This window comes from Dyadobacter sp. 22481, from assembly GCF_052044875.1.
GTDB lineage: Bacteria > Bacteroidota > Bacteroidia > Cytophagales > Spirosomataceae > Dyadobacter > Dyadobacter endophyticus.
Window position 1 is genome coordinate 1,499,457 of the sequence record NZ_JBQENV010000003.1, and the last position, 57,538, is coordinate 1,556,994.

General features: G+C 49.9%; 53 protein-coding genes and 1 pseudogene (1 of these 54 running past the window's edge). 24 read left to right on the forward strand and 30 right to left on the reverse strand.

The window, feature by feature from the left end:
• Positions 1–220, reverse strand: the beginning of a protein-coding gene (locus ACTJJJ_RS25010) for a hypothetical protein (protein ID WP_440703358.1). The gene continues 599 nt to the left of window position 1, outside the view; the window shows 220 of its 819 coding nt (coding positions 1–220); the start codon lies at positions 218–220; its stop codon lies beyond the left edge, outside the window.
• Positions 221–277: 57 nt separating this feature from the next.
• A complete protein-coding gene (gene purH / locus ACTJJJ_RS25015) occupies positions 278–1,813 on the reverse strand; it encodes a bifunctional phosphoribosylaminoimidazolecarboxamide formyltransferase/IMP cyclohydrolase (protein WP_440703359.1) in 1,536 nt (511 codons plus the stop codon).
• Between the two features lie 177 nt (positions 1,814–1,990).
• On the opposite strand from purH, the gene ACTJJJ_RS25020 reads away from it, so the two are divergent.
• A complete protein-coding gene (locus tag ACTJJJ_RS25020) occupies positions 1,991–2,779 on the forward strand; it encodes an SDR family oxidoreductase (RefSeq protein WP_188936796.1) in 789 nt (262 codons plus the stop codon).
• A gap of 7 nt (positions 2,780–2,786) precedes the next feature.
• Here ACTJJJ_RS25020 and ACTJJJ_RS25025 read toward each other — a convergent pair whose 3' ends face one another.
• Together ACTJJJ_RS25025 and ACTJJJ_RS25030 are read right to left on the reverse strand one after the other, a co-directional pair.
• Complete coding sequence (locus ACTJJJ_RS25025) at positions 2,787–6,131, reverse strand: VCBS repeat-containing protein (protein ID WP_440703360.1); 3,345 nt, start codon at positions 6,129–6,131, stop codon at positions 2,787–2,789.
• A 12-nt stretch (positions 6,132–6,143) separates the two neighbouring features.
• Positions 6,144–6,383, reverse strand: coding sequence for a hypothetical protein (locus ACTJJJ_RS25030; protein WP_440703361.1), 240 nt, complete (start codon positions 6,381–6,383; stop codon positions 6,144–6,146).
• Positions 6,384–6,751: 368 nt separating this feature from the next.
• Between ACTJJJ_RS25030 and ACTJJJ_RS25035 the strand changes: the two genes are divergently transcribed.
• A complete protein-coding gene (locus tag ACTJJJ_RS25035) occupies positions 6,752–9,727 on the forward strand; it encodes an FAD-binding and (Fe-S)-binding domain-containing protein (RefSeq protein WP_426291928.1) in 2,976 nt (991 codons plus the stop codon).
• A 55-nt stretch (positions 9,728–9,782) separates the two neighbouring features.
• Here ACTJJJ_RS25035 and ACTJJJ_RS25040 read toward each other — a convergent pair whose 3' ends face one another.
• Entirely contained in the window at positions 9,783–10,415 is a 633-nt protein-coding gene (locus ACTJJJ_RS25040; protein ID WP_440703362.1) for an NAD(P)-dependent oxidoreductase, read from the reverse strand.
• A 225-nt stretch (positions 10,416–10,640) separates the two neighbouring features.
• Here ACTJJJ_RS25040 and ACTJJJ_RS25045 point away from each other — a divergent pair.
• Positions 10,641–11,019: pseudogene (locus tag ACTJJJ_RS25045) on the forward strand (DUF1016 N-terminal domain-containing protein); the annotation flags it as partial.
• Between the two features lie 171 nt (positions 11,020–11,190).
• Positions 11,191–11,646, forward strand: coding sequence for a PDDEXK nuclease domain-containing protein (locus ACTJJJ_RS25050; protein WP_440703487.1), 456 nt, complete (start codon positions 11,191–11,193; stop codon positions 11,644–11,646).
• 54 nt (positions 11,647–11,700) lie between these two features.
• Here the strand turns inward: ACTJJJ_RS25050 and ACTJJJ_RS25055 are convergent, their stop codons facing one another.
• The 4 genes from ACTJJJ_RS25055 to ACTJJJ_RS25070 form a co-directional block, all read right to left on the reverse strand.
• Positions 11,701–14,454 carry a DUF5686 and carboxypeptidase regulatory-like domain-containing protein gene (locus tag ACTJJJ_RS25055; protein WP_440703363.1) on the reverse strand — a complete coding sequence of 918 codons (2,754 nt, stop codon included), beginning with the start codon at positions 14,452–14,454 and terminating at the stop codon, positions 11,701–11,703.
• A 96-nt stretch (positions 14,455–14,550) separates the two neighbouring features.
• Positions 14,551–16,461 (reverse strand): AAA domain-containing protein, encoded by a 1,911-nt coding sequence (locus ACTJJJ_RS25060; protein WP_440703364.1) that lies wholly within the window; start codon positions 16,459–16,461, stop codon positions 14,551–14,553.
• A gap of 24 nt (positions 16,462–16,485) precedes the next feature.
• Positions 16,486–17,715 carry a multidrug effflux MFS transporter gene (locus ACTJJJ_RS25065; protein ID WP_440703365.1) on the reverse strand — a complete coding sequence of 410 codons (1,230 nt, stop codon included), beginning with the start codon at positions 17,713–17,715 and terminating at the stop codon, positions 16,486–16,488.
• Between the two features lie 372 nt (positions 17,716–18,087).
• A complete protein-coding gene (locus ACTJJJ_RS25070; RefSeq protein ID WP_188936812.1) occupies positions 18,088–18,300 on the reverse strand; it encodes a hypothetical protein in 213 nt (70 codons plus the stop codon).
• Between the two features lie 339 nt (positions 18,301–18,639).
• Between ACTJJJ_RS25070 and ku the strand changes: the two genes are divergently transcribed.
• Genes ku through ACTJJJ_RS25085 form a run of 3 tightly spaced genes read left to right on the forward strand, consistent with a single transcriptional unit; the run spans position 18,640 to position 21,528 of the window.
• Positions 18,640–19,413 (forward strand): non-homologous end joining protein Ku, encoded by a 774-nt coding sequence (gene ku, locus ACTJJJ_RS25075; RefSeq protein ID WP_440703366.1) that lies wholly within the window; start codon positions 18,640–18,642, stop codon positions 19,411–19,413.
• Positions 19,410–20,309 carry a non-homologous end-joining DNA ligase gene (gene ligD / locus ACTJJJ_RS25080; protein ID WP_440703367.1) on the forward strand — a complete coding sequence of 300 codons (900 nt, stop codon included), beginning with the start codon at positions 19,410–19,412 and terminating at the stop codon, positions 20,307–20,309. The genes ku and ligD overlap by 4 nt, the downstream gene beginning before the upstream one ends.
• A 52-nt stretch (positions 20,310–20,361) precedes the next feature.
• A complete protein-coding gene (locus tag ACTJJJ_RS25085; RefSeq protein ID WP_426291934.1) occupies positions 20,362–21,528 on the forward strand; it encodes a glycoside hydrolase family 18 protein in 1,167 nt (388 codons plus the stop codon).
• A 286-nt stretch (positions 21,529–21,814) separates the two neighbouring features.
• Here the strand turns inward: ACTJJJ_RS25085 and nfi are convergent, their stop codons facing one another.
• On the reverse strand, positions 21,815–22,555 hold the full coding sequence (gene nfi / locus ACTJJJ_RS25090) for a deoxyribonuclease V (RefSeq protein WP_440703368.1): 741 nt from the start codon (positions 22,553–22,555) through the stop codon (positions 21,815–21,817).
• Between the two features lie 62 nt (positions 22,556–22,617).
• Between nfi and ACTJJJ_RS25095 the strand changes: the two genes are divergently transcribed.
• Positions 22,618–23,124, forward strand: coding sequence for a hypothetical protein (locus tag ACTJJJ_RS25095; protein ID WP_440703369.1), 507 nt, complete (start codon positions 22,618–22,620; stop codon positions 23,122–23,124).
• Between the two features lie 12 nt (positions 23,125–23,136).
• Here the strand turns inward: ACTJJJ_RS25095 and nhaA are convergent, their stop codons facing one another.
• On the reverse strand, positions 23,137–24,306 hold the full coding sequence (gene nhaA, locus ACTJJJ_RS25100) for a Na+/H+ antiporter NhaA (RefSeq protein ID WP_440703370.1): 1,170 nt from the start codon (positions 24,304–24,306) through the stop codon (positions 23,137–23,139).
• A gap of 269 nt (positions 24,307–24,575) precedes the next feature.
• Here nhaA and ACTJJJ_RS25105 point away from each other — a divergent pair, with 269 nt between their 5' ends.
• Positions 24,576–24,797: a hypothetical protein gene (locus ACTJJJ_RS25105; protein ID WP_188936829.1), complete on the forward strand. Its 222-nt coding sequence runs from the start codon at positions 24,576–24,578 to the stop codon at positions 24,795–24,797.
• 88 nt (positions 24,798–24,885) lie between these two features.
• On the opposite strand, the gene ACTJJJ_RS25110 is transcribed toward ACTJJJ_RS25105, so the two are convergent.
• The 7 genes from ACTJJJ_RS25110 to ACTJJJ_RS25140 all read right to left on the reverse strand — a co-directional run bounded on the left by ACTJJJ_RS25110 (position 24,886) and on the right by ACTJJJ_RS25140 (position 31,782).
• Positions 24,886–26,187 (reverse strand): DUF5690 family protein, encoded by a 1,302-nt coding sequence (locus ACTJJJ_RS25110; RefSeq protein WP_188936831.1) that lies wholly within the window; start codon positions 26,185–26,187, stop codon positions 24,886–24,888.
• A gap of 21 nt (positions 26,188–26,208) precedes the next feature.
• Positions 26,209–27,567, reverse strand: a complete 1,359-nt coding sequence (locus ACTJJJ_RS25115; RefSeq protein WP_440703371.1) for an aspartate aminotransferase family protein — start codon at positions 27,565–27,567, stop codon at positions 26,209–26,211.
• Between the two features lie 18 nt (positions 27,568–27,585).
• On the reverse strand, positions 27,586–28,713 hold the full coding sequence (locus ACTJJJ_RS25120; RefSeq protein WP_440703372.1) for a TIGR03364 family FAD-dependent oxidoreductase: 1,128 nt from the start codon (positions 28,711–28,713) through the stop codon (positions 27,586–27,588).
• Between the two features lie 30 nt (positions 28,714–28,743).
• On the reverse strand, positions 28,744–29,448 hold the full coding sequence (locus ACTJJJ_RS25125) for an HAD-IA family hydrolase (RefSeq protein WP_188936838.1): 705 nt from the start codon (positions 29,446–29,448) through the stop codon (positions 28,744–28,746).
• A gap of 303 nt (positions 29,449–29,751) precedes the next feature.
• On the reverse strand, positions 29,752–30,330 hold the full coding sequence (locus tag ACTJJJ_RS25130; protein ID WP_426291939.1) for a helix-turn-helix domain-containing protein: 579 nt from the start codon (positions 30,328–30,330) through the stop codon (positions 29,752–29,754).
• A 134-nt stretch (positions 30,331–30,464) separates the two neighbouring features.
• Entirely contained in the window at positions 30,465–31,265 is an 801-nt protein-coding gene (locus ACTJJJ_RS25135; protein ID WP_440703373.1) for an isocitrate lyase/PEP mutase family protein, read from the reverse strand.
• A 16-nt stretch (positions 31,266–31,281) separates the two neighbouring features.
• Positions 31,282–31,782 carry a carboxymuconolactone decarboxylase family protein gene (locus ACTJJJ_RS25140; protein ID WP_440703374.1) on the reverse strand — a complete coding sequence of 167 codons (501 nt, stop codon included), beginning with the start codon at positions 31,780–31,782 and terminating at the stop codon, positions 31,282–31,284.
• A 283-nt stretch (positions 31,783–32,065) separates the two neighbouring features.
• On the opposite strand from ACTJJJ_RS25140, the gene ACTJJJ_RS25145 reads away from it, so the two are divergent.
• Entirely contained in the window at positions 32,066–32,974 is a 909-nt protein-coding gene (locus ACTJJJ_RS25145) for a helix-turn-helix domain-containing protein (protein ID WP_188936847.1), read from the forward strand.
• A 154-nt stretch (positions 32,975–33,128) separates the two neighbouring features.
• On the forward strand, positions 33,129–34,130 hold the full coding sequence (locus tag ACTJJJ_RS25150) for an aldo/keto reductase (RefSeq protein WP_440703375.1): 1,002 nt from the start codon (positions 33,129–33,131) through the stop codon (positions 34,128–34,130).
• Between the two features lie 51 nt (positions 34,131–34,181).
• On the opposite strand, the gene ACTJJJ_RS25155 is transcribed toward ACTJJJ_RS25150, so the two are convergent.
• Positions 34,182–34,550 (reverse strand): hypothetical protein, encoded by a 369-nt coding sequence (locus ACTJJJ_RS25155; protein ID WP_188936851.1) that lies wholly within the window; start codon positions 34,548–34,550, stop codon positions 34,182–34,184.
• A gap of 152 nt (positions 34,551–34,702) precedes the next feature.
• On the opposite strand from ACTJJJ_RS25155, the gene ACTJJJ_RS25160 reads away from it, so the two are divergent.
• A complete protein-coding gene (locus tag ACTJJJ_RS25160; RefSeq protein WP_188936853.1) occupies positions 34,703–35,206 on the forward strand; it encodes a hypothetical protein in 504 nt (167 codons plus the stop codon).
• 116 nt (positions 35,207–35,322) lie between these two features.
• Here the strand turns inward: ACTJJJ_RS25160 and ACTJJJ_RS25165 are convergent, their stop codons facing one another.
• The 3 genes from ACTJJJ_RS25165 to ACTJJJ_RS25175 form a co-directional block, all read right to left on the reverse strand.
• On the reverse strand, positions 35,323–36,075 hold the full coding sequence (locus tag ACTJJJ_RS25165; RefSeq protein WP_440703376.1) for a GDSL-type esterase/lipase family protein: 753 nt from the start codon (positions 36,073–36,075) through the stop codon (positions 35,323–35,325).
• Between the two features lie 140 nt (positions 36,076–36,215).
• The gene (locus ACTJJJ_RS25170) at positions 36,216–36,740 is read right to left on the reverse strand and encodes a YfiT family bacillithiol transferase (protein ID WP_440703377.1); all 525 of its coding nucleotides are present in this window, start codon (positions 36,738–36,740) and stop codon (positions 36,216–36,218) included.
• The gene (locus ACTJJJ_RS25175) at positions 36,737–39,226 is read right to left on the reverse strand and encodes a hypothetical protein (RefSeq protein WP_440703378.1); all 2,490 of its coding nucleotides are present in this window, start codon (positions 39,224–39,226) and stop codon (positions 36,737–36,739) included. The genes ACTJJJ_RS25170 and ACTJJJ_RS25175 overlap by 4 nt, the downstream gene beginning before the upstream one ends.
• Positions 39,227–39,547: 321 nt before the next feature.
• Here ACTJJJ_RS25175 and pfkA point away from each other — a divergent pair, with 321 nt between their 5' ends.
• Positions 39,548–40,522, forward strand: coding sequence for a 6-phosphofructokinase (gene pfkA, locus ACTJJJ_RS25180; protein WP_188936862.1), 975 nt, complete (start codon positions 39,548–39,550; stop codon positions 40,520–40,522).
• 11 nt (positions 40,523–40,533) lie between these two features.
• On the opposite strand, the gene ACTJJJ_RS25185 is transcribed toward pfkA, so the two are convergent.
• Positions 40,534–41,304 (reverse strand): YdcF family protein, encoded by a 771-nt coding sequence (locus ACTJJJ_RS25185; RefSeq protein WP_440703379.1) that lies wholly within the window; start codon positions 41,302–41,304, stop codon positions 40,534–40,536.
• Positions 41,305–41,409: 105 nt separating this feature from the next.
• Between ACTJJJ_RS25185 and ACTJJJ_RS25190 the strand changes: the two genes are divergently transcribed.
• Entirely contained in the window at positions 41,410–42,816 is a 1,407-nt protein-coding gene (locus ACTJJJ_RS25190) for a thioredoxin-like domain-containing protein (protein ID WP_440703380.1), read from the forward strand.
• Positions 42,817–42,848: 32 nt separating this feature from the next.
• Here ACTJJJ_RS25190 and ACTJJJ_RS25195 read toward each other — a convergent pair whose 3' ends face one another.
• Entirely contained in the window at positions 42,849–43,952 is a 1,104-nt protein-coding gene (locus tag ACTJJJ_RS25195; RefSeq protein ID WP_440703381.1) for a lactonase family protein, read from the reverse strand.
• A gap of 106 nt (positions 43,953–44,058) precedes the next feature.
• On the opposite strand from ACTJJJ_RS25195, the gene ACTJJJ_RS25200 reads away from it, so the two are divergent.
• On the forward strand, positions 44,059–44,397 hold the full coding sequence (locus ACTJJJ_RS25200) for a tRNA-binding protein (protein ID WP_188936871.1): 339 nt from the start codon (positions 44,059–44,061) through the stop codon (positions 44,395–44,397).
• 96 nt (positions 44,398–44,493) lie between these two features.
• Positions 44,494–46,722, forward strand: a complete 2,229-nt coding sequence (locus tag ACTJJJ_RS25205; RefSeq protein ID WP_440703382.1) for a heavy metal translocating P-type ATPase — start codon at positions 44,494–44,496, stop codon at positions 46,720–46,722.
• A 17-nt stretch (positions 46,723–46,739) separates the two neighbouring features.
• Here ACTJJJ_RS25205 and ACTJJJ_RS25210 read toward each other — a convergent pair whose 3' ends face one another.
• On the reverse strand, positions 46,740–47,441 hold the full coding sequence (locus tag ACTJJJ_RS25210) for a virulence RhuM family protein (RefSeq protein ID WP_440703383.1): 702 nt from the start codon (positions 47,439–47,441) through the stop codon (positions 46,740–46,742).
• Positions 47,442–47,637: 196 nt separating this feature from the next.
• Between ACTJJJ_RS25210 and ACTJJJ_RS25215 the strand changes: the two genes are divergently transcribed.
• From ACTJJJ_RS25215 to ACTJJJ_RS25250, 8 genes are all read left to right on the forward strand, one after another.
• Positions 47,638–47,847, forward strand: a complete 210-nt coding sequence (locus ACTJJJ_RS25215) for a heavy-metal-associated domain-containing protein (protein WP_440703384.1) — start codon at positions 47,638–47,640, stop codon at positions 47,845–47,847.
• Between the two features lie 74 nt (positions 47,848–47,921).
• Entirely contained in the window at positions 47,922–48,386 is a 465-nt protein-coding gene (locus tag ACTJJJ_RS25220) for a hypothetical protein (RefSeq protein ID WP_188936878.1), read from the forward strand.
• Between the two features lie 92 nt (positions 48,387–48,478).
• A complete protein-coding gene (locus ACTJJJ_RS25225; RefSeq protein WP_440703385.1) occupies positions 48,479–50,704 on the forward strand; it encodes a TonB-dependent receptor in 2,226 nt (741 codons plus the stop codon).
• A gap of 61 nt (positions 50,705–50,765) precedes the next feature.
• On the forward strand, positions 50,766–51,335 hold the full coding sequence (locus ACTJJJ_RS25230; protein WP_188936883.1) for a helix-turn-helix domain-containing protein: 570 nt from the start codon (positions 50,766–50,768) through the stop codon (positions 51,333–51,335).
• A 59-nt stretch (positions 51,336–51,394) separates the two neighbouring features.
• Positions 51,395–51,625, forward strand: a complete 231-nt coding sequence (locus ACTJJJ_RS25235) for a heavy metal-binding domain-containing protein (protein ID WP_188936885.1) — start codon at positions 51,395–51,397, stop codon at positions 51,623–51,625.
• Between the two features lie 22 nt (positions 51,626–51,647).
• Positions 51,648–51,989, forward strand: coding sequence for a heavy-metal-associated domain-containing protein (locus ACTJJJ_RS25240; protein WP_426291955.1), 342 nt, complete (start codon positions 51,648–51,650; stop codon positions 51,987–51,989).
• Positions 51,990–52,007: 18 nt separating this feature from the next.
• Positions 52,008–53,405: a hypothetical protein gene (locus tag ACTJJJ_RS25245; RefSeq protein WP_440703386.1), complete on the forward strand. Its 1,398-nt coding sequence runs from the start codon at positions 52,008–52,010 to the stop codon at positions 53,403–53,405.
• A 49-nt stretch (positions 53,406–53,454) separates the two neighbouring features.
• Positions 53,455–54,198, forward strand: coding sequence for a class I SAM-dependent methyltransferase (locus tag ACTJJJ_RS25250; protein WP_440703387.1), 744 nt, complete (start codon positions 53,455–53,457; stop codon positions 54,196–54,198).
• Here ACTJJJ_RS25250 and ACTJJJ_RS25255 read toward each other — a convergent pair whose 3' ends face one another.
• Genes ACTJJJ_RS25255 through ACTJJJ_RS25275 form a run of 5 tightly spaced genes read right to left on the reverse strand, consistent with a single transcriptional unit; the run spans position 54,199 to position 57,414 of the window.
• Positions 54,199–54,723, reverse strand: a complete 525-nt coding sequence (locus ACTJJJ_RS25255) for a YeeE/YedE family protein (protein ID WP_188936896.1) — start codon at positions 54,721–54,723, stop codon at positions 54,199–54,201.
• A 45-nt stretch (positions 54,724–54,768) separates the two neighbouring features.
• Complete coding sequence (locus ACTJJJ_RS25260) at positions 54,769–55,344, reverse strand: YeeE/YedE family protein (RefSeq protein ID WP_188936898.1); 576 nt, start codon at positions 55,342–55,344, stop codon at positions 54,769–54,771.
• A 59-nt stretch (positions 55,345–55,403) separates the two neighbouring features.
• Positions 55,404–55,781 carry a type II toxin-antitoxin system VapC family toxin gene (locus ACTJJJ_RS25265; protein WP_426291958.1) on the reverse strand — a complete coding sequence of 126 codons (378 nt, stop codon included), beginning with the start codon at positions 55,779–55,781 and terminating at the stop codon, positions 55,404–55,406.
• Positions 55,766–55,975, reverse strand: coding sequence for a hypothetical protein (locus tag ACTJJJ_RS25270; RefSeq protein WP_188936903.1), 210 nt, complete (start codon positions 55,973–55,975; stop codon positions 55,766–55,768). The genes ACTJJJ_RS25265 and ACTJJJ_RS25270 overlap by 16 nt, the downstream gene beginning before the upstream one ends.
• Positions 55,976–56,022: 47 nt before the next feature.
• Complete coding sequence (locus ACTJJJ_RS25275) at positions 56,023–57,414, reverse strand: MBL fold metallo-hydrolase (RefSeq protein WP_426291959.1); 1,392 nt, start codon at positions 57,412–57,414, stop codon at positions 56,023–56,025.
• Between the last annotated feature and the right edge of the window lie 124 nt (positions 57,415–57,538).

Below are 57,538 nucleotides of genomic sequence, written 5' to 3' on the forward strand. Positions count from 1 at the left end.
CGCGCGCCTCGGCGAGTGCAACGGTGCTTTTAAGGGTCTTGTATTTATTTCGGTTGATATCCGGGCTGAAATAGACCTTTTTATCGGTTGAATTAAACTTGGAGAATGCGATGAGCTCGCAGTAGAATATCTGAGGGTAAAGGAAAAAGAGGCTGCCCAACAGGACAATTAATCCGGTCAGAAGGAATCTGGAGACTTTCCGGAGTGGGTTGGGTTTCAAGAGAAAATATTTTTGCCACGAAGGGACCGCGATGGCGCCTTCGTGGCAATATAAGTGTTAATGCTTAAAGTGACGAACCCCCGTAGTTACCATCGCAACGCCATTCGCATTGCAATATTCCACAGAATCCTTGTCACGAATAGAACCACCCGGCTGAACAACCGCAGTAATGCCCGCGTGATGCGCGATTTCCACGCAGTCGGCAAACGGGAAGAATGCGTCGGAAGCCATTACTGCCCCATTCAGGTCAAAGCCGAACGCTTTCGCCTTCTCGATCGCCTGGCGCAATGCGTCTACGCGTGAGGTTTGGCCGGTACCGCTTGCCAGCAACTGGTTTTCTTTCGCCAGAACGATGGTGTTCGACTTGGTATGCTTGCAAACTTTCAATGCAAATTCAAGAGCTGTAACCTCGCTGGCAGTCGGCGCCTTCTCGGTAACAGTCGTAAACTGCGCCGCAACCTCGGTAGCCAGGTCTTTATCCTGCACCAATACCCCATTCAAAATAGTTTTGAACATAATCTGCGGCAACACCACTGCATTACGTTTCAGCAAAATGCGGTTCTTTTTGGATTTCAAAAGCTGCAACGCATCGTCGTCATAAGCAGGCGCGATGAGGATTTCCATGAACAGCTTGTTCAGCTCCTCCGCAGTGGCCAGGTCGACCTTCGTATTGGTAATAACCACACCACCGAATGCTGAAACCGGGTCACAAGCCAGCGCATTGTCATAAGCCTCTTTCGCAGTAGGCGCCGTAGCGATACCGCAGGCATTGGTGTGCTTGATGATCGCGAATGTAGGCTGAGCATCGGCAAATTCGTCGATCAGGCTCACGCACGCATCCACGTCCACGAGGTTATTGTATGAAAGCTCTTTTCCGTGCAGTTTGTCGAAAATACCTTCCAGGTAGCCATAGTAGGTCGCATTCTGGTGCGGGTTCTCGCCATAGCGCAGCGTTTGGGAAGCAAGGTTCGTAAAATCGAACAACTCTTTATCGGTCGTTTCTTTCCCGGATGTGAAGAAGCTGTTGATCGCTCCGTCATAATGCGAAGACACCCCGAATGCAAGGCCGGCATAGTAACGACGGTCTTCGATGTCGGTAGCACCCGCTTTCGCATTCAAAAGTTCAACCACTTCCGCATACTGGCTGCGGGATGATACAATCAATGTATCTTTAAAATTCTTCGCCGTTGCGCGGATCAGGGAGATACCGCCAATGTCTATCTTCTCGATAATGTCCTCCTCGCTCGCTCCGGATGCCACCGTTTCCTCGAAAGGATAAAGATCCACCACCACCATGTCGATGGCAGGGATATTGTATTGCTCAGCCTGCGCAACATCGCCCGCGTCGTCGCGACGGTACAAGATCCCCCCCATGATAGCCGGGTGAAGCGTTTTAACACGCCCGCCGAAAATCGAAGGATAACCGGTCAGCTCTTCGGCAGCGGTTACGGGAATGTTGAGATTTTCAATGAAAGTCTGAGTTCCTCCGGTCGAGTACAGCTTTACACCGTTGTTGTGCAGGAGGCGGACCAAAGGCTCAAGTCCGTCTTTGTAATAAACAGAAATAAGCGCGGATTGGATTTTTTTAGACATTGTGCAACGTTTGCTCTAAGATTACAAATGCGGGATTTTGCTTACATTCGGCATTTCGGCTTGTCCCATATGGAAAAATAAACCGCAAAGATAGCCGAAAAATCAACGAAACCGGAAGCGGAGCAGACGAAAAACAAAACGTTATCATTCTGAAACCAAGTTTAAAAAGCTAAAACCATGAACCTCGACCTGACCGGAAAAACAGCACTGGTATGCGGAAGTACCCAGGGCATCGGGCTCGCAGCCGCCGTTGAACTCGCATTGCTGGGTGCAAATGTGACCCTCGTCGCCCGGAATGAAGAAAAACTGCGGGAGGCCGTCGAAGACCTGGACACTTCCCTTGGCCAGCTCCACCGGTACGTGGTGGCCGATTTCGCCGACCATGAGGCCTTAAAATCCGCTATTGAAAATTACCTCCGTCTTTGTCCCGAGGTGCATATACTCGTCAACAACACAGGCGGTCCCTCCGGCGGGCCGATCATCGAAGCGGAAACCGGGCAGTTCCTGAAAACTTTTCAAATGCACGTCATCAACAACCAGTTCCTGGCGCAATCGGTAGTACCGTCGATGAAGAAGGAAGGTTTTGGCCGCATTATCAACATTATCAGCACCTCGGTGAAACAGCCGATTATCGGCCTGGGGGTATCCAACACCATTCGCGGGGCCGTAGCGAGCTGGGCCAAAACGTTGTCGCTCGAACTCGGGCAATATGGTATCACTGTCAACAATGTACTGCCGGGTTACACCGAAACGGCACGGTTGGATGCTGTGCTGGAAATGCGGGGCAAAAATCAGGGCAAAACCAGGGAGCAGGTGGCGGAAGAGCTGAAAGCGGGCATTCCTATCCGTCGGTTCGGCGAAGCGAAAGAAGTGGCTGCCGCGGTAGCTTTTCTGGCCAGTCCAGCGGCGGGAAGCATCAGCGGGGTGAGCCTTGCAGTGGATGGAGGAAGAACGGAGAGTTTGTGATCGTGATTTACAATTGGTTTATTTTAAACAAAACAGGCGCAGCATTATTGACGAGGTTGATCAGGAAAGGATGCCCGGCGATGGTAATCGGGCTGATTTGCTTCACCTCGCCATCTAGCGCATAACCGCTTTCCCTGGCCTGTAAAACTTCAAACTGCATATTACCTTTATTGATCAACACATTTCCGCGGCATGCATCGAGCGCCCCTAGTTGCGGAATGAAATGGGTAAAATTTCCGCCCACAATGAGGTCCGGCTTGCCATCATGGTTCACGTCCTCGCTCTGGATCGCATTCAGGCAGGAGAATTGTGCCAGGTATGGCAGTGCCACCACTTTGAACTGCCCTTTTCCGTCATTCACCGCAATGCCCGATTGCAGGTAAGTTGCCGATTTCTCCACCGCCGATTGGATCAGGTCGTCCGGAAAAAGGTCTTGAACCGTGAGCACCGCATATTCCGAGTGCTTGATACTTTTCTTTTTGAGAAAAGGGAATTGTGCGGTCATTTCGCGTTTCAGCAACACAGGAATGTCTTTCGAATCGATGGTTTTGGAAATGACCTTTTCTATGGTTCCGTTTTTATTGAAATCATTGATCCACATTTTTAGTGGCGCTCCCACCGCGGCTTTGAGTGTGAAGTTCTCTCCTATATTTCCCAATGCCAAGTCCTGATCGCCATCACCATCGAAGTCACCGGTTTTCAGCGAACCCCAAAAACCCGCGTACGCTTCGAGGCCAGTTGCTATCTTTTTGAAGCGACCTCCCGAAAACCTGAAAGCCACAGGTGCCATCCAATCTCCGACAACGATCAGCTCTTTCTGTCCCTCGCCATCGATATCAACCCAGGCCGCGTCGCGTACCATGCCCACCCGGGCCAATTCGGGGGCCATTGTCCTGGCAACGTCCTTAAAATTGCCTTTGCCGTCATTCTGGTAAATGTAACTCGAAGGGCTCGAACCATACTCGCGGGGAACGCTCCGGCTGCCTGCGAACAAATCGAGATCGCCGTCGCGGTCGAAATCTTCGGCCACGATCACCGCAGTGTTCATCGCATTGGGCGGCAATGCGCGGTTACTATGCGTAAAATTGCCTTTCCCGTCATTCAGGTAGAGGCGCGTGGGCAAATCGGGTTTACCGGCAAGGCTCTCATTTCCACCACTTCCAACAACCAGGTCGCGATCGCCGTCTCCATCCGCGTCGAAAAACAATGCCGCCGTGTCCTCAAAACCCACCGCATCGCCGAATGCCTTCTGCGGCGACTTCAAGAACTGACCGCCCTTTTGCAAATACAATTGTCCGCCCTGCCCTTTTCCACCGCACACATAAAGATCTTCGAGCCCATCACCATTCACATCACCGATCGCCGCTTTCGGACCTTCCTGTGAGAGCATTACCGGGATGTTTCTTTCATTGTAAAAATCCTCGTACCGGTTTTCCCGATGCGCATCAAGCCCCTTCACCGGCACATTCGTGAGCATTGGGCTCTGCCTGCTCACCCGCCCATTGTACGGGTCTTGGGCGTCGCCCATAGCCAGTGTCAATGTCGTATCACGCTTAGCAGCGCGGATGGTGGTCACTTTACTGCTCGGCCAGAGCACGCGTACCGAATCGATCGTCGCAATTTTCCCTAAACCGATCGTCAGCGGGTATTCCGTACTCGACTGAAATCCGCGGGACGGGCTCACTTGCTTGCTGAACACCTGCCCGCCAGCGTAGACCTCCACTTTGGCCCCGATAGCCCGGGTGTTCAGGCCAGCACCTTTGAGAATGAATTTAATGTAATGATTTTTGTCCTTCTGCGTTTCCGATTTGTTTTTATATACAAAACAGGGCTCATTTACATTATTGACCACCAGGTCCAGGTCGCCGTCGTTATCCAGGTCGGCATAAGCTGCGCCATTAGAAAACGATGCCTTCCCGAACCCGAACTCCCTCGCCTTCTCCTTGAATTGCAGGTTTCCTTCGTTATGGAAGAAATTGTTGGCAATGGGCGTAGAAGGCATGCGGTCGATGATTCCCTGCATGTTTTCCTTTTCGCCGGACATGACCATTTTACGTGTTACCTCGTTGGCAAAAAAGTCGATAAAGTCCTGATCGAGAATGTCGTGGTAAATACCATTGCACACGTAAATATCCGTCTTAGAGTCATTATCCGCATCGAAAAGCAATGCGCCCCAGCTCCAATCGCTCGCGGCCACGCCCGAGTAATTGGCAATTTCGCTGAATGTGCCGTCCTGATTGTTGAATTGGAGGCTGTTCTGCATAAACTGGTTATAGAAACCCTTCTCCTTTTTCAGATTAAAGAGGTAGTGGTTCTCAAACGAGGTAGTTGTTTTATAACGGTACTCGTCGCGCGGTAGCATGTCCGTTACGAACAGCTCGGGGTAACCGTCATTGTTAATATCCGCCATATCGGCTCCCATCGATGCGAGGCTCGTGTGCTTGATGCGCTTTTCGAGCTCTTCCGAAAAAGTACCGTCTTTTTGATTGATATACAGATAATCCTTCTCGTAGAAATCGTTGCAAATGTAAATATCGGGATAAAGGTCCCCATTGATATCACCCACGGTCACGCCAAGTCCGAAGCCGATCAGGCTTCCGTAAATACCTGCTTCCTCGCTTACATCCACGAATTTTCCTCCGTCGTTACGAAGCAACTTGGCCCCGCCGCCTTTGAGAAAGTCCTTCACGGGCCAGTCTTTCGCGCGGCGGTTGCGGTCGTTGGCGTAATTGAGGGTATTGACGGGAATAAAACTGTTGTTCAGCACATAGGCGTCGAGGTCGCCGTCAAGGTCATAATCCAGAAATGCGGCGTGCGTGGTGTAGCCTGTTTCATCCAGGCCGTATTTTTTGGCTGATTCTGTGAATGTCAGATCGCCGTTGTTGATATAAAGTGAATTACCCTGTTTATTCAAAAACTTCTGATAGCCCGCATTACAGACGTAAATATCCAGCAGGTTATCGCCATTCACATCGGCCATTACCACGCCGGTACTCCATTTGTCGGATTCGGCTACGCCTGCTTTCGCAGTGATATCCTCAAACTTCCAATTGCCTTTATTAAGGTAAAGTTTGTTTTCACCCATGTTGGCGGTGAAATAGATATCGGGAAGGCCATCATTGTTAATGTCGCCGATTGACACGCCGCCGCCGTTATAGAAATTACGGTAATTGAAAATGTTGATATCCTCCCGGTCCTCAATTTTGTTCACGAAGCCGATGCCGGTTTCGGATGCATCCATTTCTTCAAAAAGGGCGTTCGTATTTTTTTCGGAATCGGTGCAGGAGAACAAGGCACACAGGCCGCCGAGCAAGACCAGCATGCGGAAAGCGGCAAAACAGTTCGTCGTCATTATACCGGAATATTACTTACCACTCCCTGATGCGGGCTTTCCGACTCCCGCACCTTCCTTTTCGAAAGTGTCATAAAAATCGGCCAAAGTCGTAAACCCGTTCCAGCCCGACGGCGCATCCGAAGCAAAGATGCTATTCTGATCTGTACAAGCGCCAAAATCATTACTGCCGGCAGAACTTGTCCTATCAACTTTCAGATCCGTATGGAAAAAAGACGCAGCCAGCAGCAGGGTGAAAATTCCTAATTTCAAAAACAACGGTTTTGTCCTGGCGCGTGGAACAGCAGCCGGGAATTCATGTTGGCGGAGTACATGAAAGGATAAATTCATCATAGGTTAAATATAACTGGGGCTCAAAGGAGGTGATGATGTATCATTTTAACATTCGTTCCATACTTTGTTCGACAACATGCCAGATCAAAGCCGTCATTATGAATTTTAGGATGAAAAAATATAAACTTTACACCATGCCTTATACAAAATAATACAAAGAATCTGGATAATACAATACATGGAGCAAGCCCGAATGTCTCGCTTCCCACTTTACCCAACTTTTTGCTGGACTTCCTTCGCGGTTGTGCGTAACTTTGACTTCGTTATTTTTCCAGTTAATTGCATTTATGACATCCCTGTCTCCAGTATCAGATGCAGATCTGAGTTTGCTTGCACAACGCCTCGAAGGTGATCTCTTTTATGATAATACCATGCGGACGTTATATGCAACAGATGCGTCCGCCTATCGCGAAATGCCGATTGCCGTGGCGATCCCTAAATCGCTCGGTGATCTCAAAACGCTCATTTCGTATGCCACTGACAAGAAAGTTTCACTGATCCCCCGCACCGCAGGCACCTCGCTGGCCGGCCAGGTGGTAGGTAACGGTATAATAGTAGACGTTTCGAAAAATTTCAACAAAATACTTGAAATAAATGCAGAGGAACGCTGGGTACGTGTGCAGCCGGGTGTCGTGCGCGACGAGCTGAACATGGCCCTCAAACCCTACGGACTGTATTTCGGCCCCGAAACTTCTACCGCAAACCGCGCCATGATCGGCGGAATGGTGGGCAACAATTCCTGCGGCTCCAACTCCATCGTATACGGAAGCACGCGGGAGCATTTACTGGAAGTGAAGGCGATCCTGGCTGACGGCAGTGACGCCGAATTCAAGAATGTGAACAGCAACGATCTGCAGTCGCTACTGAACAACGCTCGCCAGAAAAACGGCAGCGCATCGCTTCTGGATAAAATATACCTAAAAACCGACGCTATCCTGAACTCGCCTGAAAACCAGGCCGAGATCCGGAAAAACTTCCCGAAACCATCCGTGGAACGTCGTAATACGGGCTATGCGCTCGATATGCTGCTGAATATGGCGCCTTATACCACAGGCACCGCTTCGGACAGGCCGTTTAATATGTGCAGCCTTATAGCGGGCTCGGAAGGAACATTGTGTTTTCTGACAGAAATTAAAGTCAATCTGGTACCGCTACCGCCTAAAACGCAGGGCCTGGTTTGCGTGCATTGCGATACGATTGACGAAGCTTTACGGGCGACCATTCTCACCCTCAAATACGGCCCGCAAGCGGTGGAGCTCATTGACGAGTACGTGCTGGAATGCGCGGCGACCAACGTCGAACAACGTAAAAATGCTTTTTTTGTCAAGAACAAGCCGGACGGCAAATTTCCCGCGATCCTGGTCGTAGATCTTTCGAGAGAGACCAGAGAAGAAGTGGAACAGCTGGCCGCCGATATGGAAAAGGAATTCAGAGCAGCCGGCATCGGTTTCCACTACCCGCTGCTTTTCGGGGACGACACCAAAAAAATATGGACACTACGGAAAGCCGGGCTCGGCTTGCTGGGCAATATTCCCGGTGATGAAAAAGCAGTAGCGGTGATCGAAGACACGGCGATCGACGTGTACGACCAGCCGGAATATATCCGTGAGTTCAACGAAATACTGAAAAAGAATGGGATGTCGGCCGTGCATTACGCACACGCAGGCTCGGGCGAGCTGCATTTGCGGCCGATTATTAACCTGAAAACCAGCGAGGGACACCGCCAATTCAGGATGATCGCGGAGGAAATCGCGGATCTGGTTAAGAAATACGACGGCTCGCTCTCGGGTGAGCACGGCGACGGCCGTCTGCGCGGGGAATTTATCCCGAAAATGGTCGGCCAGCATAATTATCAGTTGTTTAAAGACATTAAGAAGGCCTGGGACCCTAACAATATCTTCAATCCGGGCAAGATCGTCGATACCGCGCCGATGGATACGTTCCTGCGCTATGAGGCGGACCAGAAGACACCTGAATTCAAAACAAATTTCCGCTTCCACGACCAGGATATCCTCCAACACGCCGAGCAATGCAACGGCTCGGGGGACTGCCGAAAAACGCATTTGAGCGGCGGCACGATGTGCCCGAGCTTCATGGCCACCCGCAATGAAAAGGATACTACCCGCGCCCGCGCGAACATCCTGCGCGAAATGCTCACGCGCTCGCCCAAGGAAAACCGGTTCGACAACAAGGAGATCAAAGAAGTGTACGACCTATGTCTCGCCTGCAAGGGCTGTAAAGGCGAATGCCCTTCGAACGTGGATGTGGCGAAGTTGAAAATGGAGTTTTTGCAGCAGTATCACGATGCAAACGGCATTCCGGTACGCTCATGGCTGGTCGGTAATTTCTCAAAAATGACAGGTATTGCCAGCTACGTTCCCTGGGCCTACAACCTGATTTTCAAGAACGCGCCGCTCCGCAAGATCGCGAACACCGTCGTGGGTTTCCACCCCGAACGTACCATGCCGTTGCTGCACAGCACGACATTGAAAAAATGGTACGATCAGCGGAAGAGAAACGCCCCTAAATCGGAACGGAAAGTATACCTGTTCTGCGATGAATTTACCAATTACAATGATGTCGAGATTGGCAAAACCGCCATTCTCGCGCTCGAAAAGTTGGGTTATGAGGTTATTATACCAAATCACGGTCCTTCCGGGCGGCCGCAGCTTTCGAAAGGCTTGCTGAGAGATGCGAAGAAAATCGCGGAAGAGAATATCCGTCTGTTGAAAGACATTATCTCGCACGATACTCCGCTGGTAGGCATTGAGCCGTCGGCGATTCTGACATTCCGTGACGAATACCCCGACCTCGTGAGTGACGAATTGGTAGAAGACAGCAAAATGATTGCCCAGAACGCATTGCAATTCGACGAGTTTATCGCGCGCGAGATCGAGCTGAAAAACATTTCAAAAAACCAGTTTACCAAAGAGAAAAAGTTGATCAAGCTACACGGACATTGCCAGCAAAAAGCGATTTCGAGTATGATACCGACGAAAAAGATGCTTTCGCTACCCGAGAACTACACCGTACAGCTCATTCCCTCGGGATGCTGCGGTATGGCGGGCTCGTTCGGCTACGAGAAGGAGCATTTTGACATTTCCATGCAGATCGGCGAGCTGGTATTGTTCCCAACCGTTCGCCAGCAGCCGGAAGAAGTGATCATCGCTGCGCCAGGCACCAGCTGCCGCCACCAGATCCACGACGGAACCGGCCGGAAAGCGCTGCACCCGGCGGAAATCCTTTGGAATGCATTGATTTAAAAATATTTGAAATACAAGAAATGGCCGGCGAAATTCATTTGCCGGCCATTTTCTATTAATTGGATATGAAAGGCGCCTTCCGCAGCCAGGTATCATCCGTAAGCTGCCTGATCATAAATGCGGCAATATCCGCCGCGTCGATCTTCGCTCCGGGCGAATCGGTGGCATTTACCTTGATCTCACCACTGACTCCATTGAATTCAATATAAGGCACCCGCACCATGATCCATTCTACACTACTTTCCGCCAGTATCGAATAGGATTTCTGACGGTCGTTGTGAATAGCCGGAAAATTAGCGCGCATCCACTCGGTCGCTTTCGCTGTTTCCTCACTTTTCCGGTCAGATGGCGTATCCACGTTCAAACCCGCCAGCAGCACAAACCGAGCCGGACTGTCTCCTATCGCTTGCAGGATATTGACACTAGCCTGGCTGGCAACCAGTGGCTCACCCTGCCGCTGCCCCACTGTGCTCAGGACGGCGTCACAGCCTTCCAGCAATGCCCGAACAGCCTCAGGATTAAGTGCATCGCCGTGCACGATCGCTATCTGCGGACTCTGAATCGTAAAACGTTCAGGATGCCTCAACAGCAATTTTAACGAATAACCTTTTTCAATTAATTGATTGACAAGATATTGCCCCGTACGACCTCCGCCGCCGATCACAGCTATTTTTTGTAGTTTTTTCATTTCTCTCTGATAAAATTCGGATGTAACAAATTATCCCAGGTGAAGAACCCGGAAGATGACAGAAGAGCATCGCTCAATTCTGTCGTGAATTGTTATTTTATCAGGAGATTTTAATGAGGGTAAAGATAGGTAACCGAACAGTGTTTTTCAAAAAATGTTGTTCTACAAGTTGTTACCAAATGTGAATCCGAACGTCAAAAGGTCAGAACTTAACTGATCTGACAAATGGATATAGAAGACTCGGAAAGACAATTTATTACCAAAATCAAAGAGAAAATACGCTCGGCACAGTATGAGGCTTTAAAGACAGTGTATGTCAAACTCATTCAGTTGTATTGGGAAATCGGCAAATCCATCGCAGAAAAACAAAGCGAAAGTTGGGGTAAATCGATCGTTACTTCGCTTTCCAAAGAGCTGCAAGCGGAGTTCCCAAAATCAGGTGGTTTTTCAACCACCAATATTTATGATCCAGTTTTATACTGATTATCACTCAGATACAAATCTCCAACCACTGGTTGGAGAAATTAGCTGGAGCAAGCATTTGGTCATATTGTCTAAGTGTAAAGTGAGTCATGAAAGGCAGTTTTACATTCTTTCCACAAGCAAATACAACTGGTCAAAAAACACGCTGATCCATCAGATCGAGAACAAAGTATTTGAACGTTACCTGCTCAATCAAACCAATTTCGACTATGCCCTGCCACAGCCTGCAAACAAGCAGGGGCTCCTGGCCGTCAAAGACAATTACACATTCGATTTCCTCGATCTCGCAGAGCTGCATTCCGAATCGGAACTAGAACAACAATTGGTGAAAAATATCAGGAAGTTCCTTCTTGAAATGGGAAACAACTACACTTTCGTCGGAAACCAATACCGCATTCAGGTCGGAGAACGGGACTATTGGGTGGATATACTTCTCTACCATCGCAGGCTACAATGCCTGATCGCAATTGACCTGAAGATAGGAGAGTTCGAGCCGGAGCATAAAGGTAAAATGGAGTTCTATCTCTCAGTTTTGAATGACAAAGTAAGGCTGTCTCACGAGAATGAGTCAATTGGAATAATTATTTGCAAAAACAAGGACAGAACTGTTGTTGAGTATTCATTGAAGAACACTGCATTGCCCATTGGCGTCGCTACTTACAACACGACAAATCAATTGCCGAAAAAGTATAGGCAACTACTACCTAGCGTAGAGGAAATTACTGCCAAACTTAGAGATTTCTACTAACAAAGGGGCGGAACATCGACTTTTTGGGAATCCATTCCTAAAAAGTTGGAAACCTTAATTCTTCCCCCACCCAATATTCATCGTAGTCCCCACCCTAAACCCGGTACTCTTATATTTAAACCCTTCAAAATTATTAACCACCTCCACGCGCAGCGGGAAGCGAATGCCAATATCCAAGCCGTAGCCCAGCTCAGCATAATTGTCCGAATCCGGCGTGGCGAGGTAATGCAGGAAGAAATTTTCCTTCACACCCAGAATACGAAACCAGGGAATCTGGGTTAACAGGAACTGGCGGAGCTCGGTGAGGACATGGGCTTCGAAGAATTCCTTTGAAGTACTGTATTTGTAGTAATCGAGCATGCGGAAGGTGCCGACGGGATCGCCGAGCTGGAAGAAAAAGCGGTTACCTGCGAAATGCTGGTAGTCGGGAAATTGGACGGCGTTGTTGTTCAGGAATGAACCAGCCGCCAGCTTGTAACGCAGTTTGCTCCGGATACCGGTTTCGAAACCATGCTGGATGCCGATCTGCACAAAGTCGAAATCCACATCGCTGCCGAATGCATTGTGAATTCCTTTGCGATAGTTGACCGAGAACTTCGGCGAATCGTCGTCATAATAGGATGTCTTGCCGCTACGCGTACGGTATTTCTGCCAGGGCTTGTACGAAGCAGCAATACCGACTGTCAGTGCCTGGTGGGCTTGCATCGGCGGAGGCAACACGGCCGCATCGGTCCTATTTTCTGCATTATCAGGGATATTGGAAGTAAATTCCCGCCGTTTCCAGTCGATCCATCGGTAGGGCGAGGTCTTTTCGAGATTGGGCAATGCCGAGCGATCGGCGTATTCTATGCTCGCTTTTATTTCAAAATGCTCATTTTCCTGGCTGTTCTTGAAATCGACCCGCAGGAAATCTTTCTGATATTCCTTGATAAAATTTTGTTCTAAAAACAGGGTCGTAAGCGTATTCAGCAACGGGTGCATCGGACTTTCACCGTTGAACTGGGCAATGCCCCGCCCACCGGAAATGCTGATCGCATTGCGCCCCCAGCCATAATCGCCCACGCCTGTCGCAAGCAATTTATTCCTCCCAAACGAATAACGCGTCAGCCCACCTACTGACCACTCCTGACCATTCCTGGCTACACCAGACTTGCCTGAAGTCTTCTTGCGCCCGCCCAAGTGCCGCAATTTCAGCCCGGCACCATTCAGTACCAATCCTTCTACAGTATTTACCTGCACACCCGGCAACGGCCCGATGTAATCCAGCCGGAAAGGGCTTTCCTTGCCCAGGCGGAAATTATGCCCTGTCAGCAAGTCTCCGAAACCAAATTTGCTTCCCTTCTTCAATTTGGTTGTATCGCCTTTGCTGGCTTTCAAGCTATCCTTCTGTTTTTCAGATCCTTCATGGGTGATCACCAGACTATCGAGCCGTGTGTAGCTTTTCACCTCGGCCACGGTAAGCGGGACCGTCCGCAACGAGTCCCAAAAAGCCATCGTCCGCCTGGTAGCCATTGAATCCACCTGCGTTGAATCTTCCCGGCTCATTCTCAAATCAATATCCTCTCCTTTCTTCTCTTTCTCTTTAAGGTCCTGCTTTTCATACTCTTTCATCATTTTCCGCAGGTTTTTGGCCGAAAATTCTTTCTGTTTGCTCACCACCTGCTCCATACTCTGTGTCTTGATCTCCCGGCCGGTCAACCGCACTTTCTTGGCCTCCTCGGCGTATTTCTTGTCATCGATCACGACGATATCCGGTTTGAATGCGGGATTGACCTTCACATTCGTGAACGACTGAGAGATCACGAAATCGCCTTTTCCTTTCAGACCGTAAATGCCTCCCTGCACGTGAAATTGCTGGTTAACCGGCATCCACACACCCTGCACCGGGCTGTAAACCTGCTTGATATCGAGCCGAAAACCGGTATTGACCGTTTGCAGATCGAGGCTGTAAATGCTCCATTCGCCCTCGATGATCTGGATTGTGCCACGGTAAACACCCTCGCCCCAGTTGCGCGGCGTGACCTTGATTTTGTTGACTTCAATACCATTCTCGCGGAACGCACCCAGGTATTCAAATTTGTAGTAGGCGAATGCACGCGGCGAAAGCGGCGAAACGGCCTTCACAACTTCCGGCTGGTAGAAACTGGCCAGGAGGTACATATTCGGATCGGCCATATTCTTGTCCATGCTGCTCCGCGTGGCCACCACCCGCTGTTTGTACACGCTGGGCTGGCGGAACGTCACCTCCGAAACTGTCTCATTCAGCATGGGTACACCCTTTTTGAAATTGGCCTCCTTTTCCATTTCCTTCAATTCCTTTTTATAAAGGAATTCCATCGGCAGGTCGGTGATCACAAACGACGATTTGGAATATACCTTGGCCGTGTAACTGTCCACTTGCAGGAAATGATAGCGGCTTTTGGCAATGGCGCTCCGCATAATGGTGTACGCGGGGTCTTCGTCCCGGGCGCCGATGCGAACCTCCCCGAGGTTAAGCGCCTGCTCTTCCATCGTGAGGTCGAAGGTTTGCATTTTCTCCTCGACGGTAAAGTTTTTCTGACCGGTTTTGTAGCCCAGGTATTGGAAGATCACTTCATAATATCCCGGTTTCAGATCGAGCTGGTACTGGCCTTCCTCATTTGAAATAGTACTGACACTCGTGCCTTTGACGATAATGGCGGCAAATGGTAGCGGTTCACCTTTTTTTGTTTTAATTAAACCCTTTATCCCGCTTGCCGGCGCCTGCGCAAGAGCTGTAAAAGAAGTGACAAGGGCCAGGCAAAACGCAAGAAGATACTGTCTAAGCATACGGTTTTGAGCAAGTCGGATGAATGTCTTTGTGTCAGCTAGATGCTTTTAAAGTTAATCCGGTTGCTTTGAAAAGAAAATCCGCTCATCACATAATTACAAATCCGAAAACTCCCAGGCGCTCTGATAGGCATTCAAACCCTCGGCATAGGCTATGAAATTTTCATAAAAGGGCAACACCGAAAGCGTCGCGCTATCGCCAATCACAACGAGTTTCTTACGTGCACGCGTCATGGCCACGTTCATGCGGCGAATGTCCGAGAGGAAGCCGATCTGCCCTTCGGCATTGCTGCGGGTCATGCTGATGTACACCATATCCCGCTCCTGCCCCTGGAAGCTGTCGATCGTATTGACGGCTATTTTGTCGAGATAGGGTTTCAGATCGGCCGTATGCGCGAGCTGGTCTTTTAGAATGTTAATCTGCTCTTTATAAGGCGATATAATGGCGATGCTCGGGAAATCTTCCCGATTTGGATTAACCGCTGCAAATTCCGCAGCGAGTTGTGTCAAATGCTTGAAAAGGAATACGGCCTCTTCCGGGTTGGTGGAGCTGGTACCTTCCAGTTTTTCATCAAAACCACACCCGGCTGTATCGATAAATGCCAGCGGCGCCTCGCCGGGGAACAGTACACGGCCCGCTACCGATTCATGGGCTTTGAGCTTATCCTCATAAAAAACTTTGGACGAATAACCCATAATCACTTCATTCATACGATACTGCTCTTCCAGCAACACCACCGATTCCGGGTGTAATGCCACGCATTTTTCAAGCAGCGTAGTGCTCAGTCCACCTTTGGCCGCGTCTTCCGACTTGATCGTCGGAGGCAACTGCAAATGGTCGCCGGCAAATACCACTTTCTCTGCTTTCAGGATCGGTATCCAGCACGCCGGTTCCAACGCCTGCCCTGCCTCGTCGATTACAACGGTGCGGTACTTCATATTCCGGACGGTGAAATGGTTGGAGCCCACGAGCGTAGCCGTCACCACCTGCGTTTTGGTAAGGAGGTCATCGATAATGTACTGCTCCATATTTGCGACGTCCTTCATAATGCGGTGCGCCTCATCGAACAATGCTTTCCGCTGGTCGCGCTCGGCTTTCCCGAAATGGCGCTTGTACTTGTGCGCCATGTTTTTGTACTCGTTGGCCTGCTTTTTCAATGCCTTAATGTCCTTGACACTGGCGTGCAGCGCCATTTTACTATCCAGAGTCAACGCCGACAATCGCTCCGAAACGCGCACCGGGTTCCCGACCCGCAGCACATTCAGGCCTTCCTCGCTCAATTTTTCACTGAGCAGATCCACAGCAGTGTTGCTCGGAGCAACTACGAGAACGGGCCTGTTATCTTTTTTAACCAATGCCTTGACCGCCTGCACCAAAGTAGTGGTCTTACCCGTGCCCGGAGGCCCGTGCACGACCGCGAGCTCCTGCGCGGAAAGGATTTGCTGCACGGCACGCTGCTGCGAAGGGTTCAACTTACGTAAAGTAACAGGGTAAATGTCCTGATCAAATGACGGCGCTTTCTCGCCCGTCAACACTTTGATCAAATGCCCCTCTTTATCCGACGAACTAAGCGAATCCGCCGCTTTTAATGCCGACTGCATTTCGTCGTAGCTATTGTCATCGAAAAGCAGGTCGATACCCAACTTACCGTCGCGCGACCATTCGGGCAGTTCGTCGGTGCGCAATGTGATTTTCAGCCGGTTACCGCCCTGGTGTGAGATTACCCCCTCGACGCGGTCTTTTTTAGGTTCATGATTACTGAATAAAACCGCCGGCATCCCGAACCGCAACTGATGCGGCAGGTCTTGATGCGTGGTGCGTTCTACTTCCACGGTAAGGTAATCGCCGCGGCTCATTTCCTGGCCGCGGATCGCGATTGGATACCACGCCAGCCCGCTGGCACGGCGTTCGGAAACAGAAGACCGTTCGATCAATCGCTGGTACGATTGCTTGTCTTCCTCCCTTTCAACTTTGAGTAATTCGAGTAGTCGCTTGAAGTAATCCATTTACAAATTAAATAAACCGGCCGCTTAATGCATCACACCGGCATCGGCTCCCTGTTGCACTTCTACCTTGTCGGTGATGAACCGCCTGCCAATCACCAGCACAATCAGCGCGAGCGTAGCCGAACCTGCCATGGCCGTCACCATGGGAATAATCGAAGGCTCATCGAACAAACTGATCGCAATGGAGATCAGCGTACCAGCGCCCATTTGAAATGCGCCCATCAAAGCCGACGCGCTCCCCGCATTACGCGTGAACGGTGCGAGCGAGAGCGCGGCCGCGTTCGGGTAGGTGTAGCCTACGCAGCAAAGGAACAGAAACAGAAATACGAGTGTGGAGGTAAGTGTAAGCGAGTCGGTTAATGCGGCGGCAAGAAAGGTAAGGCCTATCACAGCCTGACATATCAGCGCCACATTGATAATCTGTTCGCTGGAAAATCTTCTCAGCATTAAAGTATTGATCTGGCCCGAACCAATAAAGCCGACGGACAGGAACGCGAAAATCCAGCCATAAACTTTCCCATCAACATGAAAAACCTCCATAAACACGATCGGCGAGCCAGAAACATAGGCAAACAGCCCCGCGAAGGCAATGGCGCCCGTAATGGCGTAGGTGTAGAACTGAGGTTCCCTGAATACTTCGAGGAAGTTCATAATGATCGGCCTCGGTTTCAAAGAGAGCGTTTTATCGGGTTTGTAGCTGTCGGGCAGCCATAACGCAGTTGCCGCGAGAATAGCCACGCCCATGATCGTCAAAATGACAAATACGGCGTGCCATCCAAATGCATCGGTAACATATCCGCCGGCCGTCGGGGCGATCATGGGTGAAAATCCTACGACAAGCAGCAAAAGTGAAAACACTTTGGCGCTCTCGCTCACCGGGAACAGGTCGCGCACCATCGCTACCGAAGCCACTGTCGCCGCACAACTGCCTATCGCCTGTATCACGCGGAGCAGGATCAATTGCTCGATCGTGACCGCTACCGAACAGCCCGCCGAGGCGAGAATATAGACCGTCAGCCCGATAAACAGTGGTTTTTTTCGCCCAAACCGGTCGAGTAACGGCCCGTAAAGCAGCTGGCCCAGCGAAATACCGACAAAAAAGCCGGATAGTGACTGAGAAACTTTCGCAGCAGTAGTATTCAAATCACGCGCAATGGCCGGAAAACCCGGCAGGTACATATCGATTGAAAAAGGGCCAAGCGCAGTCAGGCTCCCCAGAATGAGGATCAGGAAAAAATAAGTCTTTTTGGACATGGATTTTGTGGTGTGGGAAATTTCGGTGTTTGGGTAACACGGAACCTTGCAGCTGGGTTCGGGGAAGGGGGAATTTAAGTCGACCGCCAACAAAAAGGCCCCGGTTATGCACCGGAGCCCGCTCTTATTTTCATGGCAACAGACCGAAGATCATGCTGCAACCCAATTCAGTTTCTTCTGCACCTCTTTTTCGCTTTCACTAACTGTGTAGGGAACTTTGTTTTTGAGATAAATAATGCACCCCTGTCCTCTTTTATTAGGGGCAATCCTAAGAACGTCTTCTTTGTGAATGATAATATTAATGAGCTTTTGCCCAAGCAATTTGAATGTACCCTTCTGTACCATGTCCTTCTTAAAATGAAAAGTTAACGCTTACGCAATTCCACTAATCGAACTTCCCGATTTCAGGTAGAGCAGGAAATAATCCTTTGAAATAAGGAAATAGCCAAGGTCGCTCCGGTTACTCAATTGTAGAAAATCAGCCACTTCTCTTTGGGCTTCCGATTCAGATCCGGCACCCGTGACGGTAAGCACTGCGCCGGGTTTCAAGTTTTTCGCTGGGTTGTTACCTAGTGTCGCTACCATATTTATATCCGATTTAAGAGTTAGTCTTGTTGTGGAATTGTTTTCGCGAAGCACATATTAAAGAAATATGCCAGATTACGGAATCCAACTAACGTATAAGGATAATTTTGGGAGGCTTACGTAGTAACTTTTAAGGAAGATATAAATCCAAACAATTGATTACAAGCATTTTGCCAACTTTTTAAAAAAAATTTACCGGTGCTACGCAAAATGGCCTTCAAAAAGCGCGCAGGTTGTCCGTTTTTGAGGAAGTATTATCAATTTGATCGCATGACGGCACACGACTCGTCTGATAAAGGCACGGATTTTGCTCATCAACCACTTTCAACCGAAAGAAATATGAGAGCAATATGGTCCGGGGCGATCGGGTTCGGCCTTGTGAATATCCCCGTCAAACTTTTCAGCGCAGTGCAAGCCAGCGAGCTTGACCTCGATATGCTGGACAAAAAAGACCACGCTAATATCCATTTCCAGCGCGTGAATGCCAACACGGGCCGGGAAGTGAAGTGGGAAAATATCGTCCGTGGCTACAAAGTCGAAGACAATTACGTGGTACTCGATGAAACCGATTTTGAAAAGGCCAGTCCCGAAAAATCGAAGATCATCGAAATAGCGGAGTTTGTAGACGAAAAAGAGATCGACAGTATATATTACGAGACCCCCTATTACCTACAACCCGAAAAATCGGGCGCGAAACCGTACGCATTGCTCCGCGACGCATTGAAAAAAACCGGTAAATGCGGCCTCGGTACCTACGTGCTCCGCAACCGCGAAAGCCTCGTACTCATCAAGCCGCAGGGAGACCTGTTGATCCTCAACAAAATTCGGTTCGCAGAGGAGATCCGTGACACCGACGAGCTGAATATCCCCGATGTGACGATCAAGCCCGCCGAAATGAATATGGCCGTGCAACTCATCGAGCAGCTAACCACCGACTTCGACATTACCAACTACAAGGACACCTACAATGAGAAATTGCTGGAACTGATCATGGCCAAAGCGAAAGGCAAAAAACCGGCTGCTTCCAAAATGAAGGTTGTGCATTCGAAAAGCCGCGATCTGATGGCGCAGTTGAAGGAAAGCCTGACCGCGCCTAAAAGAAAAGCATCATGAAAAAGAAAGCAGAGATCACGCATCCGGAAAAAATTTACTGGCCGGACGAACATATTACGAAAGGCGAGCTGATCGACTATTACCGTAACATCGCGCCCTATATTTTACCTTATTTGAAAAACCGGCCGCTCTCGCTGCGCAGGCAGCCCAATGGCGTAAAAGACGAAGGTTTTTTCCAAAAAGATGCCGGCGATTCGGTGCCGGAATGGATCAAAACTGTGGAAATATTAGCTGAGTCGACCGGAAAAATGGTGAACTACCACGTGGTCAACGATGTAGAAAGCCTGCTGTATGTTGCCAATCTGGGCTGTATTGAAATGAATCCCTGGAACTCGACCGTAGGCAAGCTGGAAAATCCGGATTATATCGTCATGGACATCGACCCCTCCGACAAGAATACATTCGAAGATGTGATCGATGTGGCGCTGGCCATCAAGCAACTCCTCGACGAAATGGATGCCGAAGGCTTCTGCAAAACTTCCGGCGCGAGCGGAATGCACGTTTACATTCCATTTGGCAAAAAATACGACTATGACCAGGCCCGCGACTTCGCGGAAATGCTGGCGCACATGGTCACCGAACGCCTACCGAAGATTACCACACTGGAAAGGTCGCTTTCGAAGCGCAGAAAAGACCAGATTTACGTCGATTACCTGCAAAACCGCATTGGTCAGACACTCGCATGCGCGTACAGTGCCCGCCCGAAACCCGGCGCCACCGTTTCCACACCCCTCGAATGGAGTGAAGTAGCGCATGGCCTGAGCCCAAAGGATTTCACGATCAAGAATATCTTCGACCGGCTCGAAAAGAAAGGCGACCTCTTCAAAGGCGTGCTGGGCAGGGGTATTAACCTCAATAAGGCTTTACAAAAGCTTTCGCTCCCCGCGCAGGATTAGGAGATGATTTGCAGGTGTGCTTAATTTAAGCCTTCAAACAAAAACTAATACCATGCGCCTGATTCCCGCTCAAAAAAACATTGGCATCGCTTTGCTGATGGTGCTCCTCATTGCCCCTTTGCTGTTGCTGAACAGTTGCTCGTCCGACAAAAAAGATGAAGGCTCGTCGGATTCCACGAACCGCCCTGTGGTGATAGGTTATGTCGGCGGTTTCCACGGCTTATTGAACACCGGCAATATTGAAGCCAAAATGCTGACGCACATTAACTACGCGTTTGTCGACATTAAAGATGGCAAGGCATTCCTCAGCAATGAAAAAACCGACACGACCAACTTCCGCCAGCTTAATCTGCTTAAAGCCGACAATCCCGACCTGAAAATTCTGATTTCCATCGGCGGCTGGGCATGGAGTGAGAACTTCTCCGACGCGGTACTTACCGACTCGTCTCGTAAAGTGTTCGCGAAAAGCAGTGTGGCAATCATCAAAAAATACAATCTCGACGGCGTAGATATTGACTGGGAATACCCTGCCCTGCCCGGTGAGGACGGTAACGTTTTCCGTCCCGAGGACAAGCAGAACTACACCGAGATGTTCCACGCAATCCGCAACGAGCTCGACCTGTTGGAAGAAGAAACAGGCAAGAAAAAACTGCTTACCACCGCTGTGGCCGGCTGGGTAGAATTCCTGAAAGCTACCGAAATGGGCAAAGCGCAGCGTTACCTGGATTATGTAAACCTGATGACCTACGACTTGTTCCAGGGCGACACAGCCGTTCACCACGCGAGCTTATACCCTTCTAATAGCTACAAAACAGCCAAATCGGTAGATAATGCTGTAAAGGGCTTCCATGCCGCGGGTGTACCTATGGAGAAACTAGTGGTTGGCCTGCCGTTCTACGGCCGGATGTTCACGGTCTCGAAGCTCGAAAAAGGGTTGGGGCAAAAGCAGGTGAAGCAGCAATATATCGATGGCTATTCCTACATCAAGGATAGTTTGGTTAACAAAAAAGGCTATAAAGAATACCGTGACACCGTGGCCAAAGCACCCTACCTGCTCAATGCGGAAACAGGCGATGTGCTGAGCTATGACGACGAGGAATCAGTAAGGGAAAAATGCAAATATGTACTGGCCAATAAACTTGGCGGTGTCATGTTCTGGGAGTACGATTCCGATCCCAAAAAGTACCTCCTAAACGAGATCGATAAGTCGCTCAAATAACCCAAGGTTTCAACCTTGGGAGGCGAGACCGGCGAGCGGGAGCGATAGCGGCGGCGACACCGAAGCGATAGCGGCGGCGACACCGGAGCGATAGCGGCGGCAACGCCGAGTGCGATAGCAGCGGCAACGCCGAGTGCGATAGCAGCGGCAACGCCGAGTGCGATAGCAGCGGCGACACCGGAGCGATAGCGGCGGCAACGCCGAGTGCGATAGCAACGGCGACACCGGAGCGATAACGCCGCCGCCGGGAGCGACAGGAAGGCCCCTGCTTCCCCTCACGGGCAGCTCAAAAGAGCGTCCAGCTATCAAACTCGTGGTAACCTTCGGTTAGTGTCCCAATCCTGAATCGGTTCACGCACTCGTGTGCGCGGCGCGTGGGCTCGGGAAGGCGGTGCTTACCGGTACATTTGAGTGCCAGGGTGAGGCTGTCTTCGAGGCTCATCTGGTGACCCGGTGAGATAAACACGGGTTTGACATTGTCCTTGGTCCGTACCGCGTAGCCGATTACCTCGCCTTTATCGGTTACTTGCGTGTATTCCCCTTTTGAAGGGCCAGGGTCGACATATTGTCCGGCGAGCTTCTTCTTGGCGCAGCCCATTGTGATGGCGTCGGTAATGACGCCAAAGTGGGAAGCGATACCCATTCTGCGGGCATGCAAAATGCCGTTTCCATCGAACATCACGATGTCAGGCTTCACAGGAAGTTGTTCGTAGGCTTTCAGAATGGCTGGAATCTCGCGAAACGCGAGGTAACCGGGAACATAGGGGAATATCGTGCTGCTTTTCACAAGTGAATAGGCGATCGGTTGCAGGTCGGGGTAACTCATTACCACCAATCCCGCATAAACGGTCTCACTGTAAAGATCGAGTGAAATATCTGCGCCTGCGATCGTTTTGGCCTCGATTTGTAATGGTTCCAGATTTAAATGCCCACGCAGCTGCTGCTGAATAAGCGTCGCCTCGGCGATCGTCAGCTGGTCGTAGTTCAGCTCGGGCGTGATAACCATCCGGTTCAAAAAGTCTGGCATGATATTTCGTGGTTGTGTGTGAAAGTTATTTACCCTATCTATTCAAAAACTACGCCACCTCCATGGAACAGACCTCCGTCAGACGCAAATGGGCGAACTGGAAATTCATTTCGTTCGTCGTAATACTCATTGCCATTTTTGTCAAATTCTACGTCCTGGACGAACACGACGAAAACGCGACGGTCATCGTCGCGCTGGACCTGCCGCAGGTTGCCATGCGAAACGAGCTGGAAGTGGCGGCGATTCTCGGCAAAGGCCAACTCCTGAGTTTTTATACAGATGAAAAAGCCGGCTGTGAAAAATGCCCGCGCATCAGCTACCGCGACGGAAAGGTCGAAATTATCTACATCAACGACATCGCCGACCAGATCAGACTGAACAAGCTGGCCGACTACCCTTTCGAAAACCGAAGTATCCTGGGGCTACTTAACCTGAACGAGAATATCGTGCCGAATGTCGACGAGGACGGTGTAAAAACGTGGGACAACTACCAGAAATACACCCAGATTAGCGCGTTTTCCAAAAGCGGTGATCTGGATTACATTCTTGTTAAAAGTAAGTCCGAATAAGCGCTGCCGAACTTACCTTTTGCTCACGCTGCTTAGCATTACATAGCCCAATATCCCCGAAAGGATAGAGCCGGTAAGAATGGAGAATTTTGCTTCCGACAGGATCACGTGCTCGCCCGGGAAGGACAGTAATGCGATAAAAACCGACATCGTAAACCCGATCCCACCTAGCATTCCTACGCCGATAATATGCGCCCAGCCAGCCTGGCTGGGCATACAGCTGATGCCTAACTTCACCGTCAGCCAGGACAGAATACCGATACCCAGAGGCTTGCCTATCACCAATCCCAGCACGATGCCCACCCCGAGCGAGGTGGTGAGGCCTTCGAGCATACCCGCTTCGAAAGTGATATTGGTGTTGGCTAATGCGAAAACCGGCATGATGAGAAAGTTCACCGGCTTGACCAGGATATGTTCCAGCTTTTCGAGCGCCGATTCTTGCGCGTCGGGCGTGGTGGGGATCGCAAAGGCCGTGAGCACGCCGGCGATGGTCGCGTGGACGCCCGAGTGATGTACAAAATACCAGATGAATGCGCCCGGAATGAGGTAGGCCGCCAGGTGTTTGACCCCTGCACGGTTCATCGCCATCAATACCGCAAAAACTCCTCCCGCATAGAGCAGGTAGTTGTAATGCAGCTCCGAGGAATAGAAAACAGCAATCACCAGAATGGCCATCAGGTCATCTACAATGGCGAGTGCTGCGAGGAAGATTCTGAGCGAAGGCGGCACTTTTTTACCCAGAAGTGTGATAATCGCAATCGCAAAGGCGATGTCGGTGGCCATGGGAATGCCCCACCCCGCCGCCGTGTTGGTGCCTTTATTAACCAAAAAGTAAATCGTGGCCGGTGCCAGCACACCCCCTATTGCCGCAAAAATTGGCAGTGCCGCTTTTTTAAAGGACGACAGTTCGCCTTCCACCAGCTCCCTTTTGATTTCCAGCCCTACGAGCAGAAAGAAAATGGCCATCAGCCCGTCGTTGATCCATTGAAGCGCAGGGTAGCGCAAATGGACGCTTCCGGTTTGGAAGCCTAGTTGAGTAGACAGCAGGTTTTCGAATGCACCGGCGAAAGATGAGTTGGCAATCAGGAGAGACACGATCACGCTGATGATCAGTATCACGCCGCCTAGCGACTCCGATTGTATAAACTCTTTGAAGGGTTTGAGGTTGATCATTTTAGCCATGCCACCAATATAGCAAATCGCCCCCAATCACAATTTTTAAATATATTGTACTTTTACAATAAAAACCATCTCATTAACAGGTTTGGTTATATTTGAATATTTCAAAAAATAAAATCAAAACAAATGCCGTTAAATCACTCATCACCAATAAAAACCATTCAAGTAGCCGTTCGATCACTCATTGAATAAATACCTTACCATTCATAAAATACCATTTATATTTGCATCATCAAATAAGACAAAGACAAGAAACAAAAATAAATAGAGCTATGAAGACTTTGATCACAACCCTCGTTAGCGTTATCGCATTGACCAGTTCAGTTGCATTTGCGGACGACAATAAATCAACCAATACCATCAAGAATACGTTGCCAGTATCGACCCCAATAGTAGAAACTCCGGCACCACCGAAAGCGACGAAAGTGAACCCATATAAAACGCAAACACCGGCTCAGAAAGCAGCCATTGTGGATCTGAAAGCGACCAAATAAAGAATAGCAGAAATTGAAAAGGTGAAATTGAGATGTTAAAAAGGAGGGCAATTGCACCTCCTTTTTTTATGCCCTGTTTGCGGCGCAGCTATGCAGCTACGAAAGGCGTACCGCTCTTGTGTGCCGAACGACCGGCGCGATATTTATCGAAGTAGTTATTACTCACCGCCAACAGCAGCAACCCGAGGCAGAATTGCAGGTAGGAGAACTGCATCAGCACCCGCGACCAGCTCAGGTCTTTCATAAAAAACTCCTTATACAGCAGCAGCCCCACGCTGCCCATATAACCAATACTTTCGCAGATGTATACGAAATACCCCGCATTGGCCTTAATGCGGAACAATGCGATCATGCGTTCGAAAACGACGGTTTGCAGCACGGTGTATGCCAAAAACAACCCAAGCCCAACCAGCAACATCCAGTAGAAGCCACTAATCAGCGACTTCTCGAACAGCAGCGTCCCAACGCCGATCAGGGTAATGCCGGCGAAAAGGATCAGATATGCCAATTTGAAGCCAGTCAGATTATCCCGCACAAATGCTAGTGCGCCGATGATTACGAGCACCACAATACCGGTGATCATTTCGGTGGTGGTAAGTACGCCGCTACCCCAATGCGAATCGATTTCGTTCCAGATTTCGATTGTGAAATTGTCGCGGAAATCGCGGACGACGACCAGCGTAGCGTAGAAAATAACCAGGCAGACGATCGGGAAGCCAAATTGCCGCATGACCAGCCGCTTATCCTCGCTCGTCATGGGTACGCGCTCCGTGCGTAAGGCAATATCCTCGTCTGTCGGCTTCGGAATCACCGAAAGCATCCACACGAACAGCAGGAACAGCGGCAGGAAAAGTAAGCCCATCAAAAACGGCATCCAGAATTCCGTAATACCGGGAAATAGGGCATGAACTTCTATGTAGGTGGTTTTAAGAACCCCCGACGCGATAACGACACTGATATTGAGCCCCATCGAGAGCATTTCGGTAAACCGCCTACCTTCGAGAAAGCTGAACACCACGCCCCACACCATCCCCAGCGGGAGGCCATTCATAAAAAGGAATACAAAATTGTAAGGATTAGGCACCAGTCCAAAGAACAACAGGGCCAGCTCTGCGGCGAGAATCAACCCTATTACCAGCTTCACCCGCGCATTGTGTTTCAACTCCGAAATCACTTTGATACCCGCAAACTTGGACAGCGTGTAACCTGCTACCTGCGAAATGATCAGGATCGCTTTATAGCTCACGTTGCCGAGTTCGAGCCCCTGGTAAAGCCCCGCATTGAACGGCTTACGGAAAGCATACATGCAAAAATATGCCCCGAACGAAGCGATGACAGCCCAAATGATAAAAAACGTATTCGATCGAGTAAGTGCTTCTTTCAGGCGCATGTGGTCAAAATGTTGAGTTTTTTATACCAAAACCGAAGCCGTTTCGATGGCTTTTTCCAGAATCCGCAATGCTTCCGTGAGTTGCTCGCGGGTTATAATCAGTGGAGGCGAAAGCTGCACCACATTTCCTTGTGACACCTTGAAACTCAAACCATTTTTAAGGCATTCATACATAACCGCTTCCGCTTCGAGCACCGCCTTCTCTTTCGTCTCGCGGTCCTTTACGAGCTCCACTCCCCACAAAAGCCCTATCCCACGAACCTCGCCGATGATCGGATATTTGTCTTTCAGTTTTTCCAATTCCTTACGCATGAAGTCCGCATCGGCGTTCACCTTGGCGAGCAAGTCGTTTTGCTCAATAAAATCGAGCATTGCCAGAGCGGCCACACTGCCGAGCGGGCTTTTTTCATGGGTAAAATGCCCCAGCGAAACACTTTGGGCCACATTGTAGCCATCTCGCGCTACAATAGCGGCCATTGGCATTACGCCTCCGCCAAGTCCTTTGCCCAGGCATACTATATCAGGCTCGAAGCCATAGTGCTCGAACGCAAACATTTTACCGGTTCGCCCGAATGCGATAGGAATTTCATCCAGAATGAGCAGCACTTTATGCTTTGTGCAAATCGCGCGTACACGCTCCCAGTAGGCTCGCGAAGGGATTTGCACATCAGTATTACGTATTGTTTCAATAACGAACGCGCCAATATCACCCTCTTTTTCAATTACATATTCCAGGTAATCGGCATAAGGAACATCGCCATTGCCGGCCGTAGCGAATGGTCCGCGATAAGTCATCGGCGGCGGAATGCGCTCCACACCGGGCATCAGCGGCCCCATATCCTTCCGAAAATCGAGCTCGCCGCCCGCAGAAATCGCATCCAGCGAAGCGCCGTGGAACGAATCCCAAAGCGACACAACCTTATGCTTACCCGTTACGACGCGGGCGAGTTTCAAAGCCATGCTGATCGCCGAAGTCCCCCCGGGCGCAAAGAGCACGCGGTTGAGGTCGCCAGGCATGAGTTTACCGAGCTTTTTGGCCAGTTCAATGGCAGACACATTGGTATAGCGGCGAGGAGAAAACGGCAGGATATCCAGCTGCTCTTTCAACTTTTCGATCACGTAAGGGTGTCGGTAGCCGAGCTGGTGTACATTGTTGCCGTGAAAATCCATATAGCGCTTACCCTGCACGTCGGTCAGGTAAATACCCTCACAAGAAGCGAGCACGTCCAGGCAGGGAGTAGACAGCGACTGATGCAGAAAATATTCCGCATCCTCGTGCAGATAACCGGAAGTCTCAGGGTCGTTAATGACCGCATACCAATCCTGGCGCGCGGATGATAAGTTTATGTCGCCTTCCGTTCGGTTGTGTACAGCTGCCATGCAAACATGCATTAAGATTCAAGATCGGTAAGTTCCGCCAACTACTTCATCGCAAAGGCCAAAAGAAAGGGTCATACCGTTCCCGCCCAGTCCGTTAATGATCGTCACGCCGCTTTCGGGCCTAATCACGATCTCCGTTGCACCATTGGTCATTTTGGGATAGATACCATGCCAGCTCTGGAACACTTTCGGCGATTTAAACTGCGCGAATGTCCCCAGGTAATCGAGGATCATCGTATTGATAAATTCACGGTCGAACGGGTCGAAAGTGAGGGCATATTCGTGCGAATCGCCCACTGTGATCTCACCAAGGCCGTTTTGCGACGCCATCACATGAATACCCCATTTGAGATATTCGGCATATTCGCTTTCGTACCTGGCTTTCAGGCCGGGCAACGATGCTGCCGCCTTAAATCCGTGGTAATGGATAAAAGACAGCCCTCCGCACAGCGCCGGACCGATGCGCCAGTCGTCGGGCTGGGCTTCGAGACGCATCATCTGCAACTTGCATTTGGTCAATGGGGCGGTAGAAAACTGATCCGGGTAAAGTGTTTCGAAATCCTGTCCGCTGCAAACGAAGATTTCATCCGCCGACCAGCTATTTTTACCTGAATACACAGCCGGGTACGCCACTTTTGAAATAGCAGTATCCCAGATAAATGTAACACCCAATGCGGCGGTAAGATAACCCGGAATGGCCGCAATGGCCTCACGCGGGTCGACGATCATTTCATCCGCCGAATACAGTGAACCTAACAGCCCTTCGGGATTCACCGCTGGGGATTTCGCCAGCGTTTCTTCCGCATTCAGAAAACCGACAGGCCGGTACGCACTTACTTCCACAAATTGCTGGATTACTTCCAGCTCATCCTGACGGTAGGCCATATGCAGGCTTCCCGCTTCCTGCGACCAGCATTTTGCTCCCGCAAGCGTTTCCTTCCAGATACTCTTGGCATGCAACGCCCTTTCATACAATGCACCTTCCGGTTGACCGATCGGCCATACCATTCCGAAATTACGGATAGATGCGCCCACCGCTTTCGAGGAACGCTCAATAACTGTTACTTTATAACCCCTTCTGGCCAAAGCCCTTGCCGTCGCCAACCCGACAATTCCTGCCCCGATGACAATCGCAGATTTACTCATGCTCTTCAATCAGATATCAATGTGAGTGAATTAACCTTTCACAGCCATTTCGTGGCTGGCCGAGATAATGCCGGGAACCTCCGCAATATCGTCGATAATATGGGTAGGCTTGTAAGGCAGCAGCTCATCACCGGTGAAGGCCCCCGTCGTAACCCCGATCACATATTTGCAGCCTGCATTAATGCCCTCATTAATATCGACTTCGGTATCACCCACTTTCGCAATGCGGTCAGCCGATTCGATACCCAGTTCGGCCATGATCTTGCGGATCATATCAGGATAAGGTCGCCCGAAAGGCACTTCATCACTAGCTACGAGGCAATCTATCTTATCTTCCCAACCTAGTCTGCTTACAATCACGTCGGCAATGTCGCGGGAGAAACCCGTATTCAACGCAATTTTCACCCCCTCTTCACGAAGCGCGCTGAAAGTTTCCTCTACATTCGGCAGCGGTGCAATTTCGGTGGTCGTTTTGTAGAAATCGATCATCCCGTTTACGAAATGGGTGTGAATGGCATCTACCAGCGCTTCGGTAATCTTTGACTTGTCGGGCTCGCGCACTTCCAGCATCATTTTAATCGCCAGCGGCTTCTCGTAACCCATCAGCGGGTTCACATTTTCGATCGCGATTTCATATCCCTGCGACAGCATGGCTTGCTGAAACGCGATCCCTACAAAATTTTTGTCTCTGACAGTCGTACCTGCCATATCGAAAACTACCAGTTCTATCGACATCTTCACTTGGTATAATTGGTGAACTAATACTTAACTTTCTCGCAATCCCTGTCGGCTTTCGGGTTTCAGGACCTTTTGGCCTCAAATGTTTAGTAAAATTTAACTTAAACATTTCAACTCCGACACATACATTGGTTTACAGCTGAAAAATACTTGAAAATCTTTTTAAGTGCAAGAAAAAGTTAACTAATATTTAAAATTAGACATAACAAAACCCTCATCACCGCAAAACTAGCGAACCAGATTCAGTCAAAAGTTAAGTAAATGTTAATTAATATTTAACAAAATAGATTTCCGAAAGGCCTACTGCGCCTCGTTGAAGAAGTAGATAACCAGCAGCATCGCCTCGTCACATTCGTGGCATTTGAGGTTATGTAGCTCATTGGCGTCAAAAAACATCGAATCGCCCTGATTCAGGATGTACTTGTTCTTTCCGACGGTGTACTCCACCGCCCCGGACAGCATATATTTGAACTCAAACGCGTTGGTACGCACCATCGGCCGCTTCGCGTCTTTTTCGAGTCGCAGCAGCACGACGTCGATATGGTTATCCTTGAATTGTTTGCTGAATATTCTCTGGTAGAAGTAACCTTTCGCATTCTCTTTCGTGAAAGGCTGGTATTCCTCTTTTCGCCGGATCAGCACACTTTCGCCGGGGGCGGTCGAAATAATATCCTTAAAAAACACATTCAGGTCGATATCCAGCGCTTTGATCAACCCCAACATGACCGGTAGCGAAGGGATAGTGCGGCTATTTTCGATCTGAGAAACCAGACTTTTCGTTACACCCGCCTCGTCGGCAATCTCCTGCAGGGTAACGCCCTTACCTTTCCTGACTTCTTTTAATTTATTGCTGATCTGAAAAAGAATGTCTTCCTGCATAGCCCTGAGTGTGATAACCGGTTAAGTTTGTTGAATATAGGAACAAAGTAACTTCTAATTTTGGTCTAAAAATAGAAAATCTCCCGGTTGCGGCCGCCGGGAGATCCAATGGTATACGTAAAATAATAGTTTGGTCATGTGAGCAGCCCTGTCACCGGGTGGTGGCTCAGGCTTTCCTTCACGTTTTTCAATAGCGCTTCCATTGACAGTAACATCGCACGGTGCACGTTCGGGCCAAAACTCACCCGTGCCACACCTAGCTTTTGAAGCACATTCAGGTCGGGCGCATCGCCTTTTGCCAGTATATTTACAGGCACCTTCAATGCATTTACCAGCGTTTTGACCGTTTCTTCCTCGGTTGCAAAGATAGGGTAGATGCCGTGAGCACCGGCCTCCGTGTACGCGCGCCCGCGCTCGATTGCAAGCGCGAGTTTCTGATCTTCCGGCAAATCGGGCATTACCAGAAAAACATCCGTGCGGGCATTGATATACAACCTGGTATTCTCCCGCTCGGCCACCCGCCCTATCAGTTTCAGTTTTTCCACCTGCTCACCGACGGGCAACATTTCGCGCGTGAGTACGTCGGTATCCTCTATATTTATACCAGCCACGCCAGCGGCGATCAGGCGGCGGATATTCGATTTCAGCGTCTCGTTATCAGCTGCATAACCCGCTTCCATATCCACCGTAACCGGCACGTTCACCGATTTGGCGATCTGCGCCACAATGGCCACCAGCAGATCAAAGGGAATCTGCTCGCCATCGTCATAGCCGTGCGCTGCGGCAATGGCCGCGCTGGCCGTCGCCACGGCCGGATAACCCAGTTTTTCGAGCAATATTGCGCCGCCAGCATCCCAGATATTCGGCAGGACGAGCATTTTGCCGCTATGGTGCAGCTTTTTAAGTAAGTCAGCCTTCTCCGACTGACTGCTCATTCGAATGGGACGACTATTAAACATAATTTTCCAGTGCATTAACACCCACCGCAATGGCGGCCACCGCAGTGGCGGCCACCGCAGTGGCGACCACCTGATCGGTGATCATGATTCGGTTCCAGGCGCTGATCGCCACCACGCCCATCACAACGGCCTTCGTATATTCCTCGCCCAGCAGCTCCACAGCGCGGTTATAAACAACGTCGCTCACGCCACCCTGACTGATGAGCGTTACCTGCTCGGTAAGCGCCAGGATCGCCTTTTCTTCTTCTGAATAAATATCCGCCTCGCGCCACGCGCTCAGCATATATATACGCTGCTCGCTTACGCCCATCTCACGGGCGGCGCGCGCATGCATATCCAGACAAAAACCGCACCCATTGATTTGCGAAGCACGGATTTTGATCAGTTTATAATGCACCTTATCGAGACCCGTCGAGGCCACGTACTTTTCAAGCTCCCGCACAGCCGTGAAGGCCCTGGGAGTTAGTTCACTGGTTGGTTTGCGGTGGGACATGGTGAATTTTGAATGACTGAATTTTGAATAACAAAATGACTGAATGATTGACCGGGCGCCGGGTATGATGACTGATTAGGAGCGAAAAATATTCGGTCATTTAATCATTCAGTCATTCAAAATTAAAAACCGCCCGGACCACCCAAGTGATCCATTTTAACACAAAACGCCTAGTCCAATCTCCATAAAAGGCGACTTGCTTCGAAATTAAAAAGCAGTTAATTCCCGCGTTTCTGAAACTTTCGCAATGGCATCTGTTATTTGAATTTTATAATATTGCGTTATGAGCCATACCGAATCTATCCAGGAATTTTACCGCCGCGTCCCACATGCGAATCCAGCGGACCTGTCGCTGAACAATGCCGGCATCGGACATTTCAATGTGTTTGAAAGAAACTCGTGTTATAAAAAGACGCCGTACAGCCGCCGCGACTTTTATAAAGTTTCCTTTATCATCGGCACCGGCCGCCTGCATTATGCCGATAAATGGATCGAGATTGACCGTCCGGCATTGCTTTTTTCCAACCCGGTGGTACCCTATTCGTGGGAGGCGATCTCGGAGTCGCAGCTTGGCTGGTTTACATTATTTACGGAAACTTTCGTCCATCCCGCGGAGCGGAAGGACTTTTTGCAGGATTCTCCGCTCTTCAAAATCGGGGCAAATCCCGTCTATTTTGTCAACGAAAAGCAGCAAAAGGAGCTGTCGATGATATTTGGAAAGATGATGACCGAGATCGAGTCGGATTACCCGCACAAATATGGTATGCTGCGCAATTACCTACACCTGATCATCCACGAAGCGATGAAAATGCAGCCCGCTGAAACATTTGAACGGCAGACCAATGCATCGGCGCGAATCACTTCGTTGTTTATGGAGCTCCTCGAAAGGCAATTCCCGATCGACACGCCCGAAAATGCGTTGAGGTTGAAAACAGCCAATGATTATGCCCAAAGTCTCTCGGTACATGCCAACCATCTGAACCGTTCGGTGAAAGAGATCACGGGAAAGACGACGACAGAGCATATCTCGGCGCGCATTACCAAGGAAGCGCAGGCGTTGCTTAACCATACCAACTGGAATGTATCCGAAATCGCTTATAGCCTTGGCTTCGAATATCCCGCCTATTTCAATATTTTCTTCAAAAAACAGACAGGCCTCACACCCGGAAACGTACGCGCCAGAGCTGTGTGATATTTATAAAGATCTGTTTGAAAACTATAAAGCACCAGCCAGCGCCTGCAAGTAGTTTTGTACTGTCAGAACTATTCTGAATAATTACATCATCCACCCGGCCGATGGCCCACCGCTGATAGCCGGGGGCGTCCGGCCGATAGCCAACAAACAGATGCAATACAGAAGCCTTGGAAAAACAGAAGAAAAATTATCCGCGATCGGATTAGGCTGCATGGGCATGAGCTTTGCCTACGGACCCACCGACGACATGGAGAGCATCGCCACATTACACCGCGCCCTCGACCTCGGAATCAATTTCTGGGATACGGCCGACATGTACGCCAATGGCGAAAACGAGAAATTGATATCCCAGGTCCTCGTACCGAACCGCGACAAGATTTTTATAGCTACCAAATTCGGTTTCCGCTATGGCGAAAGCGCCAACACGCCGCGCAACTCTGCTGGCGCGTACTTCGACGGCTCGCCAGCCTGGATGAAAGTCGCTGTCGAAAACAGTCTGAAAAGACTAAAAATCGATACGATCGACCTTTATTATGCCCATCGCGTCGATCCCAATGTGCCCGTGGAAGAAATGGTGGGCGCCATGGCAGAACTCGTGAAGGAAGGTAAAGTTCGTTACCTCGGCCTGAGCGAAGCCTCTGCGGCATCCCTCCGCAAGGCCCACGCCGTGCATCCGATCGCCGCATTACAGAGCGAATACTCGGTGATTACCCGTGATGTGGAAGGAACGATACTCGATACCGTTCGCGAGCTGGGCATTTCACTTATACCCTACTCCCCACTTGCCAGAGGGCTCGTTACCAACACATTGAACACCGACACGCTGGCAGAGAGCGACTTTCGCCGTTCACTGCCCCGATACCAGGAAAACGTGGCCGACAACAATGCGAAACTGGTAAGCGGCTTTGCCGAAATCGCCGCGGGCAAGCAATGCACGCCGGCGCAGCTGGCGCTCGCATGGGTTCTCGCGCAAGGCGACGACATAATCCCGATCCCCGGCACGAAAAAGCGCAAATACCTGGAAGACAATGCAGGAGCGCTCGAAGTAAGTCTCTCTGCCGAAGACCTGAAAACCATCGACACCCTCATAGCTCGCTACCCCGACACCGGGGCCCGTTACAGCGAGGGTGCTATGAAAATGGTTAATCATTAATATTCCCCGGGTCGAAACCCGGAGAATAAACCGGAGCAATTAGCACCAGACCTAAATGGTTTTTAAGGAAGGATCATAAAAAGTTCTCCAAAGCGCCACGGCTTCTTCGACCGTTTCGGGCGGGGAAGCCAGGTAGCTTTTAATTTTAGTCAGGTTTTCGGAGTGAACGTCTTTGGCTGAGTATTTGATCAGGTTCACCAGTAGCTTATCAATCTCGGCGGTATCATCACGCCAGGTTTTGCTGTACTTCGCAAACCATTCTTCATTCAGGAAAACCACGCCCGAATACCGGTACACATCCGAAAACCCGAATGCATCGATCACGATCGGCTCGGTGGGCCATTCTGCATTCAATTCTTTGTCGCTATACCTTTCGCGACCATCGCCGAGGAGCGCGATAAATCTGTATGTTTTTACCATGGTGACTATTATTTGCGCTCAATATATCCCGCCAGATTTACTGCAACAAATGATTTTACAAAAAATGTCATATCCAATTCACACCTCTCCGGGGATGATTGTGACAATGGGAATGTTAGCTAATTTTACGCCCACACAAGGAATAATCATTCATGATCCGAATCTCCCAACTCCCGCTAATCCAGAATCCCGGCCAGTTTTATTCAACTGAGCATATCCTGCTCGTCGATGTGCTGCTGGTAGGCGACGCGCCGCGACAAATGCGGGAATATATCAAAAACACCCACGGAGGGTTTATTTACGACAAAAAGACCTATATCCCCATCACGCTCACAGGCACTCCCGAAAGTCTCCTCGCCAACTCGGGCAAGCCGATCGTTTTCAAATTCGACCGTGGTTTTGAAAACCATTACCATTTTGATGGCAATCTGAACGCATTGATCTGGCACAAAAAGCTGTACAACATTTCCGCGCTCGTCGGCCAACCCTCGGTGCAGTTCGAGCGGGAAGAGGACTTCATCATCGAGCGCTACCTGGCCGGCTACCGGGAATACATTAAGCCGGAAACGGAAGAGAAACTGCTGTCCCTTCCCGCGCAAAGCCCGGCTATCGGATTGAAGGCGATGAAAGGCTTGAAGCCTGTAAGGAAGGATTAGGTGAGGCTTCGGGCCGACTATGCCTCAAATCCAAGATCTTCAACACATCACACCCCACACGAACGCGCGCCTGCGCCGGTCGCCCGGGCCGCGATGGTTTCGCGGGATGCCATGGGTTACAGTACCTTTTTCTTGATTGCTTTTCCCCAGTACTCGCCCAGTACCGCTACCCCTTCCACATTGGGGTGCAGATAAAACACGCCCTGCTGCCCGTTTTCCGGCTTGAAGAGTTTGAGATAATGCTTTTTGAAGTATTTAAAAGCTTTGGTATCGCCTTTAAAAACCCGACCGGGTTCGGTGGTTTTGTATTCGCTGATCAGCGCGTCTAGCTCCGGAATGTAAGTTTGAAGCCGCTCCAAACCCTCCGCCAGGTATTTCGAACGATTGTAAGTATTGGTGCTGTACCAAATAGGGTGATGAATGATTACTTTGCTGCCCGGATACCGTTTCAGCAACTCTGAAACGATCGTTTGTACATTGGCTTTGTAATTTTCCTTCGAAATCGGTGATCCGTTCGGCCCTTCTATCGCGCTGTCATTTGTCCCTAATTTCATCGAAAATAACAGCTGGTGGTCTTTTTTAAGATACAAACTGTCGGCTGCTGCGGTAGCAAGGGTGAAATATTTGCCGGTTCCCGGAAGCCAGTCGACCGTTGTAGAGCCACTCCGGCCGACGTTGGCATACAAAACGTCATCGACGCCTTTTTGTTCTTTCAAATAGTTGACCGCGTGCGTCGGTGGCGGCACACCGTTATCTCCTCCTTTGCCTTGCGTGATGCTGTTACCGATAAAAACAATGCTCAGTTTGGCCTGAGAAAAAACGTTTAAAGAAATCAGCAGGAATACGGCAACAAGTGTTTTGAGCTTCATCGGATATGGCGGGATTGGAGCGATTAAATATTCAGATAATGTCTTAGAAAAGACGTGCGCTCCAAATACTACCGGAAAAGGGGAGATCATTTTTACCTGATCTTGACTTTAAGCGCCGGTATCACATCGCAATTTTTGCTTCAAATATTCCCTAACGCGAGATCGATATGTGCCAAATGGTGCTTCACATGCCAGACCGACATCGCCAAAGCCTGTTTTTGGTCAAACCAGAGCTTGCGCGTCGGATGGTAATACTTTCTGGCGAACTGCTCCTCTGTGAGTGTACCCGCGAGGTAGGCGTAACGTGCATGCGTGCCCTCGAAAATCCCAAGCGAGGCTTCGACAGGCACATTCAGAGCATCGGGCGTAACGGCCCACGCATTCATGTCGATGAGCGTAACCTCGTCGTAATCAGGCTCGGTGATAGCCTTTTTCATGCGCAGGTAATGCACAAATTGCAGATCGGCGACGTGATGGATGAGCTGGCGGATATTCCAGCTTCCTTCCCGGTATGTTTTTAGCAAATCCTCCTCCGAAAGGTTAGCCATCCTTTTACGGTATTCGGCAGGAATTTCAGCGATAATGCGGATGAACTCACGGATTTCATCGTCGGAATATGCGTCTTTCAGCGCAATAGGCCCGATGGGATAGCGGCGGTCGGTCATACGTTTTTCTTTCCTTTCGATTCAACAAATATCGCTCCGGCTATCAGTCCGACCAGCAGCAATGAGCTTACAAGGTCGATCATCTTGCCCGCGCTAACCGAAACCGGTTCAAATCGGAACTTGATCGTATGCTTGCCCGCGGGTATGCGTAATGCGCGCAGCACGTAATTGGCACGCAGCAGATCGGCCGGTTTATCGTCGATCGTCACCTTCCATTCGTCGCGCACATTGTAGTATATTTCCGAGAACACCGCCAACCCTTCCGAACCGGAATTAGATTCATAGATCAGTTCGTCCGGCTTGTAGGAGATCAGGCTTATTTTGGCCGTCGAATCGGTACCGGCTTTAAGTCCTTCCAGTTTGGCCGCGAAACGCTGGTCGATCACTGCTTCCGTGCGCAGATTTACCGTACGCAGCGCCGCCATTTCAGCGTCTGCATTGGGAACAACTTTATAGGATTTCACAAACCATGCATGGCCGTAAGCCTGCGGATTTGGCTGCGCTACTTTGTTACCCTGCTCATCGGGTGTAATGAAATACTTCGCATTCAGCATGTTCAGGACTTCCATATTCGGCTTCTCAGTAAAAAACTGATTTTCAAAAAGCTCCTGATAGCGGCGCATTTTGGCGGCGTGGTATCCGCCCAATGATTTATGAAAATAGGATGCCTGTGCGCTGTTGAACGGACCGCCCTGCGAAGCGACGTCATATACCTTGTAATCCGGATCGGTATCGCGCAGGATCTGCTCGTCGGCCGGTGAAGGCGTGGTAACGCCCTGGACGACATAAGCGCTCACGAAATCTTCGTTATTGAGATATCTTTTATCAATCCCAAACAAATCAAAAATAACGAGCAAGAGCAGCACGCTATAAAACACCACCGATTTCAGCTTGTTCTGTGCAAAGAACCACACCAATCCGGCGGCCAATGCGATAAATATCAACCCGCGGATCGCATCCCCCTTCATGAGGCCTTCGCGGTCCTGCACAACAGAGTTTACTATTTGCTGACCAAACGCCTGATCCTGGGCCATTTGCGAAAACTGCTGCCCAAGCTGGGGATCATTAACTCCCTTAAATCCAAGAAAAACACCTGGCAAGAGTGCCATAATCAGCATAAGTCCAGCCGTAATGGCCGTCGAAATCAGGAACGGCTTCTGCAACTCATTGGCCGTAATCTTCTTCTGAGCGATCGCAGCCAGCGCCAAAACACCCACCAGCACCATCAGCAGCTGTGCCAGTGAAATCACCATCGTCATTGCCCTGAATTTGTTGAACATCGGGAAATAGTCGAAAAACAGGTAGTTGATCGCGGCAAAACTGCTTCCTAACGCCCATATAACGTACAGCACAATTACCCCGGCTGCCCAGTATTTCAGCGGACTTTTGACAATAAACAATCCGAGCACGAAGAGGAAGAACACGATAGCCCCGATGTAATTGGGGCCGCCCATGATCGGCTGATCGCCCCAGTAGAGCGGTAGTTGCTGCACTATGTTCTGAGCCGTAGCAGCGTCGACGCCACGGCCTGTCAGTGTTTTATAGGTCTCCGACGTATTTGAAAGCGGGCCGTACGAGGCACCTCCATAAGCGTTGGGGATCACTAGCGTGAGCAGTTCACCAACGCCGTAACTGTAAGTAAATGCATATTCTTTATCCAGTCCGTCGCCTTTTTTAGGGTCGGCCTTCTTCGCGCTTGGGGAGAGTTCCGATTTGCCACGGATCGTTTCCTTGGTGTAATCATAGGCGTTCCAAAGCCGCGTGGTATGCGTTCCCACGGCCACTACCGCGGCCAAAGCAAGCCCTCCAAGCACCATTACCAGGTTCTTTGTAAGGCCTTTTTTAATCATCGTCACACTTTCCATCATCACCAGAATTACAATGCCGATTCCCAGATAATAGGTAATCTGCACGTGGTTGGCGTACAATTCGAGCGAGAGGAATAATGCGGTAACCGCAGCTCCTGCCAGCCAGTTACGGCGGAAAGTAAGGATTACGCCCGCAAGCACGCCAGGTGCGTACATGATCGCGATCACCTGCGAAATGTGCCCGGCTTCCAGATTTATGGCGTTGAAGCATGAAAATGAAAATGCCACCGCGCCTATCGCAGCCAGCCATCCGCCGGCCCCGAGTACCAGGAACAGCACATAGGCACTCACCATCCCGATGAGGAAATAGTTGGCCGGCGCGGGGAGCAGCTTGTTCACGCCCTGCCCAATTTTCGTTGGTATGCTGGTTGGATAATCCGCCGCGACCAGGTACGAAGGCATCCCGCCGAACATGCTGTTGGTCCACCACGACCATTCTCCGGTTTTCTTGTTGTAATCTAAAACCTCCCGGGCAGCTCCCTTTGCCTGGATCTCATCAGTAGCACTGAGTTTCTTGCCTTGCAGCACCGGTGAAACGTAAGCAACGGACAAAATCATAAAGCCGATGACAGCCACCAGATGAGGCCAGAGACGTTGCCAGGAGAACAGATTTTTCATTTTGGTAATATTAAGCTACGGATTGATTTCGAATGACAGCGGTACCGTTCACGGTCCGCCCTAAATATGACTTTTCAAACAGTAATAGTAGCAACGAACGCCGGCAAGGGGATATTAAATTTCCATTAACCGGCGCAAATATATGAGTATTGGTATATGTTTGAGATGCTAAAAATGATTCTTGTTCCCGCATTTTTTTAACATAATTAAGAATCAAGGCATCTATTTTAAGAAAATACCGGATAAATTTGCGGAAATTGTGCCTTAAAGGTTCAATTGGAGCTGTACATAGAAAGATTAGAAGTAACCCGAAATTATTAAATGAAACGAATTGGAGTTTTTACCTCAGGAGGAGATGCCCCTGGTATGAACGCCTGCATACGGGCGGTAGTACGTGGAGCATGCTACCATGGTATTGAAGTATTTGGAATCAGAAGAGGATATAGCGGAATGATCGCCGGTGATGTCTACAAGATGGAGTCTCACTCGGTCAGCAATATAGTACAAAGAGGAGGCACAATCCTCAAATCGGCAAGAAGCAAGGAATTTATGACCCCCGAAGGCCGCAAGAAGGCTTATGACAACTTGCAGGCACTCGAAATCGAAGGACTGATCGCCATTGGCGGTAACGGTACATTTACCGGCGCGATGATCTTCGGCAACGAATACGGTATCCCGACGGTGGGCGCTCCCGGAACAATCGATAACGACTTGTACGGAACCGACTACACCATTGGGTTCGATACTGCCGTAAACACTGCATTGGACGCCATCGACCGCATCCGTGACACCGCAAGTTCGCACGACCGTATCTTCTTCATCGAGGTAATGGGCCGCGACTCCGGCTATATCGCGATCCAGTCGGGTATCGCAGGCGGTGCGGAGCTCGTAATGGTTCCGGAAGTACTGACCCCGATTTCACAGGTGGTGGAAACCCTGAAACAAGGTTGGAGCCGCTCAAAATCATCTTCTATCATCATCGTAGCAGAAGGCGACGAAGAAGGAAGCGCTCAGGAAGTTGCCGACAAAATCAAGGTTCAGGTCGACGAAAACGCGGATATCCGTGTAACGACGCTCGGCCATACCCAACGCGGAGGAACACCGTCTGCATACGACCGTATCCTGGCCAGCCGCCTCGGATTGGGCGCATTGGAAGGGCTCATCGCAGGACAAAAGAATGTAATGGCCGGTATCATCAACAATGAGCTGGTTTATACTCCTTTCGAAGACACTATCAGACTTCCGAAGCCGATCAACGAAGATTTGTTGAGAATGGTGAAGATCCTGAGTGTGTAAAACAGGAATGCTTAGCAGTAGCCTACTGCTTTGTAGACGAGGTAACCTACGATTTCATGCCACAGCGTGCTAAAGTGGGCGAAAGCCTCGGGGTCCGGCACCAGTTTCTGAGTGGCAAACCGGTTATATCCCCCACGAAAGTCGGCCGGGAAGGGGTCTGTTTTGATTCCGATTTTTTCGAAGCACCCGGTCGACCGGCGCATGTGAAATGCAGAGGTTATCAGCAGGTATTTTTTCGAGGGGAACATTTTATTCAGGATACGGCCTGAATACAGGGCGTTTTCGCGGGTATTTCGAGCTTTTTCCTCAAACAGGATATCATTGGCCGGAACGCCCCAGCTTACCAGCAGCAACGCAGCCTGCCGCGTTTCACCCTGCTTCATATCCATCAGTCTCCCCACGCTTGTTCCTGTAATCAGTATTTTCCTGATCTTACCGTGCTTATAGAGCAGGTAGGTTTGCAGAACCCGATCCCCATTGCCCCCCATTGCCGGATGGTCCTGTCTCGGCGTAGTATGAGTGATCAGCCCACCTGAAAGCAGAATCCCGACATCATACGTTTTCTTCACTTCGCCCAGGTTAACGAACTTGTATTCCCATGCGTTGACAAACTTCGTAACCAGATACGAATTCGACGCCAGCAATAGCGAAACGATCGTTAATCCCACCGCTTGTCGCCGTCGCCGGTCGCTTTTGACGAGAAAAGCATAGATCAGTATGAAAAGCACAATGCTCAGCGGCATTATGAGGAAGTCAATCGCTTTGGAGAGAAAAAAAAACATTTGAATAAGAACCCTGTTGATGTTTACGTTTTGAAGTTAATTTTACAGACTTCAAAATTCGAAATAATCCAATAAACAGCTTTAAAGCAAACTTTCCACAGCCTGATGAGAGATTATACCCGCACTTACCTATTGTTGTTACTGACCATCTTCGGCCTGTTCTCCACCGCATACTCCCAGGGCTACCGCATCGAAGCTACCATCAAGGGAATGCGGGATTCCTCGTTCGTCATCGGGCATTATAATCGCAATGCTTCGCAGTTTGTGCCCAAAGACACTGCCAAGGCCGATGCCAACGGGAAAGTTGTATTCGAAGGCAAGACAGCCCTTCCCGGCGGCCTTTACGTCATTCTCTTCCCGGGCAACCAGAAGATGATCGAACTCATTTATTCCGGCAAGGAAACCAATTTTTCGCTGGAAGCCGATACGGCCGACGTAAATACCTCTTTAAAAATAACCGGCTCCAAAGAAAACGAGCTTTTCTATGATTATCGAAAAGAATTAGCCAAAGGCAGCAAAGAAATTGAGGCATTAGGCAAACAACCGACACCGGCAAGCCAGGCGCGTATCCGGGCGATTCAGGACGGTTTTGGTACCTATCGCAAGAAATTGATGGCTGAAAACGCCGGAAGTTTCACCGCCCAGTTACTGAAAATGTCGGCCGATCCCGAAATCCCCGCTGCGCCGAAATTAGCCAACGGCAAAACCGACTCGATGTGGGTTTTCAATTATTACAAGGCGCATTACTGGGACGCGTTCGATTTTTCGGACCCGCGCGTTATGAACACACCCTTCCTTGAACCCAAAATGGAGCGGTATTTCAAAAATCTGGTCGTCCAAACGCCCGATTCGATCATTAAAGACGCGGATATGATCGTTAAGAAAGTCTCGGTCAACAAAGACGTGAAGGCCTGGACGGTGTTTTACATTACCAACCAATATGAAAACCCCAAAACGGTAGGTACCGAGGCCGTTTGGGTGTACATGGCCAACAAATATTACCTCTCCGGCGAAATGGGTGTTTCGGAGGATGTTAAAAAACGCATCGCCGAAAAAGTGGCGACCATGAAGGACCTGCTGGTGAATAAAACCTTCCCCGCATTGGCCCTTACCGACCTTACCGGCAAGAAGGTGAGCGTACAAGCCATCGATGCCAATTACACCGTGCTGTTTTTCTTCGCCCCCAGCTGCGGGCATTGCAAGGAAGCTTCGCCGGTTTTGAAAGCCTTTTACGAAAAGAACAAGGCCAATGGCATCAAGGTAATGGCCATTTCAACCGAGCACAATATGGAAGAATGGAAGTCATTCGTGAAAACCTATCATCTTGATGGCCTGATCAACGGTTACGATGCGTTAAACCAGATCGATTTCAACCGGAAGTTCGACGTTGTAACGACGCCTACGATCTACATTCTGGATAAAAACAAAAAGATCATAGCACGCAAAATGCCCGTGGAGCAGATCGAGGACTTTTTGAATTACTACCAAAACAAAATGGCCAGAAAACTCTGACCATTTCGCTATAATCCTATTTAAACTCGCTCTCAAAGGAATGCTACGCAAATGGGCAGCTTCACGGCAATGCTTTCGTGCTTGAACGTGAACTTGCCCGTTGCCGCATCCACATCGTACACGACCAGGTTGTCCGTCGACTGATTCGCGACGATCAGGAATTTGCCCGTCGGATCGATATTGAAATCGCGCGGCGTAGCGATGGATTTCGTCTGCTGATCCACCATTTCCAGCTCCCCATTGCCCTGTATTTTGAATGCGGTAATCGAATTATGCCCACGGTTTGACACATATACAAACTTACCGTTAGGATGTAAATGGATCGCGGCACTCGTATTGGTCGGTCCTGAATAGTCGGCAGGGATCGTCGGATAGGTCTTAATGGCCGTTATCACCCCTTTTTTATCGATCGAGCAGGCCGTTACGGTCGCGTCGAGCTCGTTGAGCAAAAACAACCGTTTGCCCGCAGGATGGATGATCAAATGGCGTGGACCGGCACCGGGTTTGCCGGAGAAAAACGGCTGGGCCGCATTGGGCGTCAATTTTCCGGTATTAACATCGACGCTGTAATTCATCACCTTATCACTTCCCAAGTCCGTCACATACACATACCTGCCATCCGGACTAGCCGTTGCGAAATGCGCATGCGCTTTTTCCTGGCGCTTGGCATTAGGTCCGCTCCCCGTGTATTGTTCTTTGTAGACCGGGGCGCTTAGTTTTCCATCGTCACCAATATTATATGCGGAAAAGCTGCCGCCGCCATAATTGGAAACAAAACCCATTTTGCCGGTTGAGTGTACCGAAACGTGGCACGGGCCCACGCCTTCCGAAGGTTGGCTGTTCAGAAAGGTAAGTTTGCGGTCGGCCCCGATGGAATAGGCTGACACTTTATTATCCGACCCGATCGCGTACAAATTCCGCTTATTTGGCGAAATGGCCACATAGCCCGGTGCAACGGATTTGTTGATGGTATCGATCAGCGTTATTTGCCCCGAATTAAGGTTCAGCTCACAGCGGGTAATTGAAGAATTCGCCCCCTTATCTTGCGTACCGACGTAAAAAGTGATATTCCTGTCCTGTGCGAAAGCATTTAACCCCGCCGAAAGTAGTATGATGGATAACAGCAGTTTTTTCATTGTTCGTGTTTTAAATGGATCCCCTCAATGCTTCGGAAAGGGGAACAAAAGAGTTTTTTAATGTTAATTTGCCGGATAAGTATCATTAAAATCAAACCAGAAACCCATGAGCACGATTACCTGGCAGGAATTTGAGCAGGTAGACCTCCGCGCCGGAACGATCATCCGGGTCGACGATTTCCCGAAAGCAAGAAAGCCCGCTTTCAAACTTCTCATTGATCTCGGCTCCGAAATCGGTGTCAAACCAAGCTCTGCCCAAATCACAAAACGTTACACCAAAGAGCAGTTATTGGGCAAACAGGTACTTTGCGTGGTCAATTTTCCTCCGAAACAAATTGCCGATTTCCGTTCCGAAGTACTCACGACCGGTTTCGTTCTGCCCGATGGCGAAGTAATCCTCACAAGCCCCGATTTTCCTGTTCCGAACGGCACGCGCCTTGCATAACAGCCTGCTTCCACTAATCTTGTAAACCACAGCCAGAATTGTGTAATGCTACCGGCAGAGTTGGACTTTATTTTTGTATACCAATTCTGAAAGACTATGGAAACGACAACAGATATAAAAAAAGCAACACTCCCGGTTACCGGCATGTCGTGCGCGGCATGTGCAGTGAGCGTGGAATCGATGCTGAGCCATACCAAAGGGATCGCGAGTGCAGCCGTGAATTATGCGAACCAGTCGGTATCGGTGTCCTACGACCCCGACCTCGTTGATCTCCCCGATATGGACCTCGTGCTGCAAAGCATTGGTTACGGACTCATCATCGAAGAAAACGAGGAAGATGCGATCGCCGAACAGGAGAAAATCCAGCAGGAACACTATCAAAACCTGAAAAACAAGGCCGTGTACACCGGCATACTCACTGCACCGGTGGTTGCTTTGGGGATGTTCTTCATGGATTGGACTTATGCCAACTACATTATGCTGGCCCTTACTATCCCGGTATTGTTTATTTTCGGGAGGGATTTCTTCGTAAATGCCTGGAAGCAGGCTCAGCACCGGAAGGCCAATATGGACACCCTTGTCGCACTCAGCACCGGGGTTGCCTTTCTTTTCAGCACATTCAACACATTCTTTCCCGCGTTCTGGCACGCGCGCGGCTTGCACCCACATGTGTATTTCGAAGCTGCTGCAGTCATTATATTCTTCATTTTGTTGGGTAAACTGATGGAAGAACGTGCCAAATCGAACACTTCCGACGCGCTGAAAAAACTCATTGGACTGCAACCCAAAACGGTGAGAGTCCATCGCGACGGCACCGAAATGGAAATACCGGCTCGCGAAGTACGCCTGGGCGACGAGGTCGTTATCCGGTCGGGAGAGAAAATACCTGTCGACGGCAAGGTGTCCAGCGGCAATTCATTCGTCGACGAAAGCCTTATGACCGGCGAACCCATTCCGGCGGAAAAGAAACCGGGCGACAGCGTCTTTGCCGGAACGCTCAACCAAACGGGCAGTTTTACCTTCACAGCTGAAAAAGTCGGCAAACAGACTGTTTTAGCACAAATCATCAAAACCGTTCAGGCGGCCCAGGGTAGCAAAGCGCCGGTGCAACGGCTCGCGGATCGCGTCGCGGGCATATTCGTGCCTGTCGTGATCGGAATTGCCATTCTCACATTTATCGTGTGGATGTTACTGGGCGCTGAAAATGCGATTACCCACGCCATGCTGACAGCGGTATCCGTATTGGTGATTGCCTGCCCATGTGCGCTCGGTCTCGCCACACCAACGGCCATGATGGTGGGGGTTGGTAAGGGTGCTGAAAACAATATCCTGATCCGCGACGCCGAAAGTCTTGAAAAAGCCTATAAAGTGGATGCTGTAATACTTGATAAAACGGGCACGCTTACCGAAGGCCGCCCGGATGTAACCGATTGGAAATGGATAGCCTCCCTCGAAAACCCGTCCGTACATTTTGCGGCAATAAAAGCACTTGAAGCGCGTTCGGAGCATCCATTGGCGCAGGCCATCGTACAGTATATCGAAAATGACGCGAAAATCGACGTTTCCGGCTTCCAGTCGTTCACCGGGAGCGGAATACGGGGCATCGCCGGCGGGCGCGAATACATTATCGGCACGTTGAAATTCCTGGAAAAGGAGCAAGTCCGCATCGCCGCCGAGCTTCAACCCGCTTACGAAGTGCTCACTGCCCAGGCCAAAACCGTCATCGGTATCGCGATCGACGGTCAGCATGCCGGGCTTATCGCCATCGCCGACCAACTAAAACCTACTTCCCGCGAAGCCGTTGAAAAACTGCACGCACAGGGCATAGAGGTACATATGCTGACAGGCGACAACGCGCAAACGGCCGCCGCAGTTGCATTGCAGACCGGTATCGACAGCTACCAGGCCGAAGTAAAGCCGGATGATAAAATGCAATTCGTTAAAAAATTACAGGCCCAGGGCAAGACCGTCGCGATGGTCGGCGACGGCATCAACGACTCCCAGGCCCTGGCGCAGGCAGACGTGAGCGTAGCCATGGGCAAAGGCTCCGACATCGCGATGGACGTCGCCAAGATGACCCTCATTACTTCCGACCTACTGGCGTTACCGAAAGCGCTAAAACTATCCCGCAAAACCGTGGTTACTATCAGGCAAAACCTTTTCTGGGCATTCATCTATAATGTGATAGGCATTCCCGTCGCTGCCGGCGTTCTATACCCGATAAATGGCTTCCTACTCGATCCGATGATCGCTGGCGGAGCAATGGCCCTAAGCTCGGTTTCGGTTGTGATGAATAGTTTAAGGTTGAAGGGAGCGCGATTGTGAAATTTGTGGTAGTAAGCCTAATTATTTTGGTTAATCAGGCTTACCACCACTTTCACCATCATATCTTTCTCCGCCGGGTTACTTTCTGCGATCATCAGGGTGAGTGTAACCAATGCATTAATAGCTTCGTCGTAAGTGATGACAAAGAGCTGTTTTTCCGATACGCTTTCAATTCTTATCTCGCGATGGTCATACCTGTCGAGGATATCGAGGGCATAAGCATAATCCGTAACCACCTGAATCAGGCCGGTTGCTTCCCCCGCTGTGAGCTCTTTGTTGTGAACGACATTTGCGAGCAGTGCAACAGTTTTTTTCAGGCTTTCCAGCTGATCCAACTTCAATTTTTCCTGTGTCGCAAAACCTTTGATCAGGTAGTCCTTCAAAATCCGGTTAGCCCAAATCCGGAATTGTGTTCCTTGTTTGGACTTCACGCGGTAACCGACTGAAATGATGGTATCGAGACTGTATAAGGCTATCGGCTTGTCGGAGAAAGGAATGTGCAAAAAATGCACATTCCTTTCTCGATCTAATTCATCCTCTCTAAAAACATTCGAAATGTGCTTTGTCACAACTGACCTTTCCTTTCCAAACAGCTCTGCCATCTGTGCCTGCGTAAGCCAGACTGTCTCATTTTGAAGTTGTACTTGAAGTGTCATTTTGCCTTCTTCCGATTCATAAAGAAGGATTTCACCGCGAGGTGAGGGGGTTGCTGTGTCCATAGGTGTTCCTGATTTAAGTTACACCCCTTGATACGCTATGATCTTCAATCGGTCACAGGTTGTAGAATTTCCCTTGACCCAAAAACTCTGCAATACCTTCCCAGAATTCTGTAATACTCTGTAACCGGTTCCCACCGATATTTGTAAAACAATTTAACACATAGCATACCGGACCAGGATCCGGATTTTAGTAACCATGGAAACCTTGCAATTCAAAACCAATATCAAATGCGGCGGCTGTGTCGCTACTGTTACACCATTTCTGAATGGGGATGAAAATGTTGAAAATTGGGCGGTCGACCTTGAAAGTGCGGATCGCGTGCTGAAAGTGGATACGAGCCATTCGCCGGGGGAAATCCAGGAGCTCATCAAAAAGGCTGGGTATGTAGCCGAAGAAATCGTCTGATAATTAGTACTTTTGGCCCGGAATCTGTCTTTCGGGCCATACCAATGGCCCAAATACCAATTGCTGGCATTTATATGAAAAACAAACTGCATAGATCGATCACCATCCTGATGGCCTTCCTGGTCCTGCTGAGCAGCACCGGGTTTGTGCTGACGGTGCGCGAGTGCGCGATGATGGGTGGCAAGTCGATGCAGGTTGTAAGGAAAAGCAAAGAAAATACCCGTAAGCCTAAAGTCATTTCTTCCTGTTGTGCCAAAAGTACAGCGCTGAAAATGGCCAAGGGCACATTCTTCAAAAAAACAGCCTGCTGCAAAGAAAGCCAGAAGCTCGAAAAGCTCGAAGTAGCATCTGTTGATTCGCATTTGCTTGCGAAACTGCTCAAATCGGTGGCAACTGGCGTCACCTGGTCGGCAACAAGCTACCAGTTCATCCGGGCGGAATGGGCCGTTGCGGCTCCCTTCTTTTCCCCCGATATATCCTTCTCTTCCCGTCTTCATGGGAGAAGTATGCTCGCATTTATCCAGTCGTTCCTGATCTGATATCATTGAATAGCAGCCATTTAATGCAACCCGTTCGCATCTGACCGACGGTGTCAGCAATAAATCTCTTATTCCAATGAATCCATGAAATCATGAACAAATACCTTTTAGGAGGGTTACTTTTACTGATATCCTCCTGCATTTACGCACAACGTATTACCGGCTCGGTCAACGAGCAGGAGCCGCAGACTAAAAGCCTGAAACCCATTACCGGGGCCAACGTCTATTGGTCCGGAACAACTCAGGCAACGGCTACCGACGAAAACGGTCGGTTCAATATCCCACGATCGGCACAATCGGCCCTGCTGGTAGTGAGTTTCGTCGGGTTCCGGAATGATACCATTAAAATCGGCCAGGAAAGTGAGTTGCAGGTGGTGCTGCAAAGCGACCAGACGCTCGACGAGGTGGTAGTACGCGCCGGAAACACGTCAATCGACCGGTTGTCGCCGCACCAAACCGAAATCATCACGACCCGCGCATTGGCCAAAGCGGCCTGCTGTAACCTGTCCGAAAGTTTCGAAACGAACGCATCCGTTTCGGTATCTTACAGCGACGCGGTGACGGGTTCCAAACAGATCCAGATGCTCGGATTAAACGGCACCTACATTCAGACGAACGTCGAGAACATCCCCTCCATACGCGGGTTGGCATCCACATTCGGGCTCAATTTTGTCCCCGGAACCTGGATCCAGTCCATCGACGTCGGCAAAGGCGCCGGTTCCGTTGTGAATGGGTACGAATCGATGACCGGGCAAATCAATGTAGAGCTTCAAAAGCCGGATGCGCCGGAGAAGTTATACCTGAATACCTATGTCAACAATTTCGGTCGCGGCGAAGTGAACCTGAACCTCGCACACCAGCTCAGCAAAAAATGGAGCACAGGGCTACTTACTCACGGCAGCACATTGCGCAACCGCATCGACAAAAACGGCGACGGCTTTCTCGACCTGCCGCTTTACACCCAATACAATGCCGTGAACCGTTGGAAATACCAGGGCGACAAATTAATGGCCCAATTTGGTGTAAAAGCACTTTATGAGGACCGTCTGGGCGGCCAGAAAAACTTCGAACGCGAAATGAAGGGCACTACACAAGCCTACGGTTTCGGTGCGCGGGTGAACCGCTATGAGTTTTTCTCCAAAATCGCACGGCTGTTTCCTGAGCAACCCTACAAAGGCCTGGGCTTGATTTTAAATGCTTCGATACATGATTCGAAATCCTATTTTGGATTGAATAATTATGATGGCACGCAAAAAACGCTGTACGGAAACCTGATCTACCAGTCGATCATCGGCAATACCAATCACTCCTACAAAACCGGTATCAGCTATATGCTTGATAATTATGATGAGGTTTACAGGGACATTCGCCAGAAACGGAACGAATCCGTGCCGGGTGCCTTTTTCGAATACACTTATAACTACCTCGATAAATTCGTGATGGTAGCCGGTGGTCGTGTGGATTTCCACAACCTCTATGGAACGCAATGGACGCCTCGCCTGCATTTAAAATACAACCTCACCGACCAGACAACCCTACGAGCGTCGGCTGGCCGTGGGTTCAGGGTAGCGAACCCGCTGGCGGAGTATTACGGGAATCTTGTGAGCTCACGCAATGTGGTTTTCCGGGAGGCGATACGGCCGGAGGTTTCATGGAATTACGGTGCGAGCGTCACACAGGAGTTTAAAATCGGCGAAATGAGCGGCAATTTCATCATGGATTTCTACCGTACCAATTTTGAGAACCAACTCGTGGCGGATATGGAAGACCCGCGTTACATTCGCTTCTACAACCTCGAAGGGAGGGCTTATGCCAACAGCTTTCAGGCCGAAGCGAACCTGACACCCGTCAAACGGTTCGAACTGAAACTGGCATACCGTCTCTTCGACGTGAAACAAACGATCCGTAACGTATATGACCAAAATACTTTGCAACCGAGGATGATGGTAAGCCGCGACAGGGTGCTTTTCAATGCCGGATATGCCCTGCCGTACGACAAATGGAAGTTCGATGCCACGGTGCAATGGAACGGCAAACGCCGGCTGCCGTACATGGGCCACGTTCCCGACCATCACGTGCCTACCGACCTGACGTCGACCCAGGCGCCTTCATTTTACAATTTCAATGCTCAAATCACCCGTACATTCCCAAAATGGGACATCTACCTCGGCGGCGAAAACCTTGCTAACTTCCGCCAAAAAGACCCGATAATGGGCGCCGGAGACCCATTCGGTCAGCATTTCGATGCCGGAATGGCCTGGGGGCCGGTAGTAGGGCGAATGATTTATGCAGGAATGCGTTATAAGATTGTCCGATAATTTTGGGAGGAAAGGAGGAAAGGGAGAAGGGAGGAAGGATTTAGGCTAAATTGACTGGATTATGAAATTATATATCAAAAATATGGTTTGTGACCGCTGCAAGCGGGTCGTGCGCGAGGAATTGAACCGGCTGGGGATTGAACTGACTTTTGTGGAGCTCGGTGAGATCGAAACGGTGGCCGAGGTGAATGCGGATAAGTTGCAGGAGGTGAAGGCTGTGCTGGAAGCGAATGGCTTTGAGCTCCTGGACGACCGCCGCCTCGCGCTGGTGGAGCATATCAAAACGCTGGTGATCGACGAGGTGCAGAACCTGAAAGCCAACAAGCCCGCGCAGATGAATTTTTCGGATTATTTGTCGGAAAAGATCGGGTATGAGTATTCTTACCTGAGCAACCTGTTTTCTTCCGAAACCGGGCAGACGATCGAACAGTACATCATTGCGCAGAAAGTTGAAAAAGTGAAAGAATGGCTCTCCTACAACGAACTCACTTTGAGCGAAATAGCGTGGCGACTTTCTTACAGCAGCACGGCACATTTGAGCAACCAGTTCAAAAAAGTGACCGGCATGACGCCCGGCGAGTTCAAAAAAGGCACATTACAGCGGACTGCGCTCGATCAAGTCGGACAATAGCACTGTTATTAAATTAATATAAAACATAGATTATCAATAAATTACTAAACTTCAACTGTATGAATAAAGTCATTATTGCTTCCCTGCTGTTCCTATCCATCGCCTGTTCAGGAAACCAATCTGACAAAAAGGCTACCGAAACACATGCGGTAAGCGGGAAAAAATATGCCTGCCCGATGCAATGCGAGGGCGACAAAACCTACGCCGAGGCTGGCAAATGCCCGGTTTGTAAAATGGATTTGGAGGAAGTAGCAATGGCCGAAACTGATTCAACAGGACATCAGCATTGATTTTTTTTAAACTGATAATATCATGAAAACAACCATTTTTAGCATTGTAACAGCCCTTTTTCTGGGCTTGAATACCGCCTACGCCGACGGTACCAAAGAGGTAAAAATCAAAACCTCGGCCATTTGCGAAATGTGCAAAGCACGCCTGGAACGTAATCTCGGACTTTCGAAAGGAGTGAAAGAATCGAACCTCGATCTGTCCAACAAGGTGATTACCGTGAAGTACAACCCGGACAAAACGACCCCAGAGGCGATCAAGGCGACGATCAACAAAACCGGCTACGACGCCGACGAGTTGCCCGCCAGCCAGAAAGCGCACGATAAATTGCCAAGCTGCTGCCGCAAAACCGCCGCAGCACACTAGTCACGAAATTCATTCATAATGCTTCTCAACAAACTTATTTTGCTGACGGCCGCCGGAATGGCGGCCACCGTGGCAACGGCTGTCACGCTCCCCGCATTCGGTCAGCACGAGCATCATCAAGCGCCAGCGAAAGACACTGTTAGCCATGAAATGCATGACATGAAAAGCATGGATCATGCGAAAATGGACCACAACGGCCCATCCCACATGACCCACAGCTTTTCATTGAGCCTGCCCATGACCCGCAATGGCTCGGGTACCGGCTGGCAGCCGGACGCCACCCCTATGTACGCCTACATGAAGCACGGGAACAAATGGAACTACATGCTGCACGGAAGCATTTTCCTTCGCTACACCGCGCAAAACTTCAATAATGACGGCAAAAAGGGCTCCGATTCGAAATTTAGCGTTCCCAACTGGTTTATGGGAATGGCCCAGCGGCAGGTAGGCAAAAACGGCCTGCTGAACGTCCGGGCAATGGTTTCCTTCGATCGAATTGTCGACGGAGGTGCGGGTTATCCGCTACTCTTTCAATCTGGCGAAAGCTGGAAAGGCCAGCCGCTGATCGACCGCCAACATCCGCACGACCTCATTTCAGAGCTTTCCATCGGTTATACTCAGCGGATTAACGATAAAGTCGACTTAACGATCTACGCGGGTTACCCGGGCGAGCCGGCTCTCGGGCCTACGGCATTCATGCACCGGATGTCGGCGTTCAATAATCCGGATGCCGTGCTCGGTCATCACTGGCAGGATGCTACGCACATTACATTCGGGGTAGTAACGGCGGGTATCCGTTATGGCAAGTTCAAACTGGAAGGGTCTTCGTTTACCGGTCGCGAGCCGGACGAAAATCGTTTCGATTTTGACAAACCACGTTTCAATTCTTACAGTTACCGCTTGCTATTCAACCCTTCTGCCAACTGGGCAATGCAGGTTTCACGCGGTTTTATCAAGAGTCCTGAACCGCGCGAACCCGACGAGGATGTAAACCGCACGACCGCTTCTGTTCAGCATTCGGGAAATCTGGGAGGAAAAAACAGGTGGATTTCTTCCACATTCGTGTGGGGATTAAATGACGCGGGCGAGCACCATAAGGAAAATTCGGTTTTGGCTGAATCCAATCTGCAACTGGACAAATGGGCCGTTTATGGCCGTTATGAATGGGTGCAAAAAAGCGGTAGCGAGCTGGGTCTGATAGCTTATGACCCCGACCCCCTTCTGGAAAAGTTACCCGTTTCGATGTTTTCACTCGGTTTGAACCGCCAAATCGCCTCGTTCAGCAACACATTACTACAAGCCGGAGCGCAGATCAGCCTTTACAAACCGGACCGCCTTTTGGAAAGCGTCTACGGTAAAGCACCGCTTTCGGGACAGGTGTACCTGCGCATTACGCCTGCGCTCATGCGTATGTAAGCGGGCTTTTTTAGTAGTTTTAGGTTTTAATTTAAACCAAAACAATACCGTGGCCTGGTACCATACCTATTTCAAAGGACTCCCGCAACGCGCCTGGAAACTCAACCAAGACGAAGAATACACCGATTATGAGGTCGATTTCCTGCGGGATGTACTCGAAATAACACCCGAAAGCAAGGTACTTGACGTGCTCGCCGGCTACGGACGACATGCTTTACCGCTCGCAGAGCAAGGCACTACATTGACTTGCATCGACATCTCGCAGGAATATTGTGAGGAATTACAGACGATCAGCAGCAAGCAGCAACTGCCGCTGGAAGTGATTTGCGCGGACGTACTGAATTATGCACTGCCCGACCGACAATTTGATGCCGCATACTGCTTTGGCAACAGTTTCAGCTTCTTCCCGAGAGCCGAAATGCAACAGTTTATCGGACAGATTGCATCGGCATTGAAACCCGGCGCTCATGTGGCCATTCACACCGAAAATCTTGCCGAAAGCATTTTCCCCAGTTTCCAGACGCGAAACTGGATGCCTGTGCAGGAAGATATTGTTTACCTCGCCGAAAACGAGTACCGGGCGGAAGGCGGCTACATCGAAGCGGAACAGACATTCATCGCCGGCTCCGAAAGAGTGGCCCACAGTGTGCGTCAGCATATTTATACGCTTGGAGAAATTAACTATATGTTCGAGCTGGCCGGATTGGTCGTGGTAGGCACATTTAGCAACCTCGAAGCCGATCCGTTCATGCTGGGCGACGAGCAATTGTACCTCGTGGCCCGCAAGCAGTGATCAATGCGGGAGCCTGGCGCGAAGCAGTCCGTACACCCAGGTTCCGGCAATGGCGCTCAATAAGGTAACGGCCACAGTTAGGTAACCCGCACCGATTTGTGCAAACAAGGGTCCCGGGCAAGCACCGGTAATGGCCCAGCCGAAGCCGAACAAAAGCCCGCCGTAAATCTGGCCCTTGTCGAAAACCTTGTCGGCAATGCTTACGGTCTCACCGGATAATGTCTTGATATTAAATCTTTTGATAAGCCATATTGAGAGTAGCCCGACCGCCACGGCCGAGCCGATCACACCGTACATGTGAAAGGAATCCAGCCGGAACATTTCCTGGATGCGAAACCACGAAACAACCTCGGCTTTGACAAAAACAATCCCGAAGATGACGCCCACCAGCAGGTATTTCAGGTTTGCAGTGAAACCCTCAGTGGATTGCTGCCGGTTCGCACCGTCGCAGCCATCGATTTTTATGTTGTCGAAATCCGGGTTTTCTGATTCGGCAAGAGAGGAATGCTGATTGAATTTTTCCATGGTTGAGTGACTATTAAAGGTGGTGAATTGTCGCAAAAAGCCCACCTATTTGACCAGATTGAGAAAGAAAGGAAGCAACACATGCGTGCATGCAAACCCGCCGATCATAAAACTGACCGTGGCCACGAGCGACGGCCATTGCAGATTAGAAAGCCCCATTATCGCATGTCCCGACGTACACCCTCCCGCATAACGTGTTCCAAAGCCGACCAAAAACCCGCCTAGTACAAAGAAAATCAAGCCTTTTAGCGTAAAGACATTGCTTACTGCGAAAATATCCGAGGGCATAAGTCCCGAAAAGTCTTGAACTCCCAATGCGGCCAACGTTTGTCGCGTATCGTCGGCCACCACAATGGCATCCGGATTGCCAAGCCAGAAGTTCCCTACAAACCCGCCAACCGCGATTCCTGCGACGAAAAACAGGTTCCACACTTCCTTCCGCCAGTTGTATTTGAAAAAAGGCAACCCCGCCGGAATCACCGCCGCACAGATATGCCGCAGCGACGACGATATGCCAAACGATTTATTCCCCAGCAAGAGCAGCACCGGCACCGTAAGGCCAATCAGAGGCCCGGCAATGTACCAGGGCCAGGGGCTTTTGAGAAGTTCGACTATTTCCATTGTTAATGATATTAATTATATAGATTTTGTATACTAATTGAAGACTATTTTTCAAACTTCTAGAGTTTGTTAGGATTGAGCAGTTTCAATTTTGAGATACCAATAAAATCTACTTCGTTATCAGTCAATAAAGTGAGGTCATTGACCATAGCAGTTGCGGCTATTATTGCATCCGGGGTTCTCATTTTCCGGCCCCGTCTTAATTTAACGCACATCTCAACGACCTCCGTATTCAAAGCAAAGACAGAACTATCATTCACAAACTCTCTAATCCTGTTCTCAAATTCACTTTTCCACGACAATAACTCAATTTGCGTTATGACGGATAGCTGAGGTGTCGAATCAATCACCGCGTCTAAAAGACGTTCCCCTTCCGGAGGCAGCAAACGTGACAAATATTTCGAAACGATGTTGGTATCGATTAAGTATTGTCCCATTCGTTTCGGCTGTGATTTATATAATTAATAAGTTCCTCGCCGGCCTCGCGTGGTAGGATTCCTTTGTATTTTTCAGACATTTTCTTCTTCGGAGCCTCTTTATCATCATGCAAACGAATAATATCCATCGCTTCCAAGTCTTTCAACAATTGCAATGCATTTTTATGAGTAAGCTCCACAACCAGCGTTTCCATAACCGACCTTTTGTTTTTCCCTAAGCTACAAATAATGAACTAAATAATCACGCCTCGGCCAATATGGGGACGTTGGTTTTGGCAACCGCGCCGTAGCCTCCTTCGATATTGACGACATCCTCTATTCCTCTCGATTTAAGGATCGAGGCGGCTACCATGGAGCGGTAACCTCCCGCACAATGAATGTGGAGCTTCCGGTCCTTTGGAAACTCCGCCATAAGATCATTAATGTAATCTAAAGGTAGGTTTCGCGCTCCTTCGATGTGTCCCGCGGCAAATTCGTCCGGCTTGCGCACGTCAATCACCTCGACATCGCCCGATTCGTAGCGGTTCGCAAATTCCCCGGCGCTCACCGATTCGACGGTGTCAGTTTCCTTGCCGGCATGTTTCCAGCTTTCGAAACCGCCGTTGAGATAGCCAATTGTATAATCATAACCAACGCGAGCGAGACGCGTGACTACCTCTTCTTCCTTCCCCGGCTCTGTTACGATAAGGAGCTGTTGCTTCAAGTCAGGGATTAATGCGCCTACCCAGGGGGCAAAGCTTCCGTCGATGCCGATATTGATGGAATTTGGTATAAAACCTTTTGCAAAATCTGCCGGTTTACGGGTATCGAGTATCAGTGCGCCGGTATTATTGGCCTTCGCTTCAAATGCTTCCGGCGATAATGCCTGATGGCCACGCTCGAGCACGTCGTCGATGCTTTCGTAACCGTCGCGGTTCATTTTCACGTTTTCGGGGAAATATTGCGGCGGCTCTGCCAAGCCGGCAGTTACTTCTTTAATAAATTCCTCCCTGGTCATATTGGCACGCAGCGCGTAGTTGAAGCGCTTCTGGTTACCCAGCGTATCGGAAGTTTCCTTGCTCATATTCTTACCGCAAGCAGAGCCTGCGCCGTGTGCCGGGTAAACGATCACATCGTCGGGCAAAGGCATGATTTTGGCACGAAGGCTGTCATAGAGAGTACCCGCCAGATCGTCCATCGTGAGATCGCCTTTTTGTGCTAAATCCGGACGACCTACATCACCAATAAATAACGTATCGCCGGAAAACAGCGCGACAGGCTTACCAGATTCATCCAATAACAGATAGCTTGTAGACTCCATGGTGTGCCCGGGCGTATGCAAAGCGCGGATAATGATATTGCCCAATTTGAATTCCTCACCATCTTCGGCGATAAGCGCTTTGAACCCGGTTTGTGCGCCAGGACCATAAACAATTTCCGCACCGGTTTTTTCCGCCAGATCAATATGACCTGAAACAAAGTCCGCATGAAAATGGGTCTCAAATACATACTTGATCCGGGCGCCGGTTTTTTCAGCCCTCTGAATGTAGGGAGCCACTTCCCGCAGCGGGTCGATTACCGCGGCCTCGCCGTTTGAAACAATAAAATAAGCGCCCTGCGCCAGGCATCCGGTATATATCTGCTCTATTTTCATGTTGTCTATACGTCTTTATGTGGATGTAACGTGTCGGGCATGGTCAGGTATTGTCAAGAGTGGTCAGTCCCTGTCAGATATTACCCGACTTTTCTTGAAAATTAAAACTCATCGTCAACAGTGA

What these genes read in the sequence shown, in the direction of transcription:
- ACTJJJ_RS25095 (WP_440703369.1), top strand. Translation starts at nt 22,618, where the DNA reads ATGGAACAGACCTCCGTCAGACGCAAATGGGCGAACTGGAAATTCATT.
- ACTJJJ_RS25275 (WP_426291959.1), bottom strand. Translation starts at nt 57,414, where the DNA reads ATGAAAATAGAGCAGATATATACCGGATGCCTGGCGCAGGGCGCTTAT.
- nfi (WP_440703368.1), bottom strand. Translation starts at nt 22,555, where the DNA reads ATGCCAGACTTTTTGAACCGGATGGTTATCACGCCCGAGCTGAACTAC.
- ACTJJJ_RS25170 (WP_440703377.1), bottom strand. Translation starts at nt 36,740, where the DNA reads ATGACCGACCGCCGCTATCCCATCGGGCCTATTGCGCTGAAAGACGCA.
- ACTJJJ_RS25240 (WP_426291955.1), top strand. Translation starts at nt 51,648, where the DNA reads ATGAAAACAACCATTTTTAGCATTGTAACAGCCCTTTTTCTGGGCTTG.
- ACTJJJ_RS25135 (WP_440703373.1), bottom strand. Translation starts at nt 31,265, where the DNA reads ATGAGCAGTCAGTCGGAGAAGGCTGACTTACTTAAAAAGCTGCACCAT.
- ACTJJJ_RS25235 (WP_188936885.1), top strand. Translation starts at nt 51,395, where the DNA reads ATGAATAAAGTCATTATTGCTTCCCTGCTGTTCCTATCCATCGCCTGT.
- ACTJJJ_RS25265 (WP_426291958.1), bottom strand. Translation starts at nt 55,781, where the DNA reads ATGGGACAATACTTAATCGATACCAACATCGTTTCGAAATATTTGTCA.
- ACTJJJ_RS25040 (WP_440703362.1), bottom strand. Translation starts at nt 10,415, where the DNA reads ATGAAAAAACTACAAAAAATAGCTGTGATCGGCGGCGGAGGTCGTACG.
- ACTJJJ_RS25055 (WP_440703363.1), bottom strand. Translation starts at nt 14,454, where the DNA reads ATGCTTAGACAGTATCTTCTTGCGTTTTGCCTGGCCCTTGTCACTTCT.
- ACTJJJ_RS25190 (WP_440703380.1), top strand. Translation starts at nt 41,410, where the DNA reads ATGAGAGATTATACCCGCACTTACCTATTGTTGTTACTGACCATCTTC.
- ACTJJJ_RS25210 (WP_440703383.1), bottom strand. Translation starts at nt 47,441, where the DNA reads ATGGACACAGCAACCCCCTCACCTCGCGGTGAAATCCTTCTTTATGAA.
- ACTJJJ_RS25185 (WP_440703379.1), bottom strand. Translation starts at nt 41,304, where the DNA reads ATGTTTTTTTTTCTCTCCAAAGCGATTGACTTCCTCATAATGCCGCTG.
- ACTJJJ_RS25200 (WP_188936871.1), top strand. Translation starts at nt 44,059, where the DNA reads ATGAGCACGATTACCTGGCAGGAATTTGAGCAGGTAGACCTCCGCGCC.
- ACTJJJ_RS25145 (WP_188936847.1), top strand. Translation starts at nt 32,066, where the DNA reads ATGAGCCATACCGAATCTATCCAGGAATTTTACCGCCGCGTCCCACAT.
- ACTJJJ_RS25140 (WP_440703374.1), bottom strand. Translation starts at nt 31,782, where the DNA reads ATGTCCCACCGCAAACCAACCAGTGAACTAACTCCCAGGGCCTTCACG.
- ACTJJJ_RS25150 (WP_440703375.1), top strand. Translation starts at nt 33,129, where the DNA reads ATGCAATACAGAAGCCTTGGAAAAACAGAAGAAAAATTATCCGCGATC.
- ACTJJJ_RS25260 (WP_188936898.1), bottom strand. Translation starts at nt 55,344, where the DNA reads ATGGAAATAGTCGAACTTCTCAAAAGCCCCTGGCCCTGGTACATTGCC.
- ACTJJJ_RS25175 (WP_440703378.1), bottom strand. Translation starts at nt 39,226, where the DNA reads ATGAAAAATCTGTTCTCCTGGCAACGTCTCTGGCCTCATCTGGTGGCT.
- ACTJJJ_RS25245 (WP_440703386.1), top strand. Translation starts at nt 52,008, where the DNA reads ATGCTTCTCAACAAACTTATTTTGCTGACGGCCGCCGGAATGGCGGCC.
- ACTJJJ_RS25120 (WP_440703372.1), bottom strand. Translation starts at nt 28,713, where the DNA reads ATGAGTAAATCTGCGATTGTCATCGGGGCAGGAATTGTCGGGTTGGCG.
- ku (WP_440703366.1), top strand. Translation starts at nt 18,640, where the DNA reads ATGAGAGCAATATGGTCCGGGGCGATCGGGTTCGGCCTTGTGAATATC.
- purH (WP_440703359.1), bottom strand. Translation starts at nt 1,813, where the DNA reads ATGTCTAAAAAAATCCAATCCGCGCTTATTTCTGTTTATTACAAAGAC.
- ACTJJJ_RS25165 (WP_440703376.1), bottom strand. Translation starts at nt 36,075, where the DNA reads ATGAAGCTCAAAACACTTGTTGCCGTATTCCTGCTGATTTCTTTAAAC.
- ACTJJJ_RS25155 (WP_188936851.1), bottom strand. Translation starts at nt 34,550, where the DNA reads ATGGTAAAAACATACAGATTTATCGCGCTCCTCGGCGATGGTCGCGAA.
- ACTJJJ_RS25130 (WP_426291939.1), bottom strand. Translation starts at nt 30,330, where the DNA reads ATGCAGGAAGACATTCTTTTTCAGATCAGCAATAAATTAAAAGAAGTC.
- ACTJJJ_RS25225 (WP_440703385.1), top strand. Translation starts at nt 48,479, where the DNA reads ATGAACAAATACCTTTTAGGAGGGTTACTTTTACTGATATCCTCCTGC.
- ACTJJJ_RS25060 (WP_440703364.1), bottom strand. Translation starts at nt 16,461, where the DNA reads ATGGATTACTTCAAGCGACTACTCGAATTACTCAAAGTTGAAAGGGAG.
- ACTJJJ_RS25125 (WP_188936838.1), bottom strand. Translation starts at nt 29,448, where the DNA reads ATGTCGATAGAACTGGTAGTTTTCGATATGGCAGGTACGACTGTCAGA.
- ACTJJJ_RS25110 (WP_188936831.1), bottom strand. Translation starts at nt 26,187, where the DNA reads ATGCGCCTGAAAGAAGCACTTACTCGATCGAATACGTTTTTTATCATT.
- ACTJJJ_RS25115 (WP_440703371.1), bottom strand. Translation starts at nt 27,567, where the DNA reads ATGGCAGCTGTACACAACCGAACGGAAGGCGACATAAACTTATCATCC.
- ACTJJJ_RS25020 (WP_188936796.1), top strand. Translation starts at nt 1,991, where the DNA reads ATGAACCTCGACCTGACCGGAAAAACAGCACTGGTATGCGGAAGTACC.
- ACTJJJ_RS25160 (WP_188936853.1), top strand. Translation starts at nt 34,703, where the DNA reads ATGATCCGAATCTCCCAACTCCCGCTAATCCAGAATCCCGGCCAGTTT.
- ACTJJJ_RS25105 (WP_188936829.1), top strand. Translation starts at nt 24,576, where the DNA reads ATGAAGACTTTGATCACAACCCTCGTTAGCGTTATCGCATTGACCAGT.
- nhaA (WP_440703370.1), bottom strand. Translation starts at nt 24,306, where the DNA reads ATGGCTAAAATGATCAACCTCAAACCCTTCAAAGAGTTTATACAATCG.
- ACTJJJ_RS25220 (WP_188936878.1), top strand. Translation starts at nt 47,922, where the DNA reads ATGAAAAACAAACTGCATAGATCGATCACCATCCTGATGGCCTTCCTG.
- ACTJJJ_RS25205 (WP_440703382.1), top strand. Translation starts at nt 44,494, where the DNA reads ATGGAAACGACAACAGATATAAAAAAAGCAACACTCCCGGTTACCGGC.
- ACTJJJ_RS25085 (WP_426291934.1), top strand. Translation starts at nt 20,362, where the DNA reads ATGCGCCTGATTCCCGCTCAAAAAAACATTGGCATCGCTTTGCTGATG.
- ACTJJJ_RS25195 (WP_440703381.1), bottom strand. Translation starts at nt 43,952, where the DNA reads ATGAAAAAACTGCTGTTATCCATCATACTACTTTCGGCGGGGTTAAAT.
- pfkA (WP_188936862.1), top strand. Translation starts at nt 39,548, where the DNA reads ATGAAACGAATTGGAGTTTTTACCTCAGGAGGAGATGCCCCTGGTATG.
- ACTJJJ_RS25065 (WP_440703365.1), bottom strand. Translation starts at nt 17,715, where the DNA reads ATGTCCAAAAAGACTTATTTTTTCCTGATCCTCATTCTGGGGAGCCTG.
- ACTJJJ_RS25035 (WP_426291928.1), top strand. Translation starts at nt 6,752, where the DNA reads ATGACATCCCTGTCTCCAGTATCAGATGCAGATCTGAGTTTGCTTGCA.
- ACTJJJ_RS25025 (WP_440703360.1), bottom strand. Translation starts at nt 6,131, where the DNA reads ATGACGACGAACTGTTTTGCCGCTTTCCGCATGCTGGTCTTGCTCGGC.
- ligD (WP_440703367.1), top strand. Translation starts at nt 19,410, where the DNA reads ATGAAAAAGAAAGCAGAGATCACGCATCCGGAAAAAATTTACTGGCCG.
- ACTJJJ_RS25215 (WP_440703384.1), top strand. Translation starts at nt 47,638, where the DNA reads ATGGAAACCTTGCAATTCAAAACCAATATCAAATGCGGCGGCTGTGTC.
- ACTJJJ_RS25270 (WP_188936903.1), bottom strand. Translation starts at nt 55,975, where the DNA reads ATGGAAACGCTGGTTGTGGAGCTTACTCATAAAAATGCATTGCAATTG.
- ACTJJJ_RS25070 (WP_188936812.1), bottom strand. Translation starts at nt 18,300, where the DNA reads ATGGTAGCGACACTAGGTAACAACCCAGCGAAAAACTTGAAACCCGGC.
- ACTJJJ_RS25230 (WP_188936883.1), top strand. Translation starts at nt 50,766, where the DNA reads ATGAAATTATATATCAAAAATATGGTTTGTGACCGCTGCAAGCGGGTC.
- ACTJJJ_RS25255 (WP_188936896.1), bottom strand. Translation starts at nt 54,723, where the DNA reads ATGGAAAAATTCAATCAGCATTCCTCTCTTGCCGAATCAGAAAACCCG.